The sequence below is a fragment of the Mycobacterium sp. 050128 genome, from assembly GCF_036409155.1.
In the GTDB taxonomy this organism is placed as follows: Bacteria; Actinomycetota; Actinomycetes; order Mycobacteriales; family Mycobacteriaceae; genus Mycobacterium.
The window spans coordinates 3,483,836-3,541,506 of sequence record NZ_JAZGLW010000001.1 but is presented as its reverse complement, the minus strand read 5'-3'; the positions used below and the strand labels follow the sequence as shown (position 1 = coordinate 3,541,506).

Annotated in this window: 40 protein-coding genes and 1 pseudogene (2 of these 41 running past the window's edge); 18 read left to right on the top strand and 23 right to left on the bottom strand. The window is 65.7% G+C overall.

The window, feature by feature from the left end; all coding sequences use genetic code 11:
- Positions 1–520, top strand: partial view of an acyl-CoA dehydrogenase family protein gene (locus SKC41_RS16920; protein WP_330978621.1) — the 3' end only. The gene continues 599 nt to the left of window position 1, outside the view; 520 of the gene's 1,119 nt are visible here — the last part of the coding sequence; its start codon lies beyond the left edge, outside the window; the stop codon is at positions 518–520.
- A 134-nt stretch (positions 521–654) separates the two neighbouring features.
- On the opposite strand, the gene SKC41_RS16915 is transcribed toward SKC41_RS16920, so the two are convergent.
- Complete coding sequence (locus tag SKC41_RS16915) at positions 655–11,628, bottom strand: type I polyketide synthase (protein WP_442931634.1); 10,974 nt, start codon at positions 11,626–11,628, stop codon at positions 655–657.
- A gap of 305 nt (positions 11,629–11,933) precedes the next feature.
- Here SKC41_RS16915 and SKC41_RS16910 point away from each other — a divergent pair, with 305 nt between their 5' ends.
- The 7 genes from SKC41_RS16910 (at position 11,934) to SKC41_RS16880 (ending at position 24,097) form a co-directional block, all read left to right on the top strand.
- On the top strand, positions 11,934–13,355 hold the full coding sequence (locus tag SKC41_RS16910; RefSeq protein WP_330978620.1) for a condensation domain-containing protein: 1,422 nt from the start codon (positions 11,934–11,936) through the stop codon (positions 13,353–13,355).
- 141 nt (positions 13,356–13,496) lie between these two features.
- Entirely contained in the window at positions 13,497–16,496 is a 3,000-nt protein-coding gene (locus SKC41_RS16905; protein ID WP_330978619.1) for an MMPL/RND family transporter, read from the top strand.
- A 44-nt stretch (positions 16,497–16,540) separates the two neighbouring features.
- On the top strand, positions 16,541–17,656 hold the full coding sequence (gene pe, locus SKC41_RS16900) for an acyltransferase PE (RefSeq protein WP_330978618.1): 1,116 nt from the start codon (positions 16,541–16,543) through the stop codon (positions 17,654–17,656).
- 10 nt (positions 17,657–17,666) lie between these two features.
- Positions 17,667–19,406 carry an AMP-binding protein gene (locus SKC41_RS16895; protein ID WP_330978617.1) on the top strand — a complete coding sequence of 580 codons (1,740 nt, stop codon included), beginning with the start codon at positions 17,667–17,669 and terminating at the stop codon, positions 19,404–19,406.
- 70 nt (positions 19,407–19,476) lie between these two features.
- Entirely contained in the window at positions 19,477–20,535 is a 1,059-nt protein-coding gene (locus tag SKC41_RS16890) for an NAD(P)H-dependent amine dehydrogenase family protein (RefSeq protein WP_330978616.1), read from the top strand.
- Between the two features lie 200 nt (positions 20,536–20,735).
- Entirely contained in the window at positions 20,736–21,164 is a 429-nt protein-coding gene (locus SKC41_RS16885) for an MmpS family transport accessory protein (RefSeq protein WP_330978933.1), read from the top strand.
- Positions 21,161–24,097: an MMPL/RND family transporter gene (locus tag SKC41_RS16880; RefSeq protein ID WP_330978615.1), complete on the top strand. Its 2,937-nt coding sequence runs from the start codon at positions 21,161–21,163 to the stop codon at positions 24,095–24,097. Before SKC41_RS16885 ends, SKC41_RS16880 begins: the two co-directional genes overlap by 4 nt.
- Here the strand turns inward: SKC41_RS16880 and SKC41_RS16875 are convergent.
- The 5 genes from SKC41_RS16875 to nadD are packed head-to-tail and all read right to left on the bottom strand — an operon-like array spanning position 24,080 to position 27,441.
- Positions 24,080–24,916 (bottom strand): DegV family protein, encoded by an 837-nt coding sequence (locus SKC41_RS16875; protein WP_330978614.1) that lies wholly within the window; start codon positions 24,914–24,916, stop codon positions 24,080–24,082. The genes SKC41_RS16880 and SKC41_RS16875 overlap by 18 nt on opposite strands.
- A gap of 3 nt (positions 24,917–24,919) precedes the next feature.
- Positions 24,920–25,714, bottom strand: coding sequence for a diglucosylglycerate octanoyltransferase (octT, locus tag SKC41_RS16870; RefSeq protein WP_330978613.1), 795 nt, complete (start codon positions 25,712–25,714; stop codon positions 24,920–24,922).
- Positions 25,704–26,378, bottom strand: a complete 675-nt coding sequence (gene gpgP / locus SKC41_RS16865) for a glucosyl-3-phosphoglycerate phosphatase (protein WP_330978612.1) — start codon at positions 26,376–26,378, stop codon at positions 25,704–25,706. Before gpgP ends, octT begins: the two co-directional genes overlap by 11 nt.
- Positions 26,375–26,764, bottom strand: a complete 390-nt coding sequence (gene rsfS, locus SKC41_RS16860) for a ribosome silencing factor (protein WP_330978611.1) — start codon at positions 26,762–26,764, stop codon at positions 26,375–26,377. The genes gpgP and rsfS overlap by 4 nt, the downstream gene beginning before the upstream one ends.
- On the bottom strand, positions 26,761–27,441 hold the full coding sequence (gene nadD, locus SKC41_RS16855; RefSeq protein WP_330978610.1) for a nicotinate-nucleotide adenylyltransferase: 681 nt from the start codon (positions 27,439–27,441) through the stop codon (positions 26,761–26,763). The genes rsfS and nadD overlap by 4 nt, the downstream gene beginning before the upstream one ends.
- 129 nt (positions 27,442–27,570) lie before the next feature.
- Here nadD and SKC41_RS16850 point away from each other — a divergent pair, with 129 nt between their 5' ends.
- Positions 27,571–28,620: a class I SAM-dependent methyltransferase gene (locus SKC41_RS16850; protein WP_330978609.1), complete on the top strand. Its 1,050-nt coding sequence runs from the start codon at positions 27,571–27,573 to the stop codon at positions 28,618–28,620.
- Here SKC41_RS16850 and SKC41_RS16845 read toward each other — a convergent pair whose 3' ends face one another.
- From SKC41_RS16845 to SKC41_RS16825, 5 genes are read right to left on the bottom strand one after another with little or no spacing between them, the layout of a single operon-like run.
- A complete protein-coding gene (locus SKC41_RS16845; protein WP_330978608.1) occupies positions 28,621–30,069 on the bottom strand; it encodes a vWA domain-containing protein in 1,449 nt (482 codons plus the stop codon).
- 17 nt (positions 30,070–30,086) lie between these two features.
- Positions 30,087–30,962, bottom strand: coding sequence for an AAA family ATPase (locus tag SKC41_RS16840; RefSeq protein ID WP_330978607.1), 876 nt, complete (start codon positions 30,960–30,962; stop codon positions 30,087–30,089).
- A 36-nt stretch (positions 30,963–30,998) separates the two neighbouring features.
- Positions 30,999–32,258, bottom strand: a complete 1,260-nt coding sequence (locus SKC41_RS16835; RefSeq protein ID WP_330978606.1) for a glutamate-5-semialdehyde dehydrogenase — start codon at positions 32,256–32,258, stop codon at positions 30,999–31,001.
- A gap of 57 nt (positions 32,259–32,315) precedes the next feature.
- Positions 32,316–33,719, bottom strand: coding sequence for a mechanosensitive ion channel family protein (locus SKC41_RS16830; RefSeq protein ID WP_330978605.1), 1,404 nt, complete (start codon positions 33,717–33,719; stop codon positions 32,316–32,318).
- Positions 33,719–35,932, bottom strand: coding sequence for an adenylate/guanylate cyclase domain-containing protein (locus SKC41_RS16825; RefSeq protein ID WP_330978604.1), 2,214 nt, complete (start codon positions 35,930–35,932; stop codon positions 33,719–33,721). Before SKC41_RS16825 ends, SKC41_RS16830 begins: the two co-directional genes overlap by 1 nt.
- 125 nt (positions 35,933–36,057) lie before the next feature.
- Between SKC41_RS16825 and SKC41_RS16820 the strand changes: the two genes are divergently transcribed.
- Both SKC41_RS16820 and SKC41_RS16815 read left to right on the top strand, forming a co-directional pair.
- Positions 36,058–36,933, top strand: a complete 876-nt coding sequence (locus SKC41_RS16820) for a PfkB family carbohydrate kinase (protein WP_330978603.1) — start codon at positions 36,058–36,060, stop codon at positions 36,931–36,933.
- Positions 36,934–37,139: 206 nt separating this feature from the next.
- Positions 37,140–37,547, top strand: a complete 408-nt coding sequence (locus tag SKC41_RS16815; RefSeq protein WP_330978602.1) for a hypothetical protein — start codon at positions 37,140–37,142, stop codon at positions 37,545–37,547.
- Between the two features lie 105 nt (positions 37,548–37,652).
- On the opposite strand, the gene SKC41_RS16810 is transcribed toward SKC41_RS16815, so the two are convergent.
- Complete coding sequence (locus SKC41_RS16810) at positions 37,653–39,695, bottom strand: NAD(+) synthase (protein WP_330978601.1); 2,043 nt, start codon at positions 39,693–39,695, stop codon at positions 37,653–37,655.
- Between the two features lie 58 nt (positions 39,696–39,753).
- On the opposite strand from SKC41_RS16810, the gene SKC41_RS16805 reads away from it, so the two are divergent.
- A complete protein-coding gene (locus tag SKC41_RS16805; protein WP_330978600.1) occupies positions 39,754–40,293 on the top strand; it encodes a cysteine hydrolase family protein in 540 nt (179 codons plus the stop codon).
- 272 nt (positions 40,294–40,565) lie between these two features.
- Positions 40,566–40,961 carry a hypothetical protein gene (locus SKC41_RS16800; RefSeq protein WP_330978599.1) on the top strand — a complete coding sequence of 132 codons (396 nt, stop codon included), beginning with the start codon at positions 40,566–40,568 and terminating at the stop codon, positions 40,959–40,961.
- A gap of 15 nt (positions 40,962–40,976) precedes the next feature.
- On the opposite strand, the gene SKC41_RS16795 is transcribed toward SKC41_RS16800, so the two are convergent.
- A complete protein-coding gene (locus tag SKC41_RS16795; protein WP_330978598.1) occupies positions 40,977–41,339 on the bottom strand; it encodes a hypothetical protein in 363 nt (120 codons plus the stop codon).
- Positions 41,340–41,553: 214 nt separating this feature from the next.
- Between SKC41_RS16795 and SKC41_RS16790 the strand changes: the two genes are divergently transcribed.
- Together SKC41_RS16790 and SKC41_RS16785 are read left to right on the top strand one after the other, a co-directional pair.
- Positions 41,554–43,494 (top strand): serine/threonine-protein kinase, encoded by a 1,941-nt coding sequence (locus SKC41_RS16790; protein ID WP_330978597.1) that lies wholly within the window; start codon positions 41,554–41,556, stop codon positions 43,492–43,494.
- 151 nt (positions 43,495–43,645) lie between these two features.
- The gene (locus SKC41_RS16785; RefSeq protein ID WP_330978596.1) at positions 43,646–44,080 is read left to right on the top strand and encodes a CHAP domain-containing protein; all 435 of its coding nucleotides are present in this window, start codon (positions 43,646–43,648) and stop codon (positions 44,078–44,080) included.
- A 116-nt stretch (positions 44,081–44,196) separates the two neighbouring features.
- Here SKC41_RS16785 and SKC41_RS16780 read toward each other — a convergent pair whose 3' ends face one another.
- Positions 44,197–45,690, bottom strand: coding sequence for an FAD-dependent oxidoreductase (locus SKC41_RS16780; RefSeq protein ID WP_330978595.1), 1,494 nt, complete (start codon positions 45,688–45,690; stop codon positions 44,197–44,199).
- Between the two features lie 120 nt (positions 45,691–45,810).
- Between SKC41_RS16780 and SKC41_RS16775 the strand changes: the two genes are divergently transcribed.
- A complete protein-coding gene (locus SKC41_RS16775; RefSeq protein ID WP_330978594.1) occupies positions 45,811–46,656 on the top strand; it encodes an SIR2 family NAD-dependent protein deacylase in 846 nt (281 codons plus the stop codon).
- Here the strand turns inward: SKC41_RS16775 and SKC41_RS16770 are convergent.
- Complete coding sequence (locus SKC41_RS16770; RefSeq protein WP_330978593.1) at positions 46,653–47,921, bottom strand: cytochrome P450; 1,269 nt, start codon at positions 47,919–47,921, stop codon at positions 46,653–46,655. The two genes, SKC41_RS16775 and SKC41_RS16770, sit on opposite strands and share 4 nt — an antisense overlap.
- A 94-nt stretch (positions 47,922–48,015) precedes the next feature.
- Here SKC41_RS16770 and SKC41_RS16765 point away from each other — a divergent pair, with 94 nt between their 5' ends.
- Positions 48,016–48,666 carry a TetR/AcrR family transcriptional regulator gene (locus SKC41_RS16765; RefSeq protein WP_330978592.1) on the top strand — a complete coding sequence of 217 codons (651 nt, stop codon included), beginning with the start codon at positions 48,016–48,018 and terminating at the stop codon, positions 48,664–48,666.
- A 4-nt stretch (positions 48,667–48,670) separates the two neighbouring features.
- Here SKC41_RS16765 and proB read toward each other — a convergent pair whose 3' ends face one another.
- Genes proB through rplU form a run of 4 tightly spaced genes read right to left on the bottom strand, consistent with a single transcriptional unit; the run spans position 48,671 to position 51,892 of the window.
- Positions 48,671–49,774: a glutamate 5-kinase gene (gene proB / locus SKC41_RS16760; RefSeq protein WP_330978591.1), complete on the bottom strand. Its 1,104-nt coding sequence runs from the start codon at positions 49,772–49,774 to the stop codon at positions 48,671–48,673.
- Positions 49,771–51,213, bottom strand: coding sequence for a GTPase ObgE (gene obgE, locus SKC41_RS16755; RefSeq protein WP_330978590.1), 1,443 nt, complete (start codon positions 51,211–51,213; stop codon positions 49,771–49,773). Before obgE ends, proB begins: the two co-directional genes overlap by 4 nt.
- 42 nt (positions 51,214–51,255) lie before the next feature.
- Complete coding sequence (rpmA, locus tag SKC41_RS16750) at positions 51,256–51,522, bottom strand: 50S ribosomal protein L27 (RefSeq protein ID WP_330978589.1); 267 nt, start codon at positions 51,520–51,522, stop codon at positions 51,256–51,258.
- Positions 51,523–51,580: 58 nt separating this feature from the next.
- Positions 51,581–51,892, bottom strand: coding sequence for a 50S ribosomal protein L21 (gene rplU / locus SKC41_RS16745; protein ID WP_330978588.1), 312 nt, complete (start codon positions 51,890–51,892; stop codon positions 51,581–51,583).
- 312 nt (positions 51,893–52,204) lie between these two features.
- Here rplU and SKC41_RS16740 point away from each other — a divergent pair, with 312 nt between their 5' ends.
- Complete coding sequence (locus SKC41_RS16740) at positions 52,205–53,542, top strand: cation:dicarboxylate symporter family transporter (RefSeq protein WP_330978587.1); 1,338 nt, start codon at positions 52,205–52,207, stop codon at positions 53,540–53,542.
- A 4-nt stretch (positions 53,543–53,546) separates the two neighbouring features.
- On the opposite strand, the gene SKC41_RS16735 is transcribed toward SKC41_RS16740, so the two are convergent.
- The 4 genes and pseudogenes from SKC41_RS16735 to folC all read right to left on the bottom strand — a co-directional run.
- Complete coding sequence (locus SKC41_RS16735) at positions 53,547–56,372, bottom strand: Rne/Rng family ribonuclease (protein ID WP_330978586.1); 2,826 nt, start codon at positions 56,370–56,372, stop codon at positions 53,547–53,549.
- A gap of 319 nt (positions 56,373–56,691) precedes the next feature.
- On the bottom strand, positions 56,692–57,102 hold the full coding sequence (gene ndk / locus SKC41_RS16730; protein ID WP_330978585.1) for a nucleoside-diphosphate kinase: 411 nt from the start codon (positions 57,100–57,102) through the stop codon (positions 56,692–56,694).
- A 29-nt stretch (positions 57,103–57,131) separates the two neighbouring features.
- The gene (locus SKC41_RS16725; RefSeq protein ID WP_330978584.1) at positions 57,132–57,509 is read right to left on the bottom strand and encodes a DUF4233 domain-containing protein; all 378 of its coding nucleotides are present in this window, start codon (positions 57,507–57,509) and stop codon (positions 57,132–57,134) included.
- Positions 57,506–57,671: pseudogene (gene folC / locus SKC41_RS16720) on the bottom strand (bifunctional tetrahydrofolate synthase/dihydrofolate synthase); it runs 1,279 nt beyond the window's last position. Before folC ends, SKC41_RS16725 begins: the two are co-directional and overlap by 4 nt.

Sequence of the window (57,671 nt, the reverse complement as noted above, 5' to 3'; positions counted from 1 at the left end):
GCAACTCGATTTGGACGGCGCGGCCGCCGAGCCGTTGGGCGATGCGGTCGACGCGTCGGGTGCCATCAGCGGTGCCCTCGTTCGCATCCAGTCGGCGCTGTGCGCCGAGGCGGTCGGGGCGATGGAGGAAGCGCTGCGGCTGACCACCGATTACCTCAAGACCCGCAAGCAGTTCGGCGTCACGCTCAACAAGTTCCAGACGCTTACGCAGCGAGCCGCCGACATGTACGTCTCGCTCGAGATGGCACGCAGTATGAGCCTGTACGCGGCGATGTCGATCGCCGACGGCAACCTCGACCCGCTGGTCGCGTCGCGGGCCAAGGTGCAGATCGGCCGGTCGGGCCGGCACATCGCGCAGGAGTCGATCCAGATGCACGGTGGAATCGGGGTGACCGCCGAATATCCGGTGAGCCACTACGCCGCTCGGCTCACCGCCATCGAGCACACCCTGGGCACCTCGGGCGATCACGTGCACAACCTGATCGACCACCTCGGCGAGTACGACCTAGCCCGGCTCTAGTGATGGCGCAGCTGTCCGACTGAGTGGGCGTAACTCCTCGGCCGGCGAACTGGTGGTGCGGGTTCGGCCGGTCACGGTCGTCGACGGACTCGATGTCGGCGACTGACCCGCGCCGCGCAGCCCCGGGCGCTGACTCAACTCGCCTCCGGCACCACGACCGATTCCGCGTCGGGCAGCTGAGCCACCAGGTACTCGGCGAGCCCGCCGATGGTCGGATAGTCGAAAACCGCGGTGGCGTTAATCGTGAACTTGCCGCCGAACTGACTGTGCAATCGGTTGCGCAGTTCTATCGCCATCAGCGAATCCGTGCCCAGGTCCAGGAACCGACTGCTCGCCGCCGGCGGCTGCGCAAGCCGCAGGAAGTGTTGCACCTCGCGTTGCAGGAACTCGGTCACGAAGGCCGCGCGCTGCGGCACGGGTATCTCCATCAGCTGCTTGAGCAGCTCACTGTCACCGATGACTTCCCCGACGGCACTGGGCAATACGAGGTCGAGAATCGGTGGACGCGAACTGCCCAGCACCTTCGCGGCACGCTGCCAGTTGGCTTTGAGGACGGTGGCCTGGCCGGTACCGTTCGCGACGACCTCGGCCAGCGCGCCCAGCGCCGCCGAGGGCTCCAGCGGAATCAGGCCTTGCGCAGTGATATTCGCGATTGCGGCCTCCGATGAGGCCATGCCGCCCTGGGCCCAGGGCCCGAAGTTGACACCCGTGGCGGGCAGGCCTTGCGCCCTTCGTTGCGCGACCAGACCGTCGAGCAACGCGTTGGCCGTCGCGTAGTTGGACTGACCGGGCGACCCGAACAAACTGGACACCGAGGAGGACACGATGAAGAAGTCCAGCTCGTCGTCCTTCGTCAGCCTGTCCAAGTGGCAGGCACCGAACGCCTTGGGCGCCAATGTCGTCCGGAATCGCTCTAGGCTCTGCGCAGACAGCAGCGCGTCGTCGAGCACCCCGGCCAGATGCACTACACCCGCGAGCGGCGGCAGTTCCGCGCGGATTTGCTCCAGCAGCTTCTCAACCTCGGACTCGTCGCTGACGTCGGCCGCGAAGACGTGGACGCGGCATTTGAAGCGCTCGGTGATCTCCTCGATTGCGCGTTGTACGTCCGCATCGGGTTCGCGTCGGCTGGTCAACACGATGTCACCGGCACCGAGTTGGGCCAGATACGACGCCGTGTGCAGGCCGATCGCTCCGAGTCCGCCGGTGATCAAGTAGCTCCGATCCGAACGTGGCTGAAGCGGAATCGGCATCTGCACCACGATCTTTCCGATGTGCCGGGCCTGCTGCATGCGCCGGAACGCGGCCCTCGCCTCGGTGAGCGGGTAGATCTCGGCGGGCAGTGGCGCCCATTCACCCTTGCCCAGTCCCTCCGAAACCTCGGTCAACAAGCCACGAATACGCTCGGGCTCCTGGAAGGTCACCGTGTCCAGCGCCACGATCTCGTAGGCGATGTCGGGGCGGACCTCCGCCATCTGCTCGGGTGTCCAGATGTCGCGCTTGGCGATCTCGGCGAACCGGCCATTCTGGGCGGTTGCCCGCACGGTCGCCTCGAGGAATCCTTCGTTCGTCAAGCTGTTGAGCACCACGTCGACACCGGCACCGTCGGTGTCCGCGAGGATCTGGTCGGCGAAATCCGTAGTGCGCGAGTCGTACACGTACTCCACACCCAGCTTGCGCAGCGTCGCGCGCTTGTAGGTGCTGGCGGTGGCGAAGACCGTGGCACCGCACTGCTGTGCCAGCTGGATCGCGGCCAGGCCGACGCCACCACTGGCGGCGTGGATGAGCACCCGATCGCCGGGCTGCACCTGCGCCCAGTCGAACGCGAGCCGGACCGTCAATGCCGCAGCGGGAATGGTCGCCGCGGCCACCGCCCCCACTCCGTCTGGAATCGGCGCCAGCAACTGGGCCGGCACATTGAACCGGCTGGCGAACGCGCCCTGCATGAAGCCGTAGACACGCTGGCCCAGCTCGAGTCCGATGACGCCGCTGCCCAATTGGGTGACGGTTCCGGCGAAGTCGCCACCGATCGGTCCCGGATCTCCGGGGTAGAGGCCGAGGACGTTGAGCACATCCCGGAAGTTGAGGCCGGCGGCCTCCACCCGAACTTGCACATAGCCCTCGTCCGGCGCCGGGACCTCCGCCTCGGTCAGCCGCAGGTTGTCGATTGCGCCGCGTTCGGTGGGCGCCAGGACGTAGTCGGACGAGCGAGGCACCGTGAGATGACCGCTGCGCGACCATGGCAACAACCGAGAGACCAGCAGCTTCCCTTGTCGCAAAGCGAGCTCATGCTCCTCGAGGGACGAGCCCGGTGTGGCCAACAGACCGGCCAACGCTTGCACGGCTTCCTCGGATCCGTCACAGTCGACGAGCTTGCAGCGCAGAGCCGGTTCCTCGTTGATCGTGGTGCGCCCGAAGCCCCACAGCGCCGCCTGCACCGGATCAACCGGCTCGCCGGATTCGGTGGCCACGCCCCGTTCGGTCGTGATCCACAGTCCGCCGGGCAGTTTCACCTCGCCGCGTTGCACGGTGTGCACGGCGCTGAGCAGGTGGGCGATCTCGGTCTCGACCCGCGCGGCGCCGTCGGTGCTCGACTCCGTCCCATTCGGGCCGGCGCTGCGCCAGACAACGCCCGCGAACGGCAGACCACGCTCTTGGGCCTGTGCCAACAGCTCACCCAACAGCTCCGGATCGGTATTGCGGTCGAAGCGGATGCAGCCCGCAACATTGGTCGCCAGTTCGTCGAATCCGGCGATCAGCCAGGTGCCGCTGACGCCGCTGGCATCGTCGCTCGATGCCGGCAGCGGTACCTCGTGCCAGCCGAGGGTGTACAGCAGCCGGGTGGCATCGCCGCCGAGGCCGCGCAGCAAGGCCTCCCGCGGTGCCCGTTTGACCGTGAACTCGCGAATTCCGCCCAGGTGCCGGCCATCTCGATCGAGGTACTCGAGATCGAATACCTGGGTTTCGCTGTCCAGCGCGCTGGCGTGCCACTTCGCCCGGCAGTAGAACCGCCGCGGCATCTTCTCCCGCAGCGTCACCTGCCCATACCGCAGCGGCAGGAACAGATCGTTGACACCCTGTTCGGCCGCGAGAAGTGCCGGGAACGCCGGGAAAGCGACGCCGGTGCACAGGTCCATCAGCACCGGGTGCATCGGCTCGGCGCCGAGTTGCTCGGCGAGCTCTTCGCCGACGACGATGTCGCCGATCGCCTCGCCCTCACCGAGCCACAGCGACTTCAGCGAACCGGACCAGGTCGGGCCCCAGGCCAATTCCAGGTCGGCGAAGGTCTCGAACAACTCTTGTGGCCGCATCCGGTTCAGCCGCTCGAGCGCTTCGTCGACCGGATCGTCTTCGGATTCCGGCTCACCGTCGGCGCCGGCGATCACAGTGCCTTCGGCGTTCAACGACCATTCGGCGCCGCGTTCACCGTACGATCGGCTGTGGACCTGGAATTTCCACCCGTCGCCGTCCTCCTGCGGGTGCAATGTCAGCTGGACCTCACGAGAGCTCTTCTCGGGCAAGATGATCGGCTCGTAGAAGAAGACGTCCTTCGCCCGGGCCGGGGTACCGACCGCGGCCAAGGCCATCGCGGCATACGTCGCCCCGGGGACGACGACGGTGCCGTAGATGACGTGGTCGCAAAGCCACGGCTGAGATTTGACCGACAATCTGCTGGTGTAGACGGAGTCTCCGGAGGCGAGATCTTTTGCACTGCCCAGGATTCCGGACACCGCCGGTCCGTCGATGGCGATTCCGGACGACTTGGGCCAGAACCGGCGGCGCTGGAACGGATAGGTGGGCAGCTCGAGTCGGCGACCGGTCTGACGATGCAGCGCAGCGAAATCGGGTAGGTGCCCGCCGATGTACGCCGCGGCCAGCGCGTCAGCGATCTGGCGCCGATCACCCACGCCCTTACGCAGCGAGACGATCGCGCGCGGGGCCGCCAGGTGCTCCGGCCAGACCTGCACCGCAGCCGCGGTCAACACCGGTTGCGGGCCGATCTCCATCACCACCGAGCAGCCGAGCGCCGCCACGGTGCGCACACTTTCGGCGAACTGCACCGGCTGGCGGGAATGCCGCCGCCAGTACTGGGCATCGAGCGGGGTCTGGGCCGTGAGCACGGCGCCCGTGCGGTTGCACACCAACGGCAACGTCGGCGCTGCGAACTCCAATTGTGCTGCGTACAACTCGAATTCGTCGAGCACGGGATCCAGCAGTTCGGAGTGGAAGGCGTGGCTGGTGTCGAGCCAAGTGCAGCGGACCCCCTCGTCACCGAACTTGGCGACGATCTGTTCGAGGTCGTCGCCCGGACCCGAGAGCACCGTGTTGGGTCCGTTGTAGGCGCCGACCGACACGCGCGGGAACTCACTGGCGATTTGCTCGACCTGTTTGGCGTCGGTGAACACCGCCACCATTCGCCCGCCTTCGGGCAGGCTGCCGAACATCCGGCCGCGCTCGGCCATCAGCCGAGCACCGTCCTCGAGGCTGAATACGCCGGCCACACAGGCCGCCGCATACTGGCCCACGCTATGCCCCAGCACCACGTCGGGCTCGATGCCCCACGACTGCCACAGCCGCGCCAGGCCCATCTCGATGGCGAACAGTGCCGGCTGGGCAAACGATGTGTGTCGCACCGCTTCTCCGAGTTCCCGGTCGGTGGCGAACAACACCTCCAGCAACGGCCGCGGCAGCATGTCCTTGACCGCGTCCGCACAGCGTGTCACGGTGTCGGCGAAAACCGGTTCGGTGTCGAATAATTCACGTGCCATGCCGGGATACTGGCTGCCTTGCCCGGTGAACAACCACGCCGTCGTCGGGTGGTGGGTGTGCTCACCCCGGACCACGCCGGGCCGCAGGCGGTTCTCGGCCAGTTCGGCAAGGCCCGCACGCGCGGCCTCGACCGAATCGACGACCAGCGCGGCGCGGTGCTCGAAATGCGAACGGCCCGTGCCTGCGGTACGGCACACGTCGGCGAGGTCCACATCCGGGTGTGCGCTCAGCCAGGCCTCGTAGCGTTGCGCCAATGCCACCAGCGCTTCCGGTGATCGGGCGGACAGCGCGAGCACATTGACCTCGCTGGTGTCGACGGCCGCGACATCGTCCGCCGAGTCCGACGGATCTGAGGCGGGCGATCCCGTGCGGGCGGGCGCCTCCTCGATCAGTACGTGTGCGTTGGTGCCGGTGAACCCGAAGGAGCTCACCCCGGCGCGCCGCGGTCTGCCGTTGGCCTGCCAAGGGGTCGACTCGCCCACCACCCGCACCGGCAGCGAGTCCCACGGGATATGCGGCGACGGTGTGTCGAAATGCAGGCTCTGCGGCAGTAATTCGTGCTGAAGCGACAACACGACCTTGATCAGACCCGCCGCGCCCGATGCCGACTCGGTGTGTCCGATGTTGGTCTTCACCGATCCCATCAGCAATGGCCGGTCCGCGGTACGCGACCCTCCGTACGCGGCCGCGGCCGCCTGCACCTCGATCGGATCACCCAACGGGGTACCGGTTCCGTGCGCCTCGAGGTAGTCGACGTCCCCGCCCGCCAGACCGGCGCGGCTCAGCGCCGCTCCGATGAGTCGTTGCTGCGCACCACCATTGGGCACCGTCAGACCACTCGAGGCACCATCCTGATTGACCGCGCTGCCCGCAATGACGGCGAGGACCCGATCGCCGTCGCGCTCCGCATCGCTCAGCCTCTTGAGCACCAGAATTCCGCAGCCTTCGCTACGCACGTAACCGTCGGCCGAGGCGTCGAAGGTCTTGCATCGGCCAACCGGCGACAGCATCCGGGCGCGCGAGGCCGCAATGACGGTCACCGGAGACAGCAGCACGTTCACCCCGCCGGCCAACGCGAGGTCGCAGTCACCGGAATGCAATGCCTGGCACGCCTGATGGACGGCCACCAGGGCCGAACTGCACGCGGTATCGATTGCCACCGCCGGCCCTTCGAGCCCGAGCGCGAAGGCGACCCGACCGGAAATGGCATTGAGCGCATTCCCGGTGATGAAGTAGGGCTCGATCTTGTCGATCGGCTCCGCGGACAGCAGGTGCGCATACTCGTTGGCGGCCACCCCTGCGAAGATGCCGGTTCGGCTGCCGCGCAGCGCACCCGGCGAGTACCCGGCGCGTTCCAGCCCCTCCCATGCGGTTTCGAGCATCAGCCGCTGCTGCGGCTCGATCCACACCGCCTCGCGCGGCGAGATGCCGAAGAATTCCGGATCGAATCCGTCGATCCCGTCCAGGAATCCGCCGAAGCGTGTGTAGGTCTTGCCCGGCGCCTCGGGGTCCGGGTCATAGAACTCGTCGATGTCGAAGCGGTCCTCCGGGACTTCCCGGATCGCATCGACACCGCCGGACAGCAGCTCCCAGAAGGCTTCCGGGTCGGGCGCGCCGGGGAATCGGCACGACACCGCGACGATCGCGATCGGTTCGTCGGTGCGCGTCGTCGCCGCTGCCGCCGGCTGAGGCGCCGCCGCCGGCGCGCTGAGCTCGAGCACATCGCCGAGCAGGTAGTCGGCCACGTCGGACAGCCGCGGGTAATCCATCACCAAGGTGATGGGGATCTCCCGGCCCACTCCGTGCTCGATGCGGCGCCGCAATTCCACGGCCATCAGTGAGTCCATGCCGAGGTCGAAGAAACCCGCGTCCTCGCGGATCTCCGCGACATCGACCCGCGTCACCTCGGCGACCGCGTCACGCAGGTAATCGGTAAGCAGCCGCTTACGTTGCTGCAGTGGGGCGTTGGTGAGTTGCTCGACGAGTTGGGTCTTGCCCGACGGCGTCACGGGCGGCACCGCGTCGGGTACCTCGCGCTCCAATTCCGTCAGGAACGCCCGTCGCCCGGCCTGCTCATAGAGCGGCAGGAAGCGGGCCCAGTCGATCCGGGCCACCACGCCCTGCGCCGACGACGACGCCGCGGCATCGGCCAGCCCCGCAAGCGCATCGGCGGGTGACAGCGCCCGGATTCCGCGCTGATCCAGTCGCGCTCGGGACTCCGCGTCGGCCATACCCGCCGACCAGGGACCGAAGTTGACGCTTGTCGCCCAGACGCCTCGTTCGCGCAGGCGCCAGGCCATCCCGTCGAGGAACGCGTTGGCCGCGCCGTAGGCGCTCTGACCGTATCCGCCCCATACCGACGCGATCGACGACGTGCTGAGGAAGAAGTCGAGCCGCAGGTCAGCCGCTGCCTCGCTCAGATACCAAGCACCCCAGACCTTCCCGGCGAAGACACGATCGACTTCGGCGTCATCGAGGTTGCTCAGCGGGGTGGTGCCGATCTCGCCGGCGGCGTGGACGATACCGGCCAACGGCGGCTGCACGCCGGCCAACAGCCGGGCGACGTCGTGCGCGTCGGCGACATCGGCGGCGACGGCTCGGATCTCGCAGCCATGCTGCGCGGCCAGTGCGTCGATGCGCTTTTGGACGTCTTCGCCGGGCGAACGGCGGCTGGTCAAGACGAGATGCTTGGCGCCGTGGGCGGCCAGGTAGCCGGCGATCTCCAATCCGATCGAACCCAGCCCGCCTGTCACCAAATACGTTGCCTCGGTGCGTATTTCCAGCGAAGTTCCGCTCGGCTGCCCCTCCCGTCGAACCAGCCGCGGCACGTAGACGGTTTGATCACGCAGCGCCACTTGGTCTTCGCGCGACGCCGAGTCGTGCGCAGCGGAGATGTGGCCGATGAAGCGAGCCCACTCGTCGGCGGTGCCCTCCGCCAGATCCGCCAGTCCGCCCCATAGCTGCGGATGTTCCAGCGACGCCGCTCGCCCGAACCCCCACAGCGAGCTCTGCTCCGGCGCCACGGTGTCGCCGTCGGTGACCCGCTGCGCGCCACGGGTTACCAGCCAGATGGGGGCGCGCAGGTCGGCAGTGACCGCGGCGCGGAAAAGCCGCCGCGTTCCGCCCAGGATCCGGTGTTGCATCCGCAACAGTGACTGCATCGACGGCACGGTCTGCAAACCCAGATCCGCGTCCACCGCCGCAACGTTCACAATGCGCAGCGGCGAATGCTGCTCCGCCGCAGTGCGCAACGTATCGGCAAGCTGTTCCTCGTCGGCGTCGGATGTCGGCAATCCGAGGAACCGGTGCTGCTGTCCGCGTGCGATGAGTTCGTCGACCAACGGCGCAAGCGCCGGGCAATCCTCGCCGATCAGAAGCCAGCTGGCTCCCTCGGCGCCTTGCGCGCGGGAAGGCGCAACGGGTGCTTTCTCCCAGCGGATCTCGTAACGGTCGTCGGCGATGGACTGGGTGGTCCGTTCTTGGTTGTGTTGTGCCGCAAGCTTGGTCAGCACACGCAGGGCTTGATTATCGTCGCTGTCGGCGTCGAGCAGCGCCGCGAGCTGCTCGATCCGGCCCTCCTCGAGGAGTCGGACGGCTTCGGTACGCCGTACGTCGGGCTGCTGTTGTGGATCGGGACGGTCCCGGTCGTCCCGGAACCAGTATTGGCGACGCTCGAATGGATAGGTGGGCAGGTCCAGTTTGCGCGCGTGCGCCCGCCGGAAGGCGGCGAATTCGGGCAGGTGGCCCAAAACATACGCTTCGGCAACGGCTTCGGTGATCTGTCGGTGGTCGGCGGTGTTGCGCCGCAGCGATGCGATGGCCCGCGGCGCGGTGGCCGGGTCGGGCCAGGAGCTCAGCGCTGCAGCGGTGAGCACCGGTCGTGGGCCGACCTCGAGCAACACCTTGCAGTTGAGGCCGGCGAGGGTGTGCACGCTCTTGGCGAATTGCACCGGTTGGCGTGCGTGCCGGCGCCAGTAGGCACCGTCGAGCTTCACGCTGCGGCCGAGCGCGGCGCCGGTGCGGTTGTCAATCACAATCCGTTGTGGTGCACCGTAATTGAACCGATCCGCAATCGACTCGAATTCGTCCAGAATCGGGTCCAGCAGGGCCGAGTGAAACGCGTGGCTGGTGTCCAGCCAGTCGCACCGGACACCGTCGGCCGCCAGTCCCGCGACCGCGGGCTCCAGATCCCCTGCGGGCCCGGACAATACGGTGTTCGCACCGTTGTAGGCGGCGACCGACAGGCTCGGGAACTCGTTGGCCAGGTTCTCGACACGCTCGGCGGCGGTGAACACCGCGACCATCCGGCCGCCGGCGGGCAAGCTTGCGAAGAGGCGGCCGCGTTCGGCCATCAGCACCGCGCCATCCTCGAGACCGACCACGCCCGCGACGCAGGCCGCCGAATACTGGCCGACGCTGTGACCCAGCACGACGTCCGGCTCGAAGCCCCACGACTGCCAAAGGCGGGCCAGGCCCATCTCCACCGCGAACAAGGCGGGCTGTGCGTAAGAGGTCTGCCGCAGCATCGCTTCGCTATCGGGGCCGTCGATATCGAAAACAAGTTCCAACAACGGCTTTTCGAGAATCGAAGCGACAGCGGCCGCGCAGCGTTTCAGCGTCTCGGCGAACACCGGCTCGGTGTCGAACAACTCCCGGGCCATGCCGGGGTATTGGCTGCCTTGACCAGTGAACAGCCATGCCGTCTTCGGGGTGTCATGGGATTCGCCGCGGAACAAACCGGGCGCCGGGCGGTCGTCGGCGAGTGCGCCGAGTAGCTCGATCGCGGATTCTCGCGAATTGACCACCAACGCGGCGCGGTGCTCCAGGTGTGCTCGCCCGGTGCCCGCGGTCAAGCACACGTCGGCCAGGGTGGCCTCCGGGTGCGTGCTCAACCAGCTGCGGTATTCGCCGGCGAGCCGCACCAGCGCGGCGGGCGTTCGGGCCGAGAGCGGAAGAAGGCTGAACCGTCGGTCCCCGGGCTGCTCGACCGGAACCGGTGCGGCGAGGGGTTGTGCCGCGGGCACGGGGGCTTCGGAGAGAATGACGTGAGCGTTTGTCCCCGCGAATCCAAATGAGCTGACCCCGGCGATGCGCGGCCGACCGTTGCGCTGCCAGGCGGTGGCCTCGTTGACCACCTGCACCGCAAGCCGGTCCCAGGGAATGTGCGGCGACGGGTTCTCAAAGTGGAGGTGCTGTGGCAGTAGCTCGTTCTCAAGCGAGAGAATGACTTTGATCACACCCGCGATGCCCGCGGCCGCTTCCAGGTGTCCGATGTTCGTCTTCACCGAGCCCATCAGCAGCGGTTGGCCGGGTTCGCGGCCGGCACCGAGCACCGCACCGGCGGCCTGGGCCTCGATGGGGTCGCCCAACGATGTCCCGGTCCCATGTGCTTCCAAGTACCCGACGTCACGGGGTTCGAGGCCGGCGCGCTTCAGCGCCTCGGCGATGACCCGCTGCTGGGCAACGCCGTTCGGCACCGTCAGTCCACCCGATGCGCCGTCCTGGTTGATCGCGCTGCCGCGGATCACGGCCCGAATCCGGTCGCCGTCGCGAATCGCGTCGCCCAGGCGCTTGATCACGATGACGCCGCATCCCTCGCCACGCACATAGCCGTCGGCGGCCGCGTCAAATGTCTTGCACCGGCCGTCCGGCGCGAGCATGTGAGCGCTGGAGAACGTGATCATCGTTGCCGGAGTGAGCAGGACGTTCGCTCCCCCGGCCAGTGCGAGGTCGCATTCTTTGAGGCGCAGCGCTTGGCACGCCTGATGTATTGCCACCAGCGACGAGCTGCACGCCGTGTCGACGGCGACCGCGGGACCCTGCAGCCCCAGCCGATAGCTGATCCGGCCCGCCGCAGCGGCATTCGACGTACCGATGGCCATGTAGGCCTCGATCTCGGGGTAAGTCAGCTCGTCGGACGCCATTCCGAGGTAGTCGTGGGTGGCCAGACCGACGAAGACGCCAGTGTTGCTGTTTGCCAGGGCTGTTGGCGCGGTGCCCGAATGCTCCACCGCACGCCATGCCGTCTCCAGCAAGATCCGGTGCTGCGGGTCCATCAATCTGACCTCGCGCGTCGACATACCGAAAAACGGCGCGTCGAAGCCCGTCACGTCATCGACGAATCCCGCGCGACGGGTCACGACCTTGCCTGGTGCGCCGGGTTCCGGGTCGTAGAATTCGTCGACGTCCCAGCGGTCCCGCGGCACCTCGGATATCGCATCCCGGCCTTGCCGCAACACATCCCAGAACTCATCCGCATCCGCGGCACCCGGAAAACGAGCGGCGTAGCCGACGATCGCAAAACCCGAAGCCGGCTCGTCCAGCTCTTCGACGGATGCCATTTCCTTGACCTCCCCTGCGTTGGCGGATGAAGACTAAATCCCCACGAGCGGCCCGGATGCGCTTCAGAGTCATTTCCGAAGGCCAGCACTGCAATTGCAGCACCCGCACCGCGCAACGACAGCCACTGTGTCCGCCGCTCAGCGTCTCCCGCCCGGCCGTCCGATCATCACAACCGCACGCCGGATCCGTGTGTGAGTGTAAGCCGTGGCGCACGCGTATCTGCGGAGGCGATCGCCGGGCGGGTTATCTTGGTGACGCCGCAAGTGGCCGGACCGGGACCGTTTACATCGAGGGGGACGTAGTTTTGCGCATCGGGAAAATTACGATCGGCGCACTCGATGATTGGACGCTGGCACCAGGCTCCGTCACCTCGTGGCACCCGACGGATGCGGCAAAAGACAAGGTCCGACAAGCGCCTGTCAGCTCTGTGCCGGTCAGTTACATGCAGGGCCAGCATCTTCGGAACTACTGCGAACGGACGGCCGCGGGGCTGAACTTCTCCCGGCAGATCATCGCGACCTGTGAATTACCTGGGACTTGTGATGTCGCGGCGATGGACCATGCGGTGAACGCCTATCTGCGGCGACACGACACGTTCCGCAGTTGGTTCGAGCACACCGAGACCGGTGAGTTCGTCCGGCATACGCTGCGCGATCCGGCCGATATTGAGTTCGCGCCAATCGACCACGGCCAGATGACCGTTGACGAAATACACGCTCATGTCGTGGCCATACCGAACCCGCTGCAATGGGGCTGTTTCACCTTCGGGATCATCCAGAACGAGCGTCATTTCACATTTTTTGCCGCCATGGATCACGTGCACGGGGACGCGACGCTGATCGGCACAACGATGATGGAAGCCAACGGAATGTATTCGGCGTTGAGCAGCGGCGCAGAGGCGCTGGCTCTTCCCGATGCGGGTAGCTTCGACGATTTCTGCATCCGCGAACGCGAGTACACGTCGAAATTGACCGTCGATTCGCCCGAGGTGCGCGCGTGGATTGACTTCGCCGACAACAACAATGGCGGGTTCCCTGATTTCCCGCTCCCACTGGGCAACCCGTTGGAGTCGAGTCGCAGTCAGATGACCTCCGAACTTCTGATGGACGTGGCCCAGACGGAGCGATTCGAATCCGCCTGCACCGCCGCCGGTGCACGCTTCGTCGGTGGCCTGTTCGCCTGCTTCGCCTTGTTAGAGCATGAATTCGCCGGCGCTCTGACGTATTACGGGCTCACGCCCAGAGATTCGCGCACCGCTGCGGACAATTTCATGACACAGGGCTGGTTTACCGGCTTGATTCCGATCACCGTGCCCATCGCGGCCGCCTCTTTCGGTGATGCCGCATGGGCGGCGCAGGCCTCTTTCGATTCCGGGCTGGACATGGCGAAGGTGCCGTACTACCGCGTACTGGAATTAGCGCCGTGGTTGCGCTGGCCGCGGCCAAACTTTCCGGTGTCGAACTTCTTTCACGGCGGCGCCGCTCCGCTCAATGCGATTCTTGCGGCGGCCGACCTGGGCCTCGCGGACAATATCGGGATCTATCCCGATGGTCGGTATTCCTATCAGCTGACCATTTATGTATTCCGGTACGGCGAGGGCACCGTCATGGCGATCATGCATCCCGACAATCCCGTCGCCCTGAAATCAGTGAGACGCTACATGGCGGCGATGAAGTCCGTGTGCGGCCGGGTCGCTGGCAGTGGGCACTGGGGGCGCGTCGCGTAGCGTGAGTCCATCCGAGGCAATAGCTTTTCTCAAGTGCGCGAACTCCAGTCGGGCACAGTACGAACGAGCGCGGCGTAACAGGGCGTCGGCGAGCGCCGCCGGCGGGCGCACCCGACTGCGCCGACCAGGGGCGAGGGCGATATGCGACGGCTGACCGATTTCGTGGTGCGGTGGCCCTGGATAGTGATCGGGCTCTGGGTCGCGGTTGCGGTCGCTTTATCACTGACTTTGCCCTCGCTGAGCGAGATGGCCCAGAAGCATCCGCTCGCGCTCTTGCCCAACGACGCGCCGTCGAGCGTCACCGCACGCGAGATGACCAAGGCGTTTCACGAATCGGGTTCGGAGGACCTGCTGTTGGTGGTCCTGACGGACGACAAGGGGCTCGGCCCCGCCGACGAAGCCGCCTACCGCAAACTGGTGGACACGCTGCGCCAAGACACGCGAGATGTCTTGATGGTGCAGGATTTCATCAGCACCCCGCCGCTGCGCTCGGTCGTGACCAGCAAGGATCACAAGGCATGGGTGCTTCCGGTCGGCGTCGCCGGTGAGCTGGGCACGCCACAGTCCTATGCCGCGTTCAACCGGATCAGCGACATCGTCGAACACTCCGTCGCGGGAACGCCCCTGACGGTCAACGTCACCGGCCCCGCGGCAACCGTCGCCGACCTCACGGTCGCCGGCGAGCAGGACCGGCTTCCGATCGAGCTGGCGATCGCCGTGCTGGTGCTGATCGTCCTATTCGTGATTTATCGCAGTGCGGTCACCATGCTGCTGCCGTTGCTGACGATCGGGATATCGCTGGTCATCGCGCAAGCGGTGGTCGCGGCTTACTCGCTATTCACCGGAGCCGGCGTCTCGAATCAGTCCATCGTATTTCTGAGCGCCATAATGGCTGGCGCCGGAACGGATTACGCGGTCTTCCTGATCAGTCGCTATCACGACTATTTGCGCGCGGGAGCGGATTCCGATCAGGCGATCAAACGCGCAATGTTTTCGATCGGCAAAGTCATCGGCGCATCCGCCGCCACCGTCGGCATCACTTTTCTCCTGATCAGCTTCGCCCGAATGGGAGTGTTCAAAACGGTCGGCGCGTCCTCGGCGATCGGGGTCGGCGTGGCCTTCCTCGCCGCGGTGACATTGCTGCCGGCAATTGTGGCCATCGCGGGGCCGCGTGGCTGGGTCAAGCCACGTCGCGAACTGAGCGCCCGATTCTGGCGGCGGTCGGGCATCCGCATCGTGCGCCGGCCCAGGGCCAATCTGGTCGCCAGCGTGCTGGTGCTCGCCGTCCTGGCGAGCTGCGCGGGGCTGGTGCGCTACAACTACGACGACCGCAAGGCCCTGCCGGCGTCCGCGCCGAGTTCCGTCGGGTATGCCTCGCTGGATCGTCATTTCCCGGTGAATCAATCCATTCCGGAGTACATCCTCATCCAATCGCCGCATGACCTTCGCACGCCGAAAGCCCTGGCGGACTTGGAGCAGATGGCGGACCGAGTCAGCCAACTGCCGAATATCGCTGCGGTCAGCGGCATTACGCGTCCTACCGGAAACGTGCCCGAACAATTCCGGGCCACCTATCAGGCGGGCGCCATCGGCACCCTGCTGGCCGGCGGGTCCACCATGATCAACGACCACACCGGTGATCTCAACCGGCTGGTCGCCGGGAGCGGCACGCTGGCCAACAGCCTGGGCGAGGTCCGCGGTCAGGTCAGCCAGCTCGCGGCCAGCTTGGAGGAACTGCAAAGTGCCTTCTCGTCGGCGAAGAGCCAGTACAGCGGCGACGCGCTGGTCAAACAGGTCGACATCGCAGCCCAGCTCGTCGATCACGTCAACTCGCTCAGCAACGCCATGGGCTGGAATTTCTCGGCGGCCAAAAACGTGTTCGCCTGGATAGGCCCGGTGCTGGCAGCGCTGCAGGGCAACCCGGTCTGCGATGCCGATCAATCGTGCAGCACGACCCGCGGGACATTCGAGCAGCTGGTGGGATCCCGCGATCAAGCGGACCTCGACGCGATCAACGATTTGGCCCACCAACTCCAGGATTACCAGGACAAAAGGGCACTGAAGGCGTCGACGGACCGCGTGCGCGCCGCGTTGGGAAAGCTCACCAAGGTGATGCACTCGATGGGGATGGACAAACCCGGTGGCCTGCAAGCGAATTTGAACAGCGTGCAAGACGGAGCGAACCGGCTCGCCGGCGGCAGCCGGCAAATAGCCGACGCGGTGGCTCAGCTCGTCGACCAAGTCAAACAGCTCGGTTCCGGGCTCGGTGAATCCGCGGCATTTCTGTTGTCACTGAAACGCGATGCGGCACAACCGGCCATGGCGGGATTCAACATCCCTCCCCAGCTGCTGCAGTTAGAGGAGTTCCAGAAGGCGGCCAAGATTTTCATCTCGCCCGACGGCCACTCGGTGCGCTATTTGGTTCAAACCAAGCTGAATCCGTTTAGCACCGAAGCGATGGATCAGGTCAACGCGATTACAGCGGCCGCTCGGGGAGCACAACCGAATACCGCGCTGTCCGACGCCACGATTTCGATGGCGGGGTACACCGTTGGCCTGAAGGACACCCGCGACTACTACCAGCACGACATCCGGTTCATCATCGCGGTAACCCTCCTCGTCGTACTGGTGACCTTGATCGCACTGCTTCGAGCGATCGTTGCGCCGCTGTATCTGGTTGCTTCCGTGGTCATTTCCTATTTGTCGGCGGTAGGTATCGGCGTACTGGTATTTCAATACCTACTGGGCCAGCAATTGCATTGGAGCGTGCCACCGCTGGCGTTCGTGGTGCTGGTCGCGGTCGGGGCCGACTACAACATGCTGCTCGTTTCGCGAATGCGTGAGGAGTCTGGACACAGCATGCGCTACAGCATCATTCGCACGCTCAGCTCGACAGGCGGCGTGATCACCGCCGCTGGTCTGATCTTCGCTGCGTCGATGTGCGGTCTGTTGTTCTCCAGCATCGGCACCGTGGTCCAGGGCGGTTTCGTGATCGGCGTGGGGATTTTGCTGGACACCTTCTTGGTGCGCACCGTCACGGTTCCCGCCATCGCTGCGCTGGTCGGGCGGGCGAACTGGTGGCCATCGCGAGTGGACTTGCGCCGACGCGCCGAGCCGCAACCGGTTAGGGGGTACGCATGATCTATGTGAGACTACGAGACGAATCCGAGCGGTCAGGATCAGGAATGAAGAAGCTACTCGCAGGAGTTTCGGCGCTGGTAACTGTCGGCGCCACAGGATATTTCGGTGTCGGAGCCGCGTCGGCGGACGACACGCCCATCGGCGGACCGCCGACGCCCGGCGCGCCGGGCGACCAGACCGCATTCGCTCTCGGCGGCGCTCACGTGCTGGGCATCCCCTACGACGAGTACATCCGCCAAGAGGGCGCGCAGTGGTTCCCCGGCCAGCAGCGCGAAATCGTGCGCTACCCGGCGGGCCAGGTCCAGGGCCACGTGCTGGAGCGGCTGTTCCCCGGCATCGGCCGCTTCGATGAACTCTTCCCGGGGCTGGGTCTGGACGGCCCCAGCGTCGGCGAGTCGGTCGACGTCGGAGTGAACAACCTCGATGCGGCGATCCGCGCCGGTCGCCCCGGAACCGCGATCGGTTTGTCCGAGGGCGGGTTCGTGGTCGACGGCGAGCAGGCGCGGCTGGCCAATGACCCGACCGCTCCCCCACCGGACAGGCTGAATTTCGCCACCTTCGGCGATCCGATCGGGCGCCACGCCTTCGGGCAGAGCTTCCTGAGCGCCATGTTCCCGGTCGGCAGCACCGTCCCCGCTCTCGACTACACCATGCCGCCACCATACGAAAGTCAATACGACACAAACAGGTTCGTGTCCGCGTACGACTCGATCGCGGACTTCCCCGACCGGCCCGACAACCTGTTCGCGCTCGCCAATACGCTCCTGGGCCTGGCCACCGGTCACACCGCAGTGGCCTTCACGAATCCGAGCATGGTGCCGCCGCAGAACATCAGGACGACGATCAACTCCAGGGGTGCCAGGGACACGACGATCATGGTCCCCGAAAAGCACCTTCCGCTTGTCATGCCGCTGAAATACGTCGGGATCGACGAAGACACGCTCAACAGGCTCGACGCGATCCTGATCCCCCGGGTGAACGCGGGCTACTCGCGAAACGACGACCCGGCGACCGCTCCGGTTCAGGTGGACCCGGTGCACGGGTTTGACCCGGCCGAAGTCACGGCACCGGCCAACCAGGCGACGTTCGGCGGCGGCGCCGATCCGCTGTCACAGATTGTCGCCGGTGCCACGTCCGTGTTGTCCCACGGCACCGGCTGATAACGCGCGAATGTCTGGATCATCGGTCCTCGCCATGCTGCACGGGCGCGCCAGCCTACGGCCGGATGACGTGGCGTACACGTTCACTGACTACGAGGGCAACTGGGACGGTGTTCGCGAGAGCCTCTCCTGGTCGCAGATATCTCGCCGAACACTCAATGTCGCACGCGATCTCGGTCCGCACGGGTCGGTCGGAGACAGGGCCGTCATCCTGGCCCCCCAGGGCCTTGGTTACATTGCGGCGTTCCTGGGATCGATGCAGGCGGGGCTTATCGCCGTTCCACTTCCGCTGCCGCATCGCGGCTCGAGTCACGAGCGGGTAAGCGCCGTGCTGGCCGACACGTCGCCTTCGGTGGTTCTCACCACATCCGCCTTCGCCGAAGACGTCGCCGAATTCGTTGACCAAGCACACATGGACGATGTGCCGAAGATCGTCGAAATCGATTCGCTGAATCTGGACGCTGACGTCGAAAAAAGTGCTCGGACAGCCGATTTACCGAGCATCGCGTATCTGCAGTACAGCTCGGGTTCGACCCGAACGCCGACCGGCGTGCGGATCTCGCACCGAAACCTCGAAGTGAATTTCGAGCAGCTGATGTACAGCTTCTTCGCGGCCGCGCGAACCACAATCCCGTCGGACGTCACCCTCGTGTCGTGGTTGCCCTTCTACCACGACATGGGTTTGATGTTGGGAGTCTGCGCTCCGATCCTGAGCGGCTATCGCGCCGAGTTGACCAGTCCGGTCGGATTCTTGGAGCGACCGGCCAGGTGGGTCCGAGCGCTGGCCGAAAATTCCCACGCATGGTCGTCGGCGCCCAACTTCGCCTTCGACTTGGCCGCTCGCAAGACCACCGACAAAGACCTGGCCGGGCTCGACCTCGGCGGTGTGCTGGGCATCATTAGCGGCGCCGAGCGTGTCGAGCCGGGCACCTTGCGACGCTTCGTAGATCGGTTCGCGCACTTCAACTTTCAAGACCATATGATGCGTCCTTCCTACGGCATGGCCGAGGCCACGGTCTTCGTCGCGAGCGGCACCTGGAGTGAATCGTCGCCGGCGGCCCACTTCGATGCCGAAGCGCTCGGTGCGGGCCGGGTTGAACCGTGCGCGGCCAGGAAGGGCACGGCGCTGGTCAAATACCGGGTACCGCAATCCCCTACGGTGCGCATCGTCGACGGTGAGACGAATCGGGAATGCCCACCGGACTTGATCGGCGAGATCTGGGTGCATGGCGAGAATGTCGCCGACGGCTATTGGCGCAAGCCACCTTCCGAGCAGCGCTGTTTCGGCGCAACACTTGTCGACCCGTCGCCGGGCACTCCGGGTGGGCCGTGGTTGCGAACCGGCGACCTGGGTTTCATCTACTCCGGTGAGCTGTTCATCGTCGGGCGCATCAAGGATCTACTGATCATCCGTGGGCGCAATCACTATCCCGAGGACATCGAGACCACGGTCCAAGAGATCACGCGTGGCCGGGTCGCGGCGATTTCGGTTCCGATGGACGGTACCGAACAACTGGTCACCGTCGTCGAGCTCAAGAAGCGAGCCGACATCGACGAGGACGCTGAGCGATGGCTCAGCGGTGTCAAGAGCGAGGTCACCTCGGCGATATCCAATGCGCACGGTCTCAATGTCGGGGACCTCGTGCTGGTAGCCGCCGGGTCGATCCCCACCACGACGAGCGGCAAGATCCGCCGTGCCGCCTGTGTCGAGCAGTACCGCCAGGACCAATTCGTCCGGCTGGACGCCTAAGACCCCGACCAGTAGGCGGGTTGCACCCTTCGCATAATGGTTCCACCCCCGCAGCGGCAAAGGAGCCACGATGAGCACAGCCAGCCCAGACCGTCCGTTACGTGTCATTCAGTGGACGACAGGCAACATTGGGCGGCGCTCGCTGCACGCCATCATCGGCAGGCCCGACATGGAGTTGGTCGGGGTGTATGCGCACGGGGCGGACAAAGTCGGTGTGGATGCCGCCGAACTCTCCGGCTGGCCGGAGCCGACCGGGGTGCACGCCACCAACGACATCGACGCGCTGATCGCGCTCGGCGCCGATGCGTGTTGCTATAACCCGTTGTGGCCCAACATCGACGAATTGGTTCGGCTGCTGGAATCGGGCGTCAACGTGTGCTCCAGCGCGGCGTGGATCACCGGCGGCAAGCAGACCCCGCAGGACCGCAAACGCATCGAAGACGCTTGCCAGAAGGGCAATTCGACGATCTTCGGCAGCGGTGCGCATCCCGGCATGACGAACATGGTCGGCATGGTGCTATCCGCCTCCTGCGAGCGCGTGGACGAAATCCGGATCACCGAATCGGTGGACTGCTCGACCTACGAATCCGCGGAAACCCAGACGGCGATGGGGTTCTCACAAGACCCCGACACGCCGGGGTTGGCGGACAACGTCCGTCGGGAAAGCGAAGTCTTCGCCGAATCGGCGGCGATGATGGCCGACGCGATCGGGGCCAAGCTGGACAAGATGACTTTCGACGTCACGTTCACCGCGGCCACCGGTGACTCCGATCTGGGCTTCATGAAGATCCCGGCGGGCACGGTCGGCGGTGTGTACGGCTTCCACCGCGGCTGGGAAGGCGACCGCAACGTCGTCAGCGTCGGATTCAACTGGACCATGGGTGACCACGTCGTCCCGCCCAAGCCACTAGAGCACGGCCACGTCATTCAGGTCTTCGGATTGCCCAACATGCGCACCGTCCTGCATTGCCTGCCGCCGAAGGATTGGACGGAGCCCGGGTTCATGGGCCTCGGCATGATCTATACCGCGATGCCGGTCACCAACGCCGTCCCCGCGGTGGTGGCCGCCAAGCCCGGGATCATGACCCTTGCCGACTTGCCGCCTGTCACCGGCCGCCTGGCGCGCTAACCCATATGACTTTGGCCATAGACAGGCCACCCCGGAGGAACGGTTCCGTCCTCTAAGGTTTAGAGTACTTAGCCGAGCAAAGGTTCCGCCGACAATTAAGGTTGTCGACACGGTGGTGAGCTTTCCGAGGCAGGACGGCAGGCCCCCGCGGCGGTGAGCGGAAGGCGGTCAAGGTGAGCGGTTCGCCGAACTCGAATGCCATATCCCAGGTGCTCAAACGGGCGTGGATTCCGATACTGCTGATTGTGGTACTGGCAGTCTCGGCGTTGGTGGTGTCGCGGCTGCACAAGATCTTTGGCTCGCAGGACCTCAACGCGAATGCCGGCAAGGGGATCGAGATCGTGCAGTTCAATCCGAAGGTGGTCGTCTACGAGATCTCCGGCCCGCCGGGTGCCACCGCGAACATCAACTACTGGGACGCGGACGCCAACACTCACCAGGTCAACAACGCGCCGCTGCCGTGGACGACCACGATCTCGACCACGCTGCCGTCCGTCAGCGCCAACATCATGGCGCAAAGTGACGGAAGCCGAATCGTCTGCAAGATCACCGTGGACGGCGTCGTCCGCGACACGCAAAACTCCGATGGCCACAATGCCCAAACCTTCTGCCTGGTGAAGTCCGCATGAGCGATCTCAATAGCAAAAGCCAGCTGGGTGTCGACGACGCCGCCGACACCGGGCCGATCAGCACATCGAGCTCAGGTAAGCCCGAGCGCGGGCACCGCCCCTATCTCCCGCACACCATCCGCATCTTCGCGGTGCCGATCATCCTGATCTGGGTCGCCGTGACGGTCTTGGTGAACGTCATCGTTCCCACCCTGGAAGTCGTCGGCGAGGCACACTCGGCGCCGATGACGCCCTTGGACGCGCCGTCGATGAAGGCGATGATGCGGATGGGCCACAACTTCCACGAATTCGATTCCAACAGCACCGTGATGATCGTGCTGGAGGGCCAACAACCGCTGGGCCCCGAGGCACACCAGTACTACGACAAGCTGATTCGGCAACTGCGCCAGGATCCCAAGCACGTCCAGCACATTCAGGACTTCTGGGGGGACCGACTGACGGCGGCAGGTGCCCAGAGTGCCGACGCCAAGGGCGCGTACGTACAGATCAACCTCGCCGGTAACCAAGGCACCACGCTGGCCAACGAGTCCGTCGACGCCGTCCGCAAGGTGATCGACGAGAACAAGGCACCGCCCGGGGTGAAGGCCTACGTCACCGGTCCCGCGGCGCTGTCCGACGATATGCACCTGATCGGTAACGCCAGCCTGGCGACCATCACGCTGTTCACCCTGGGCGCCATCGCGATCATGCTGCTGCTGGTCTACCGGTCCATCGTCACCACGCTGGTCCAACTGTTCATGACCTTTGTCGCGCTGGCCTGTTCACGTGGAGTGGTCGCGGTTCTGGCCTACCACAACGCATTCGGGCTGACGACGTTTGCCGCCAACATCCTCACCATGCTGGCGATTGCGGCGGGAACGGACTACGGGATCTTTCTCGTCGGCCGCTACCAAGAGGCCTTGCGCGCCGGCGAGGATCGAGAATCCGCGTACTACACCACATTTAAGGGAGTCGCGCCGGTCGTCTTGGGCTCGGGACTGACGATCGCCGGGGCGACCTACTGCCTGAGCTTCTCGCGGCTGCCCTGGTTCAACACGATGGGCGCACCCGTGGCGATCGGCATGCTGGTCGTGGTCTTGGCCGGACTTACCCTGGGTCCCGCCGTGATCTTCGTCGGCAGTCGCTTTCACCTGTTCGAAACCAAGCGGGCCGCCAAGCAAGGGCGCCTGTGGCGCCGGGTGGGCACCGCTGTAGTGCGTTGGCCCGCACCCATTTTGGCCGTCAGCGCCGCGGTCGTGCTGGTCGGCATGATCGCCCTGCCGAGCTACGTGACGAGCTACAACGACCGTTACTATCTACCGCTCTCGGCGCCGTCCAACCAAGGACAAGAGGCCGCGAACCGGCACTTCTCCGAGGCCCGGATGAACCCCGACCTGTTGATGGTCGAATCCGACCATGACATGCGCAACACGGCCGACATGCTGGTGTTGGACCGGGTGGCCAAAAACGAGATGCGCACGCTCGGCATCGCCATGGTCCAGGACATCACCAGGCCTCTGGGCATTCCGATTCAGCACAGCTCGATTCCGTTCCAGAACAGCATTCAAAGCCAGACGACGATGCAGAACATGGGCTTCCTCAAGGAGCGCATGAACGACATCCTCAGGATGGCCGACGATCTGCAGACCCAGATCGACACCACGCAGCGCCAGTACGAGGTGTCTCTTGACCTGTCTCATGCCGCCGATGACAGCGCCAACACCACGGCGGTGACCTCGGAGATCACCGACAACCTGCGCAACCACATCGCGGATTTCGACGACACCTTCCGGCCGGTGCGGACGTACTTCTATTGGGAGAAGCACTGTTTCGACATTCCACTGTGCTTCGGGCTGCGGTCGCTGTTCGACACGTTGGACGGCTTCGACCAGCTCGCCGAGCAGTTCCACTACCTGACGGCCGACATCAAGCACACCGCCCAGGCCACCCACGACCTGAATGCGCTGTTTCCCACGCTGATCACGACCCTGAAGACGACCAGGGGCATCACGCTGACGCTCTACCAGACGTTCAAGGCGATGATCAACCAGATGGAGGCGATGAGCAACACCGCCATCGTGATGGGGCAAAGCTTCGACCAGTCGAAGAACGACGACTTCTTCTATCTGCCGCCGGAAGCGTTCGACAATCCCGACTTCCAGACGGGTCTGCGGATGTTCTTGTCGCCGGACGGTAAGTCGGCGCGGTTTTTCATCACCCATCAGGGCGATCCGATGACGCCGGAAGGGATTTCGCGGGTCGAGGCCGAGCGCACCGCCGCGCAGGAGGGGCTGAAGCAATCCTCGCTGTCCGATGCCAGGGTGTATCTGGGCGGTACCGCCGCGACCTTCAAGGACATGGCCGACGGCGAGAAGTACGACCTGATGATCGCCGTGGTATCCGCGCTGACGCTGATCTTCATGATCATGTTGCTGCTCACCCGGAGCGTGGTGGCCGCGCTGGTCATCGTCGGCACGGCGGCCAGTTCTATTGCCGCGTCATTCGGTCTGTCCGTATTGATTTGGCAGGATCTGTTCGGCATCAAGATCCACTGGATCGTCGCCGCGCTCTCGGTGATCATCCTGCTGGCGGTCGGATCTGACTACAACCTGCTACTGGTCTCCCGATTCCGAGAAGAGATTCACAACGGACTCAAGACCGGCATCATCCGGTCGATGGCCGGCACCGGTGGAGTGGTGACGGCCGCCGGTCTGGTGTTCGCGTTCACGATGGCCTCGATGCTGGGCAGTGACCTGCGGGTGCTGGGCCAGTTCGGGTCCACCGTCTGCATCGGTCTGCTGCTCGACACGCTCATCGTGCGCACGCTCTTGATGCCGTCCATCGCGACGCTGCTCGGACGCTGGTTCTGGTGGCCACAAGTCGTGCATCCGCGCGGCAACTACGGTCTGCCGCCGGCCCCGGCCGCGCCGGCCGCGTCAGCTGCCAGGAGCTAGGTCCAGGCACACCGCGACGGCGCCGGGGCCGACATGCACGCCAAGCACCGGCCCCAGCGAGGTGACGATCGCGGGCTCGCAGGCCGGTAGCCGCTGGGCCAACGCGGCGGCCACTTCGTTCGCGCCGTCGGGGTTGACGACGTGGTGCACCGCAACGGCCGCGGAATCGTCGCCGACGATTTCGCAGACCCGGTCGAGCATCGCCGTCGTCGCCTTGCTGACCGTCCGTACCCGTTGGGCCAGAACGAGTTTGCCGTCATCGATGCGCAGCAGCGGCTTCAGCGACAGCGCGGTGCCCAGCCACGCCTTGGCGCCACCGATCCGGCCGCTGCGCCGCAGATTGTCCAAACCGTGCACCACGATGAACGCGTGAATGCGGTGTACCGCCGAGTTCGCTGCGGCCACAACGGTTTCGAGGTCAGCACCGCGGGCCGCGGACCGCGCCGCGGCCAGCGCGACGAAGCCGGTGCCCATCGCCGCCGACCGCGAGTCGATGACGCGCACGGCCGGGCCGATTTCAGCTGCGGCCCGTTGGCCCACGCCACAGGTGCCCGATAGCGCCGACGAGATATGCACTGCCACCACACCATCGCCGCCGGAGTCCGCCAGCGCCGTGCGGTAGGCGGCGCCGAGTTCGGCGGGGGTGGCCGCCGCGGTCGTGGCGTGGTGCGCGTAGACATCGTCGGGGATCTCGTCCACACCGTCGCGCAGGTCGCCCCCGTCGAGCAGGACATGCAGCGGGACAACGCGTATCGCCCACTTTTCCAGCAGATCGGCCGGGAGGCGCGACGAGGCATCGGTCACCACCACGACGGCCATGCGTTAACCGCGCGACTTCTCGTTGGGTACGCCGTCCTGATTGCGCGGCGCCTCCTCATCGCGCTGCGCGTCCTGCATCGTTGCCACGCCGGCCTCGGCGAGCGCCTTGATCATCAGTTCCGCGACGGCCTGGTGGGCTTCGAAATTCCAGTGAATACCGTCGGGATTGCCGCGTCCACTCATCACCTGTTCGGCCACGGCGGCTTTGAGATCGACCAGCGGAATGTCGTGCTGTTGCGCCCATTCCGTGATCGCCGCCACGGTGCCGGCGCGGCTATGGTGGGCTTTTCCGTAGGTCTCGGCAATGTGCACCGACGGCAGCGATGCGACGAACGGGATACCCGGCCGGTTGAAATCGATCGCGGCCCTGGTCTGTTCGAGATAGTCAGCGGTCAAATGCGGTGGCAACGCGGGCCGAGCCACCGGCGACAGCCTGGGCTGCACCCAGCCGTAGCCGTCGCGGACCCAGCGCCGCAGCCACGGCGGGCGGACGTAGCGGATCAGCTCGCGCAACGCCGTAGGCAGCACCGACGGCAGCGAATCCATCCCGCAGGTCGCGAAGATCACCGCGCCCGCCCTGGGCAGCGCCGCCCACGACCGCGGGTCCTGCGTGGCGGCCCACCACACGTCACGGCAGGTCCAGCCGATGCGGCCGATCAACTCCAGTTCCCAACCCAGTTGCGAGGCAACGATATTGGGCCAGATGCGGGGATCGTCGGCAGGCAGTCCCCCGGTGGGGCCGTAGTAGGACAGCGAGTCGGCGAAGACCAGCAGCGTCGGCCGTATGTCAGAGGACATCGTTGGAGACCTGCGCCGAAGCGTTCCACACGTCGAGGCGCCAGCGGATGCTGTCAAAGTCGCCGCCGGAGTCGTGGGAGTGGCCGGAGAGCTGCACCCAGCTAGCATTGCCCATCCCGCCCAGGATCGGCCAGTTGGCGACCGGAAGCTTCAGCAGCGCAGCCGATAACGCGGCGATCAGACCGCCGTGGGCCACCAGCACCACCGGCCGCCCCGGTTCGTCCGCGTCTCCCCATTCCGGTTCGCCGGCCACCAGCTCGGCGACCAGCGGCACGCTGCGCCCGGCGACGTCGACCCTGCTTTCCCCGCCGTGCGGTGCCCAGGTGGCGTCGTCACGCCAGGCGAGCCGGGCGCCCGGGGCCTGCGCGTCAACCTCGGTGTGGGTCAAGCCCTGCCAGTCGCCCAGATGCGTCTCGCGCAGCCGCTCGTCCACCCGAACCGGCAAGCCGGTCCGCTCCCCCAGCATGACCGCGGTGTCGTAGGCGCGATGCAGATCCGACGACACGATCAGCAGCGGCTGCAACTTGCCCAGCACCTCCGCCGCTGCGCTCGCCTGCGCCCGGCCCAGCTCGGTGAGCGCGGAGTCCAACTGCCCCTGCATCCGGCTGCCGGCATTGAAGTCCGTCTGCCCATGCCGCAACATCAACAGGCGACGGATACTCATTGCGCGCTCGCCGAATCTTGCGAACCGCCCGACAAATCCACCGGAATAACCGGGCAGTCACCCCACAAGCGGTCCAGGGCATAGAAATTGCGATCGTCCTGGTGCTGAATGTGCACGACGATGTCGCGGTAATCCAGCAGCGTCCAGCGTCCCTCCCGAGCACCCTCGCGGCGGGCGGGCTTGTAGCCGGCCTTCTGCATTTTCTCCTCGACCTCGTCGACGATCGCGTTGACCTGCCGCTCGTTGGACGCCGAAGCGATGACGAAGCAGTCGGTGATGACCAGTTGCCCCGAGACGTCGATCACCACAACGTCGTTGGCGAGCTTGGCGGCCGCGGCGTTCGCCGCGATCGTCGCCATGTCAACGGCTTCCTGCGTGGCGCTCATGGGTTGTTCCCCGCCGAAAGGCTGGACGGCGTTGGGCCGAGCGTCGCTTTGGCCTCTCCCTCGACGGGGGCGCGGTAGAGCCGGCGTTTGGAGACGTATTGCACGACGCCGTCGGGCATCAGGTACCACAGCGGACGGCGCTGGGCGGCTCGCTGGCGGCAGTCGGTCGACGAGATCGCCAGTGCCGGAACCTCGACCAGGGTCAGCGCATCCTTGGCCAGTTCGCCGAGTACTTCGGTGATGTGCTCGTGGCGCAGCTCGTAGCCGGGCCGGCTGACACCGATGAACCGCGCCAATTGGAACACCACTTCCCAGCCCTGCCAGGACAGGATGGATGACAAGGCGTCGGCTCCGGTAATGAAGAACAGCTCGGAGTCCGGGTTGAGGGCGTGCAGGTCCTGCAGGGTGTCCTTGGTGTAGGTGGGGCCGGCGCGGTCGATGTCGACCCGGCTGACCGAGAACCGGGGATTGGAGGCGGTGGCGATCACCGTCATCAGATACCGGTCCTCGGCGGCGGAGACATTGCGGGTCTTCTGCCACGGCTGACCGCTGGGCACGAACACCACTTCGTCGAGGTCGAACAGGTCGGCCACCTCACTGGCGGCAACCAGGTGCCCGTAATGGATGGGGTCGAATGTCCCACCCATCACTCCCAGCCTGCGACGGCGCTTTTGCACGATTTGCCAGCTTACCGGGCCGCTCGAGCCGGGCAGTCGCCGCGCTGTCGTCACATACGCCACATCAGTCTCCGCATCGGAGGACCGCCGCGCCCGCCGGGTCCCAGCCCGGTCGTGTAGAAGAACCCTGTGGACAGTTCGCCGGCCGAACAGCTGCCAGCGCCGCTCAGGGAGTCGATCGTCGCGCAACTGCTCGACGCCGCGACAATCGGCGACATCGCCGCGACGGTCGACCTGCCGGCGGTTCCGGGCCTGATCGACGAATACCTGACGGTGTGCGTGCGGCTCTGTGCGGCGCTCGGAAGAGAGCTGGCCGACGAGGAACGTGCGCGCATCAGGCGACGGCTCACGCGACGGTTGACCGAGGCCCATGCTGCGTCGACCCGCTCGATCGTCCGGGTCGTGTTCGCCGCTTTCCGGGGCCGCCCGGTGCAGTCTCAGATCACCGCCCACCCACAGACGCTGCAGCGCTACTACGCCCGATGGCTGACCCGGCCCGGGCCGTCGCTGTTCGGCAAGCAGCCGGACGCCCGGGTGTGGACATTGGCCCGCGACGCCGCCGATCCCACCACGCACCCCATCCTCGATATCGGGGCGGGAATTGGCCGCAATGCCCTGGCTCTGGCGCGACGCGGACACCCGGTCGATGTCGTGGAGTTGACCGAGGAGTTCGCCGATGTCATTCGCTCCGAGGCCGCAGCTCAATACGTCGACGTACGCGTCATCGTCGGCGACGTCTTCTCGAAGATTGATGAGCTTCGAGACGACTATCGGCTGATTCTGCTTTCCGAAGTGGTGTCCGATTTCGTGTCGACGCGCCAGCTGCGTGGTCTTTTCGAGATCGCCGGCCAGTGCCTGGCCTCGGGTGCGCACCTGGTGTTCAGTACATTTCTGGCGACCGATGAGCACGAGCTTGACCAAGCCACCCGCGAGTTCGGACAGCATTTTCACACCGGCGTCTTCACGCGCGGCGAGATCGACTCTGCCGCAACAGGATTGCCGTTGGCGCTGGTCGCCGACGACGCGGTATACGACTACGAGAAGGCGCACTTGCCGGACGGCGCGTGGCCGCCGACGCGGTGGTACCCGGATTGGATCCGCGGCATCAACGCTTTTCCGATCGTTCGGGAGATGAGCCCGATCGAGATGCGCTGGCTCGTCTACCGGAAGACGACGTGATCAGACCGGCAACAGTTGGTCGATCACCGTGGCGAGCTGCTTGGCGGACCGGCATTCGTGCATGGTGATCACTTCTTCGTAGCGTGGCACCGCCGAATCTCCGCTGCCCCAGAGGTGTCTGGGCTCGGGGTTGAGCCAGTGCGCGTGCCGGGCGGCGTTGACCATGTCGGACAGCACGTCGATGGCCGGGTCACGGTAGTTGGTGCGCCCGTCGCCGAGCACCAGCAGCGAGCTGCGCGGCGACAGCACATTCGGATTGGCCTGGAGGAACGAGACGAACGCATTGCCGTAGTCGGAGTGCCCATCGCGGCTGTAGACGCCGGCTTCGCGGGTGATCCGCTGGATCGCCACGGCCAGGTCGCATTCCGGCCCGAACATGTGGGTCACCTCGTCGGTGGTGTCGATGAAGGCGAACACCCGAACCCGCGAGAACTGTTGGCGCAGCGCATGAACCAGCAGCAGGGTGAAGTGACTGAACCCGGCCACCGAGCCGGACACATCGCACAGCACGACCAACTCCGGACGGGCCGGACGGGGTTTGGCCAGCACCACGTCGATCGGCACGCCGCCGGTGGACATCGATTTGCGCAGCGTCTTGCGCAGGTCGATTGTCCCGGCGCGGCTGCGGCGCCGCCGGGCCGCCAGTCGGGTCGCGAGGGTACGGGCCAGTGGTGCCACGACTCGCTGCATCTGGCGCACCTGGTCGCCCGAGGCCCGTAGGAACTCGACGTTCTCGGCAAGCTGAGGGATGCCGTACATCTGGACGTGATCACGGCCGAGCTGCTCGGCGGTGCGCCGCTTGGTCTCGGCGTCAACCAGCTTGCGCAGCTGGGTGATCCGCTGCGCGGCAAGCGCTTTGGCGATCTGTTCTTGGGTGGGACTCGGTTCGTCGCCGTATGGGGCGAGCAGCCCGGCGAGCAGCTTGCCCTCCAGTTCGTCCAGCGCCATCGCCTTGAGCGCCTGATACGACGAGAACGACGGGCCGCGGCTGGAACTGTATTTGCCGTAGGCCTCCACGATTCGCGCGATCATCGCGACGAGTCGTTCGTCCATGTCGGCCAGATCTTCGTTCTGGGTCAGCAGATCGAGCAGCATCTGCCGCATCGCGTCGACGTCGTCGGCGGGCAGGGCGTCGTTGTCTTGACCGTCCCCACCCTCGTCTTCGACGACCACCGCCCGCGCCCCCATCGCGGCGGGGAACCACAGGTCGAACATCGCGTCGTAGGTGTCGCGGTGATCGGGCTGGCGCAGCACCGCACACGCGATGCCTTCCCGGAGCACGTCGCGATTGCTCAGGCCGAGCGTGGCCATCACCCGGCCGGCGTCTACCGTCTCCGACGGACCCACCGAAATCCCGCTTCCGCGAAGCGCTTCCACGAAGCCCACCAAGTGGCCCGGCAACCCGTGCGGGGCGAGTGGCCGTTTGGGGCGGATGCGGCGCGGCGGCATCAGTTGAGCCTCATCATTTAGTTGAGCCTCAGTTCCCCGGCCGCGCGTTGCTGGTCGGATTGGTGTTTGAGGACCACGCCGAGCGTCTGGGCAACGACCGCGTCGTCAATGGTGTCCAGGCCCAGCGCCAGCAGCGTGCGGCCCCAGTCGATGGTCTCGGCGATGGACGGCACCTTCTTCAGCTGCATGGCGCGCAGCACGCCGATGATGCGCACCAACTCCTCGGCGAGATGCGCGGGCAACTCCGGAACCCGGGACAACAGGATGCGCCGTTCCAGGTCGGGCGGGGGGAAGTCGATGTGCAGGAACAGGCAGCGACGCTTGAGCGCCTCGGACAGCTCGCGGGTGGCGTTGGAGGTCAGCACCACCAACGGCGTCCGCTCGGCGGTGATCGTGCCCAGTTCCGGCACGGTCACCGCGAAATCCGAGAGCACCTCGAGCAGCAGGCCCTCGATTTCGATGTCAGCCTTGTCGGTTTCGTCGATCAGCAGCACCGTCGGTTCGGTGCGCCGGATCGCGGTCAGCAGGGGGCGCTGCAGCAAGAACTCCTCGCTGAACACGTCATCTTTGGTCTGGTCCCAATCGCCCGAGCCGGCCTGGATGCGCAGGATCTGCTTAGCGTGGTTCCACTCGTACAGGGCGCGAGCCTCGTCGACGCCCTCGTAGCACTGCAGCCGAACCAGGCCCGAGCCGGTGGCTTGCGCGATGGCGCGCGCCAGCTCTGTCTTGCCCACGCCGGCGGGACCCTCGACCAGCAGCGGCTTGCCCAGCCGGTCGGCGAGAAACACCGCGGTCGCGGTGGCCGTGTCGGGCAGATAACCAGTCTCGGCCAACCGTCGCGAGACGTCGCTGATGTCCGCGAACAGCGGGGTGGACCGGGCGGGCACGCTCACAATCTCAGTTCTCCTAAAACACTTTTGGCAGACGGGTCAGACCGGACGAATCTGGCCGTCACCCCATGCAATCCATTTTGTCGAGGTCAGTTCGGGCAAGCCCATCGGACCGCGGGCGTGCAGCTTCTGCGTCGAGATGCCGATCTCGGCACCGAAGCCGAATTGCTCGCCGTCGGTGAACGACGTCGATGCGTTGACCATCACGGCGGCCGCGTCGACGCCGTCGGAAAATCGCTGGGCCGCAGCCATATTGGTGGTCACGATGGCCTCGGTGTGCCCGGTGCCGTATTCGTTGATGTGGGCGATCGCGGCGTCGACGCCGTCGACCACCGCTACCGCGATGTCCATCGACAGGTACTCGCGACGCAGGTCGTCCTCGTCCGGGTCTTCAAAAAGACCACCGTGCACCGTCACGCCGGCGTCTTGCAGGGCGCCCACCAGCCGGGGCACCGCGGTTCCGGCGATCGCGGCGTCCACCAATAGGGTCTCGGCGGCGTTGCAGACGCTGGGTCGGCGGGTTTTGGAGTTCAGCAGAACCCGTTCTGCCACATTCAGATCGGCGCCCCCGTCCACGTAGACGTGACAGTTGCCGACACCGGTCTCGATGGTGGGCACCTGGGCGTCGCGGACCACCGCGTCGATCAGGCTCGCTCCCCCGCGCGGGATCACCACGTCGACCAGGCCGCGCGCCTGGATCAGGTGCGTGACCGTGGACCGGTCGTCGGCCGAGAGCAACTGGACCGCATCGGCCGGCAAGTCCTCGCTGACCAGTGACGCCCGCAACGCCTCGACCAGCGCCTGGTTGCATCGCGCCGCCGACGAACTGCCGCGCAGCAGCACGGCATTGCCGGACTTGAGCGCCAGCCCGAAGGCGTCGACGGTGACGTTGGGCCGGCCCTCGTAGATCATGCCGATCACGCCGAGCGGAACCCGCTGCTGACGCAGTTGCAGCCCATTGGGCAACGTGTAGCCGCGCAGCACCTCGCCGACCGGGTCGGGCAGCCCCGCGACCTGGCGCAGACCGGCGGCGATTCCGTCCACGCGCTTGGCGTCCAGCGCCAACCTGTCGAGCATCGCGTTCGGCGTACCGGCGGCCCGGGCGACCTTCAGATCCTCGGCGTTTGCCGCCAGGATCTGTCGGGTGTTGGCGATGATCGCCTCGGCGGCGGACTGCAGCGCCTGGTCCTTGGCAACCGTCGGCAACAACGCCAGCGCGCGGGACGCGGCGCGGGCGCGACGCGCGGCGTTGTGGACCTCCTGACGCAAGTCAGGACGCGATGGTGCTTGCAGACTCATTGACCCAGGGTATCGGGCTTGAGCTGGCCAAGTAAGGCGGCCTGGGTGGCGATCGGGTCAACCGACGCGCTCACCACGTTCGGCTTGGCGCACCTTACTCTGCCGCTCTTCGAGGATGTTGCCAAAGTCCTGTAGCAGCAACGGTTCACGCATCACGAGATGCTCGAGGTGTTCGCGATCGATGATCAGTGCGGTGACCTCTTCCAGGGCGTACGCGCTGGCGAGGTTGGGTTGCCGGGTGAGCGCGGTCAGACCCAGGAAGGAGCCCGCCTCCAGCGTGCTGATCGGCACAACCGACCCGTCCTCGGCCGTGGCCATCATCTGCACCCGCCCGGCGATCACGAATGTCATCCCCGCTGGCACCTGACCCGCGTACTCGACAATCTCGTCCGCGCCGTACAGGACGATTCGCGCCGAGGAATGCAGCGCTTGCTGATCGGCAACGCTGAGCCGCAACGCCGGCGCCACCACGGATCGCAGTGCGTCTTCGACCCGTTCCCTGGTCGAGTAGTCGTCGTCGGCGTCGTCGAGGTGCAGTTCTTCGCGCCTGGCCGCGTACCAGATCCAGCGCAGAAAGGTCGATCGCGCGGCGCCATCCTCAGCGGGTGAATTCAGCCCAATACTGGTCGCGTACTCGCCGTTGCCGACGGGAACCGACCGGGGCACGCTGCCGGTCTTGAGCTGCGGCAGCTCGCTCGCGACACGCGTCAGCATCGCGCAGACCCGATCGGGCGGGTCCGCGGCCGCAAAAGTCGTCTTGATCGACAGCTTGTGGGTGCCCGACGGGCGGCTGAGGTTCGTGAACGAGGTACTGGCCAGCATCGAGTTCGGCACGACCCGTAACCCGCTGCCGGTTTGGATGTGCACGGCCCGCCAGTTGACCTCTACGACGCGTCCGCGCTCGTTGGACGCATCGAGCCAGTCGTCGATGCGGAAGGGCTGCTCGAACAACATGAACAGGCCGGACACGATCTGGCCGACGGAGTTCTGCAGCATCAAACCGATGACGACCGACGTCACACCCAATGCGGTGAACAGACCACCGACCCGGACACCCCAAATGACGGACAAGATGACGGCCAGGCCGGCACCGATCAGCGCGAACCGGGCCACGTCGAGGAAAATCGTGGGCAATCGCTTTCGCCAGCTGCCTTGGGGTGCGCCCTCGAACACCGTCGCGTTGAGCCCGGACAGCAACATGACCAGGACCAGGAAGCCGAAGAGCGTCGACAGGATGCGTACCAGGCCATCTCCGGCCGCGATCTGCGCGGCATTGACCAGCAGCACCAACAGCGCGCCCAGCGGCAGTAAAAAGTTGCGGAGCAGGCTGACTTGGCGGGCTAGGGGATTGCCTCGGCGAAGCAGTGCGTGGTGCAGCTCGGTCAGCAGGATCAGCGTGACCGGGAATCCGATCGCGACGCCGATGGCCCAGTAGAACCACGATGAATGGAATGCGTTCATTACCGCTCCGACAGCCGATAAATCGCCTGATCTTTTCCACCGACCAAGATCGTGCCGGCCGGCGTGAATTGCCGGACATCCCGCATCGCCTCGTACACACTGGAGGTGACGTAGATGCCGGGTTGCGGTGCACCACTGTGCATTTGGAATGCCAGGCTTACCGCCCCGCCCCACATGTCGTAGACGAGACTTGATCGTCCCACCAGTCCGCTGATCACGTTGCCGGTGTTGATGCCGACCCGCAGCTTCAGCTCGTGTGAGGACTGGTTGTTGAACCGATCGATGATCTGGCGCATCTCCAGGGCGAAGTCAAGGCTTCGGTAAATGCTGTCCAGTCGCGGCGTCACCACCCCGCAGCTGGCGAGGTAACCGTTGTGGAACGTGCGAATCCGTTCGACGCCGAGGGCTTCGGCGGCCGCATCGAACTGGCGGAAGAGGTCGTCGACGATGCCCACCAGCTCGTCGCCGGACAGATCGATCGAAATCTCGTCCAGGCCAACGATATCGGCGAAGATGATGGCCACGTCCTGGTGCTTTTCGGCGATGGTCTCCTGACCCTCGCGATAGCGTTGCGCCACCGACTCGGGCATCAGTGCCAGCAGCAGCCGGTTGTTCTCTTTGCGCTGCTCGTTGAGCAGCTCGTCCTTGATCGCCAGGTTCCGGCTCATCTCATTGAAAGCCTGAGTGAGGTCACCGATTTCGTCGCGAGACGTGACCGGGATATTGACTTCGTAGTCGCCGGAGCTGATCTTCTGGGTACCGGCCTGTAGCCGCCGCACCGGTCGCAGCATGATCTGGGCAAGCAACATCGAGGCGACACATACGACGAAGATCATCGACGCGACACCAACCACCAGTGTTTGGCTGAATCTGCCCAGCCGTGCGAAAGCATCCGAGTCGTCGCGCGTCACCAAGATCGACCAGTGCAGATCGGAATTGGGCACGTTGAACGGGGTATAGGCCTCCATCTCGCTATTGCCCGTGTAGTCGGTGCCGGTGACGGTTCCGGTCTGCCCGCGTTGGGCGGCCCGAAAGCCCGCCGTTTCCGCCGACTGGACGAGGATGGTCGTCCCCAACTGAATCGCCCTGTTGGCCACGTCGGGCGGGGTCCCGGCCGCGATGGCCTCCTTTCGATATTCCTCCGGATCCTCGAGGAATAGCCGGGAATCGGAGCGCATCAGGCCGTCGGGACCCACCAAATACGATTCGGTCGACGGGCCCATACCGGCGGCCTCCCATTGTTTGTCCGCGGTCATGATCCGGTTGATCTTCGGAGTTGGCAGCGGCCAAGCCATTACGCCGTCGATCTTGCCGTTCATGCCGATCGGCGACACCACCCAACCGGTGGGAGCATCCAGCGCCGGTTGATACGTCTGGAAGTCGGTGACCCAGACGAAGTCGATATCGTTGGAACGCAAAGCTTTTTGATAGGCATCGCGCAGATTGGATTCGCGATAGGGGCCGGTGAAGATGTTGGTGCCCAGGTCGGGACCCTTGGCCACCGAGTAGACGACATTGCCGCCGTTGTCGAGCAACAGCACGTCTCGATAGTCGAAACGAGTGACGATGCCGCGCATGTAGAAGTCGAATCGCGCGTTAGCCGCCGACCAGGCACTGCCATCGCCCGCGTCCACCACCGGCAGCCCGTCAGCACTGGTCCTGGGCGGCGCGGTGTAATTCGCCTGAAGGTACTTCTGCGCGTTGGTGCTCGGCATCACGGCGTTGATGTCGATCGTATCGCCGGTGATGCGTTTGATCGGTTTGATCATCTCGTTGTCGTAGTAATTGACGAGCGACTGCTGCTGCGCGGGGCTGATCGTCGCGTTGCCCAATTGGTTGAAGCCGGCGGAGAACGCTTCCATGGCCTGAACAATGCTGAACCCGCCGCTGTAGACGATGAGGGAGTTCGTCATCTGCTTGAACAGCGATTCCAGTTGCCGCTTTTGAGATTCGCGCAGCTCGGTCAGCCGTTCGGCCTCGACTTGCCGTAGCGCGCTGCGGCCGGTGAGCGCCCCGATCAGGCCAACGACCGCCACCGAAAAGATGCTGCAGATCAACAGCGTCATCAACAGCTTGGACTGGATACCAACCCGCCAGAAACGCCGGCGGCGAAACCTGCGACTCGTGCGAGAGGCACCCTCCTGGGTCACTGCCTCTTCGGCCGGGACGGATTCGGTGGCCGATTCGGTGTCGGTCAGCTCACTCGATGTCACTGGCTTCCCCCTTCCCTACGAGGCGCTGTTCACGCAGCACACTAGCGCGCGGACATCACAAAATTGGCGTTTGAGGCCTGCGATCGCCGTCAAATGGCACGCAACACGCGACTACCGTTCATCAGATGACTCGGGTCTGTGTGGTCGGCAGCGTGAACATGGACATCACCTGCGACGTCACCGCGCTTCCCCGCCCGGGCGAGACGGTGCTCGCGTCGTCACTGAGTTACGCACCCGGTGGCAAAGGCGGCAACCAGGCCGTGGCCGCGGCACGCGCGGGCGCGCAGGTGCAATTCGTCGGGGCGCTCGGCGACGACGCCGCGGCCGCAGGGTTGCGGGCGCATCTGGTGGCCAACGGCGTTGGGCTGGACGCGACGGTGGCCGTCCCCGGTCCCAGCGGCACGGCGATCATCGTGGTCGACACCAGCGCCGAGAACACCATCGTGGTGGCGCCGGGCGCCAACGGACTACTCACCCTGAGTGCAGCGGCCACCCGGGTGATCACCGACAGCGATGTGTTGTTGACCCAGTTAGAGATTCCGATCGCCACCGCGGTGGCCGCGGCACGCGAAGCCAAGGCGGCGGGAGCGGTCGTCATCGTCAACGCGTCGCCGTGCCACCAGGTGCGAAGCGCGCTCGCCGAACTGGCGGATCTCGCGGACGTGGTAATCGCCAACGAAAACGAAACCGAGGAATTACCCGGGCGGCCAAATCATTTAGTCACAACCCTCGGCGCCCGCGGCGCCCGCTACGTCAGCCCCGACGACGAGCTCTGGGTACCCGCGCCGACGGTCCACGCGGTGGACACCACCGGTGCCGGTGACGTGTTTGCGGGAGTGCTGGCAGCGAGCTGGCCGCCCGGTCCGGGTGCGCGGGCCGAGCGATTGGCGGCGCTGGAGCGGGCCTGTACCGCGGCCGCGCTGTCGACAACCGTGCCGGGGGCCGGTGACTGCGCGCCGGACGCCAACACCATTGACGTGGCAATGCCCGGGCCCATGTGATGAACGGCGTCGCCGTCATCGGCCGCCTCGTCCCGGGCGTCGGCCGCTTCGTCCCGGGCGTCGGACTGATTCGATAGGGCGCGCCAGCGGCCCGCCAAACACCGGCTGACCTGCGGTTGGCAGTAATTGGCAGCGCCTGGCGTCGATCTGGCAGTGCTTTGCGAGCAACGTCAACAGCATCGGTAACCGCATCAGAAAGGAACCTCATGTCTGCCACCACTCTTGACCGCACCGGAACTCGCGACGGATTTCTTCGCCTCGCGATGCGCGCCGACGCCGCCATCAGCGGCCTGGTCGGCCTGGCCGGCGTCCCGCTGGCCGGCTACCTGGCCCAGGCCTCCGGCACCACCAAGGCGTTCGAGTACGGCATGGCCGGCTTCCTGATCAGTTACGGCGTGTTGGTGCTCTGGCTGGCGTCACTGCCGTCGGTGCGGCGCGTCGGCATGGCCGTCGTGTTCGGCAACCTGCTCTACACGGTGGCCGCCGTCGTGCTGGTGCTCGCCGATGTCTTCCCGTTGACCGCCACCGGCGTGATTCTCACCCTGGGATCCGGCATCTACACGCTGCTCTTCGCGGAGCTGCAATACCAGGGCTGGCGCCGCGCCAGGACCTAGGCCCTCGCTCGCGAGCATAGCGTCACTGCGAATTTGCGCACGATTTTTCGCAGTGACGTTACTGCTCGCGGCATTCGACCAGGGTCGCGGCATTCGCCGTGCGAGCTAGTCTTCGGGCACCTCGCGGTCGATTTCGTCGAGCCAGATGCGCGCGGACATGTCCGACGGGGCGCGCCAGTCTCCGCGCGGTGACAGCGCGCCGCCGTGGGACACCTTGGGGCCGTTGGGCAATGCCGAGCGTTTGAACTGACTGAATGAGTAGAACCGCTGCACGAATATCTGCAGCCAGTGCCGGATCTCCTTGAGCTGATAGGACGGTCGCTTGTCCTCCGGGAATCCGGGCGGCCAGTTGCCACGCTCCGGGTCCGTCCAGGCGTGCCAGGCCAGGAACGCGATCTTTGACGGCCGGAACCCGTAGCGCAGCACGTGGAACAGCGAAAAGTCTTGCAGGGCATAGGGTCCGATCTTGGCCTCGCTGCTCTGCAGTTCTTCTTCCTCGCCAGTGGGGATGAGTTCGGGAGTTATCTCGGTGTCAAGCACCGACTGCAGCACCGCGTCGACTTCGGACTCGAACTCCCCCGACGAGATGACCCAGCGGATCAGATGCTGGATCAGTGTTTTGGGCACGCCGGCGTTGACGTTGTAGTGCGACATCTGGTCGCCGACGCCATAGGTCGACCAGCCCAGGCCCAGCTCGGAGAGATCTCCGGTGCCCAGCACGATCCCGCCGCGCTGATTGGCCAGCCGGAACAGGTAGTCGGTGCGCAATCCGGCCTGGACGTTTTCGAATGTGACGTCGTAGACGTTCTCGCCCCGGGAGAACGGATGATCCATTTCCTTGAGCATCAGCGCCGCGGTATCGCGGATGTCGATCTCGGCGAAAGTCACGCCGAGCGCGCGGCACAGCTCGATCGCGTTGCGTTTGGTGCGCTCACCCGTCGCAAACCCCGGCAGGGTGAACGCCAGAATATCGCCGCGCGGCCGGTTTTCGCGGTCCATCGCCCGCGCCGCGACGATCAGCGCGTGCGTCGAATCCAGCCCACCGGAAATCCCGATGACGACCTTGGGATAGTTCAGGGCACGCAGCCGCTGTTCGAGGCCCGAGACCTGGATGTTGTAGGCCTCGTAGCAATCCTGTTGCAGCCGTTGCGGATCGGCGGGAACGAATGGGAAACGCTCGATCGTTCGCCTCAGCCCGATGTCGCCCGCTGGCGGGTCCAGCTGAAACTCGATGAGCCGGAACGAGTCCGACAACGGCCGGTGATGGCGCCGGTTGTCGTCGAAAGTGCCCATGCGCAGCCGCTCCGAGCGCAGCAGCCCGGTGTCGACGTCTGCCACCGACCGACGCTCCCCCTTGGGGAAGCGCTCGGATTCGGCCAGCAGCACACCGTTTTCGAAGATCATCGTCTGTCCGTCCCAGGCCAGGTCGGTCGTCGATTCGCCCTCGCCCGCGGCAGCGTAAATGTAGGCGGCCAGGCATCGCGACGACGCCGAGCGGGCCAGCAGCCGACGGTCCTCGGCCCGCCCGATCGTGATCGGGCTGCCGGACAGGTTGGCCAGCACCGTCGCTCCGGCCAGCGCCGCTTCCGCGCTGGGCGGAATCGGCACGAACATGTCCTCGCAGATTTCGACGTGCAAGACGAAATCGGGATAGTCGGAAGCCGCGAACAGCAGATCGGGCCCGAACGCCGCCTCGATGTCGCCGATCCGGATGATGCCGTGCTCGTCGTCGCCAGGCGCGATCTGGCGGTGCTCGTAGAACTCGCGGTAGGTGGGCAGGTAGGACTTGGGCGCCACGCCGAGCACCACGCCGCGGTGGATGACGACGGCGGTGTTGTAGATCCGCTGCCGGTAGCGCAGCGGGGCGCCGACCACCAAGATCGGCAGCAGGTCGCTAGATGCGGCGACGATGTCGGCCAGCGCGGTTTCGACATCGTCGAGCAATAGGTCCTGTAGGACGATGTCCTCGATGGAGTACCCGGACAGCGTCAGTTCCGGGAAGACGGCCAGCGCGACACCCTCGTCGTGACACTGGGCTGCCAGACGCAACACCGAGGCCGCGTTGGCCGCCGGGTCGCCGATCGTGGTGTGGTGCGTGCACGCGGCAACCCGGACGAATCCGTGGCGGTAGCTGTTGTAAAAGTCCATCGCCCTTCCATTGTCGCCTGATCAGTGTCAACAAGCATGCGCCGGGTATCACCTCGGCATGAGTGATACCGCAGTCTTGGTGGTCGACATGATGAACAGCTATCAGCATCCCGACGCTGACGCACTGATACCCAATGTCGACAAGATCATCGATCCGCTGACCGATTTGGTGCGTCGCGCGCGTGAATCCGACGACGTAGACCTGATCTATGTCAACGACAACTACGGCGACTTCACCGCCGAGTTCACCGACCTCGTCGAATCCGCGTGCCACGGCGCCCGGCCCGACCTGGTGGAGCCGATCGTGCCGGCCAAGGGTAGCCGGCTACTGACCAAGGTCCGCCACAGCGCGTTCTATTCGACGTCACTGGCGTACCTACTCAATCGCCTCGGCACCGAGCGGTTGGTTCTGACCGGACAGGTCACCGAGCAGTGCATCCTCTACAGCGCGCTGGATGCCTATGTGCGCCATTTTCAGGTCGTCATTCCCACGGATGCCGTCGCCCACATCGACGAAGAACTCGGCGCGGCGGCATGCAAGATGATGGAAAGCAACATGTCTGCGGAGCTGACGTCGGCGGCGGACTGCCTCGGGTAAGAGTCGAATAGGGTCGGGCTGTCCACCCAAATAGATTGGGGAGCAACGCAAGCAGCCCAACTCCCCACCGTGAACTTGGCGCACCGGCCCCACGCCGGCAGCGCCCTCAATTAAGGAAGGACCGATGATTGCCGGTGGACCCGGCGCACCCTTTGGACCCACTTTGGCACCACCCCCGCACTGGCACGGACCCCACGTGCTCGGCGACGCCGCCGAAGAACCCTGGGAAGACGATCACCATTGATCCCCGGACACATCGTTAGGCTGAGACTATGACCGCGACGGAGCTCATCGACATCGAGCTAACTGAGGATGAGCGTCGGCTGTTGTTTCACGGCATCAACGAATATGGCGGTTCGATTCAGTACAAATCCGTAATGACCCGAGCTTTGGGTCTGGCAGACCGCGCAACGTTTTACGCCCTTATCGAACAGCTCCTGAACGCCATTGGGCAGCATCAGCCTTTGTCCAAGCTCAACTGGGCCCGCGCTGTCTTCCTCACTGAAGTTTCCTGGGTAAGCACCCTGGTTGGCTCCGGGCTGGACTTTGCGACTAACTTCCGCGACGACGCAGCAGCGCCGTTACTGCGCTCCGTCCAGCGGAAGATCAATCGCCACGGCATCGACGGAAGCCTGCTGGTTCCCGAGCACGTTGACGAGCAGGGGTAGCTGCACAATCCGCCGCTAGGTGTACTCGTTGAGCGAAATCACCAGTGTCCCTGCGGGTGTGAACATATCGACGTAATAGTGACCCCTGCCAGGGTGCTGACTCATGTCTGTCAACAGCTCGATAATTTCTTGCGCCTTGGCGTCGCTGAGGTGCCACACCGCTCTGCCGTCATCATCATAGAACTCAATGTCGGACGCAGTGCCCTCGATGAGGAACTGGTGAATCGTTCCGTCGACGTCTAGCCGCGACGACCCCTCTTCCTGTGCGTGAATCTGCGCTACAAGGAAGGCACTCAACCCCTCGACATCCAAGGCCAACAACACCGCGTCCTCGCCAAAGTAGAACCCCTCGGCCAGGCCTGCACGGACCACGGACATGCCTTGATGATTCCTGAGTAGCGAACGGGATCGCAATTGGTGATCCGGCCGCTCCGCCTTCGATGAGGCGCTAGGACGCCGACCTCGCACCCGATTTTCTATGACCCAGGAATGAGAATGGCCTTAAACACCGAGGTTCGGGAATTGCATTTCCTGGGTACGAGGCCGTCGCCCGACTTATCGTGTTCTCGACCGTGGCTGCCGGGAGGCTGAAATGGATGGGACCCCGTTCGGGCGATATCGCTTGGTGGAGTTGTTGGGTCGCGGCGGCATGGGCGAGGTGTGGCGCGCTCACGACACCGGCACCGACCGCATTGTCGCGATCAAACTCTTGCCCGCGTTCTTGTCTGACGATGAGGAGTTCCAACAGCGTTTCCGCCGGGAAGCCCACGCCGCGGCCCGACTGAACAACCCACACGTCATCCCGATTCATAACTACGGCGAAATCGACGGCCAGCTCTATGTCGATATGCGGCTCATCGAGGGTCGCGATCTGCAGAGCGTCCTGGCCGACGGGCCGTTGGATCCGGTACGCGCGGTACGCATCATCGAGCAGGTCGCCAATGCCCTGCAGGCGGCCCACCGGGTTGGGCTGCTGCACCGCGACATCAAGCCCTCCAATATCCTGCTGGACCACGATGATTTCGCCTACCTGATCGACTTCGGTATCGCCCGCGCGATCGAAGAAACACGAATGACCAAGTCCGGCGACACAATTGGCACCTTCCAATACATTGCACCCGAGCGTCTGGACGCCACCGCGCACGAAGACGCCCGCGCCGACATCTACTCGTTGGCGTGTGTGCTCTATGAATCTCTCACCGGGCAGCCGCCTTTTCCCGGTAGCTCGGCGGCGCACCTGATTACCGCACATCTGCACACCCCGCCGCCTCGACCCTCAACCACCCAACCCGACGTGCCGGTAGAGGTCGACGAGGTGATCGCCACCGGCATGGCCAAAGATCCTGAACAGCGTTATGCGACCACGGTGGAGTTGGCCAACGCCGCTCGCGACGCGGTCACCGACCGCATTGGGCACCCGTTGGCCGCGGCCGCGCAGCCGGCCACCATGCGGGCGCCAGATCCCCACCTGCCGGCGACCGCTTACGCGTCTTCGACGGCGCCCACCCAGTTCGGTCCCCAGACCGACGCCACCTCGCCTTCGACGCCACCCGCTGCGGATGGACGAAGCCAGAAACGCCGGCGGATCGCGCTGGCGGGCGGCGTGGCGGCGGTCGCGGCGGTCGTCGTCGTACTCGTCATGGCGTTCACCAACGTCGGGTCCTCCGACAAGCCACCCGATAACCCGAAGCCGGTCGCAGCTCCAAACACCGGGCCATTCACGGGCGTGTATCGCGCCGACTTCGGTCCCTCGGCCACCCATGGGAAGCCGGATGACGGAGGGACGCCGTCAACCGGGCAGTGGTCGGTCCGTTCGGCATGCCGCCCCACGGGCTGTGTGGCAATGGCGACGGCCACGGGGGGAGCCACTCTGCAGTCGTCATTTATCTTCGATGACGTTGGCGGCCAATGGCGTGCGGTCGGCGCATACCCGGTAGCCTCGCCGCCACCGGGCGTGTCGGGCTTCGACGGCTGCCAGTTCCCCGCCGAATACTGGACGGTCATCACGCTTCAACAGCGCCCCGACGGAACAATCGGCGGCCAGTATCGTGCCACGGGGCCCCCTGAGTGCGAGACCGAGCGCACCGTCACCTTCACCCGGATCGGCGACGTTGATGTCAACACGCTGCCGGACCCGGCCAGCCAACCTGCACCTGTCGGGTCCCCGGCCACCGCATTCCACGGCCGCTACCACGCGACGCAGACGCCGCTCGACACTCACAAAACGGGCACCTGGGAACCCATTGTTACGACGGACTGCCTGCGCACGGGCGAACGCTGCATCAGCAAGGTCGGGTACGACATCTACCACTTTTCGAACGGTCAATGGGTTTTCAACCTTGACACCAAGCGGACCTGCGAAAAATCGGAAACAAGGGACACGACGACCTTCCATTGGGAATTTCCCTTACCGCAGCCACCGCAAGACCCGATCGCGCTGTTGACCGGACACGGCCACAAGCAGGTAAGCGGCACCGATAGCTGTGCGGGCTCATATGACGAAAACGTGAAATTCGAACGCACCGGCGACTGACCGGTCGAAGCCGACGTCGTGAAACGAATTCTGATCTCGCCGCGATAACAGGAAGGTAACGGGTTGATGGGCCGGCGAGAGGACGCGTATGAAGCGCAGCGCAATTATGGCCGCAGTCGCCGTGAGTAGCGCACTTTCGCTGGGAGCGTCAATGGCTCCGCCACCGGCCAACGGAGATCCGGCAGCAAGCGTAGGCCGCACGATCGACCACAACCCATTTAGCGGCGACTACGAGGGGTACTGCACGTGGGGCGCCCAAGAACAGATACACGCCCATACCGGCTACTACATCAGAGCGCTCACCGGAAACGCCGAGGACTGGGCTAACCAAGCCCAAGCGGCAGGCTGGACGGTCGTGGACGAAGCGCAGCCCCACTCCATCGTGGTCTTCAGCAGCGCGCTCGTCGGCGGAGTCGGACACGTCGCCTGGGTCGACGCCGTCAACGGCAACCACATCACGATCACCGAAACGAACATGGGTGCCGGGGCCACCGCGGCCAACGGATTCCGGACCACGGGCTTCCACCAGTTCGACACGCGCAGCGTCGCACAGGGCCCGGGAATGAGCTACATCCTCATCCCCTGAAATGCCCCGCAGCGAGTCGCTTTCCGCTGCCGTGAATCAACGAGACCGCGAAATATTCGATGTGCCAACATATTCCCCGCGCTGCCCCGATGGGGCGGCCGGGCACCGCCGAACTCTCACCGGTACATTTTGGCGCGCGATATGCGTTGCTCACTGATTGGCCCGCAACGGATGTCGAATCGCTCCCGCACCGTATTGAGAACACGGCGCTGCCGCTCGCGTTCGCGGCGGTGTGTCAACACGAACCGTGCCAGGCCCGGCAAGCGGCGCGGCAGCGGGTACCACTTGTCGAAATCAAGACAGTTCTCGCTGAACACAGCTCGTGGGACGTTGTCATAGATCAGGCTGAGGTTGTGCTGGACGAGCGCGAAAAGCACATATGGGAATGCCATCGGCGCCTTGTCCCTGAGTCCCTGCCAGTCGAGTTCATAAAGTGGGATCTCCCGGAGCTTGTCCAAGAACAGCAGATGACCCAGGAAGTACCCCATGAATGCGGGCAGATGCAGGACAGCCGAGCGCACATTGATCGAAACGACTGCGCCACTGGGCGAAACGTAGGGCTCGTACGGGTGTCCATCGGTGACTTTGAGGTATCCCGTGCAGTTGACCACCCAGCTGCCCGGCTCGATCGTCTTCGTCGACCCGCTTCGGAGTAGCAACTCGGTCGTGCCGTTGCAATCGACGACATCTTCGAGATAGTCCATGACGACATCGTTGAGACCGGCGGAGATCGTGTCGTTCTCCGCCTCCGACAACACCCCCAACACAAAGTTGTCCGATTGCGGCGTCAAGAACGTCCCATAGGTTGCGCGGTACCAATCCTGGACCTCCGATTCGTTCGTGCCGTCGAACCGGCGACTCAGCTGGGCGGCAACAGTGCTCGGCACGGCGCCCGTCCACCACCTCCGGGAGCCACTCGGTAAGAGCCGGTCGCGGCTGGAGAAGAATGTTCCTCGGCCGGCGACCAGATTGACCTCGCGACCGGGGTAGGCCGTAATCAGTGCGTGAGCGGTGTCCATCGCGGTCTTCCCGCCACCGATGATCCACACCGGCGCACGGCTTTCCCTGATGTCGCCCGACCGGATGTCGCAATAGTCAGGCGACACCGAATGGACCCGTTTGCTGGAGATGTCCAGAGGTTGGTTGGGCGTGACTGCTAGACCAAACGCCTTGATCAATCGCTTGGCCTCCACCACGAGCATCCGGCCGTCAGCAGCCCGACAGGTGGCCCGCACGACTCCGTTCGCTTCCTCCTGAGACTCGAATTCCCAGCCGAAGTACTCGTCGACCGGCACGCGTTCGGCGATCACGTCGACGCAGTACCGAAGGTGATCGAGCACCTCCCTTTTGGTCGCCAGGTGAGCGCGGTCCTGGTTGAGGGTCCACTCGATGTTTCCCGCGGTAAACATCGGATGCGGTTGATGCAGGCGCACATACGAATACACATCGACCCACATGCCGCCCGGGCGCGGCCGACGATCGAGCAGGATCACCTTCTGGTCCCGCGACAGGTACCGGCTGGCCGCGAACAGAGCGTTCAGCCCGGCGATGCCGGCTCCGATGATGCAAAGGTCGCAGGTTTCCACCCGCGGCGACTGGGATTCGGACATGATCCCGCCTTTCCGTGCAGAGGCGTCAATTATCGGTACGCGCCCGCACTACCGGGATGAGTAGTCGACTACCCCACTGGCGTCGGCATCGCTGGTTGATGGGCCCGTACTCTCGAATACGTGCCTCGCCAACCCGAATCTCCGGAACTGGTCGCGCTGTTGGCTGGACGCCGGATCGCGGTGCTGACCGGCGCGGGGATTTCCACCGACTCGGGCATTCCCGACTACCGGGGACCAGATTCGCCACCAAGTAACCCGATGACGATTCGTCAGTTCACCTCGGATCCGGCGTTCCGGCAGCGGTACTGGGCCCGAAACCACGTGGGCTGGCGGCACATGGACGCGACGCAGCCGAATGCGGGGCATCGGGCGCTGGCCGCGCTAGAGCTTGCCGGGGTGGTGACCGGCGTGGTCACCCAAAACGTCGATCTGCTGCACACCAAGGCCGGCAGTGCCAACGTGATCAATCTGCACGGCACCTACGCGCAGGTGATCTGCCTGAGCTGCGGCCACACCACGAGTCGCGCCGCGTTGGCCGACGAACTCGAGGCACTCAACCCGGGATTCATCGAACGCGCCGAGGCCATCGGTGGCCTGGCGGTGGCACCCGACGCCGACGCCGTCGTCGCCGATACCACGTCATTTCACTATCTGGACTGTCCGCGCTGCACCGGCATGCTCAAGCCCGACATCGTCTACTTCGGCGAAAGCGTTCCTAAAGATACTGTGATACAAGCTTTTTCACTGATTGATGAGTCGGACGCGCTGCTGGTCGCTGGATCTTCGCTGACCGTATTCTCCGGCTACCGATTCGTGCGGCACGCTGCCGCACGCGGCATCCCGGTCGCCATCGTCAACCGCGGACCCACCCGCGGTGACGAACTGGCCACCGTCAAACTCGACGGCGGGTGCTCGGAACTGCTGGTGCTGCTTGCCGACGAGCTGGCGCCGCTGGCCCTGCACTAAAACGTGCAGGGCAGGCTGCGCACGGCGTGCACGAAGTTACCCGCCACGTACGTCGCCTCGCTCGCCTGAATGTCGGGCAGCTGACGCAGCAGCTCACCGAAGAAGGCGCGCAGTTGCGCGCGCGCCACGTGGGCACCGAGGCAGAAATGCAGTCCGCCGCCGCCGAATCCGACATGGGAATTGGGGCTGCGGCCCAACTGGAATTGATCCGGGTGCTGGAAGGCATCGGTGTCCCAGTTGCCCGACGAATAGAACATCACCACCTTCTCGCCCGCCGCGATCCTCTGGCCGCCGAGCTCGAAATCGGTTGCCGCCGTGCGGCGGAAGGTCATGACCGGTGTCGCCCAACGAACGAACTCCTCAACCGCCACGCCGATCCTGTTCTCGTAATCAGCTAGCAGCCAAGCTCTTTGGTCCGGGAAGTCAGTGAGCGCTTTCATGGTGTGGCTCATGGTCTGACGCGTGGTGTCATTGCCCGCCACCGAAAGCAACACAAAGAACGCGGCCACCTCCGCGTCGGTCAACCGGTCGCCGTCCACCTCGGCATGCACCAGGCTGCTGATGAGGTCTTCGCCCGGCTTCTCGCGGCGCTGCGCGGCCAGCGTGCCGACGACCTGGTGCAGGTACATCTGCTGTTCGAAGATGACCTCCAGTGCGGGGCGCCCATTGAGAAAGTCGGGGTCGGCCCACGACACCAGCGCGTCGGTGGCGTGGGCCATGCGCTCGCGCTCGGACTCCGGGATGCCCACCATGTCCGACAGCGTGCGGATGGGCAGCTCCTTGGCGCAGAGGTCGACGAAATCCGCGCCGCTGCCGGCGTCGCGGAGCTCCGCCACGATCGTCTTCGCGTTCGCCTGGATCGATTCCTCGATGCGGCGGACCTGCCGCGGCGTGAACGCGGCGTGGGCGAGCTTGCGCAGCTTGGTGTGCCGCGGCGGGTCCATCGCCAGGAACGACTGGGACGCCTCGAGCAGCTCCACCGGAATGCTCTCGAACATCACCCCCTGGCCGGACAGGAAGGCGTCGCTGTCGCGGCTGACCGTGACGATGTCCGCGCGCCGGGTGACCGCCCAATAGCCGGGGTCGTCGGGGTCCGGCATCAGGGCGTCTTGGACGGGGGGATGCCAGCTCACCGGCCGCTCGGCCCGCAACACCGCAAACGAGCGCTCCCGGTCGGCGGCCGTCGTCGACCAGAACTCGCGCGAGGACAGATCAATCGCGTCGTAGGCGCGTGGACGGCCGGACCGCCCGGTCAGTACTGCCATCGTTTGCCCTCCATCACGTCATCAAACTGCGTCGAACATTATGCCTAGACACTATGTCTAGTCAAGATGTTGAAATGTCGGTTATGCTCGGCAAATGCCCTCGGTTACCCGCAAGCCGCAGCCCAGGCGCGAGCAGTCGCGCCAGCAGCGGCGTGAGGAGATGGAGCGCCGCCTGCTCGACGCCACCGAGCGGCTGATGCTCGGCGGGGCCAGTTTCACCGAGCTCAGCGTGGACCGGCTGTCGACGGAGGCCGGGATCTCGCGGGCGAGCTTCTACATCTACTTCGAGGACAAGGGCCACCTGCTGCGCCGGCTCGCCGGCCAGGTGTTCGCCGATCTGGCTGAAAGCGCGAATCGGTGGTGGAGCGTAGCGGGACGCCACGATCCGGCCGATGTGCGCGCGGCCATGACGAGCCTGGTGGCCAGCTATCGCCGCCATCAGCCGGTGCTCGTCGCGCTGAACGAAATGTCGGGCTACGACCCGGTAGTCGGCGCGACGTACCGCAATCTGTTGACCGCGATCACCGGGCGATTGACCCGCGTGATCGACGAGGGCCAGGCCGACGGTTCGATCCGCCCGGAGCTATCCGCGGCCACCACGGCCAGCGCTTTGACGTGGATGGCCGAGCGGGCGTGCCAGCAGAATCTGCCGGGCGCGCCGAGCTCCTATGACGCCGAACTGGCCACGACGTTGTCCGAAATCATCTGGGCCACTTTGTATCTCAAGCCGCTGTCAGCGCCCTGATGCGTCAGACGGCGACCAGGTCGTCGGCATGCACCGCGGGCCGGCGCAGCTCGTCGGGCAGCTCGGAGGTCGACCGTCCCATCATGGTCGCCAGCTCGGCCGCGTCGTAGGCGACCACGCCGCGGGCCACCATGGTCGCGTCCGGTCCGTGCAATTCGACGACGTCGCCCCCGTAGAACCGGCCCGTCACCGCAGTGATGCCGGCGGCCAGCAGGGAGCGGCGTTGCTGCACCACCGCACGCACTGCGCCCGCGTCGAGGCTGAGCGAACCGGTGGACTCGGCGGCATAGCGCACCCAGAACCGGCGGGCCGACATCCGCGCGGGCCGGGCGGCGAACACCGTGCCCGACGAGGCGTCCGTGAGCGCCGTCGCGGCATCCGACGCCGCGGCCAGCAGCACCGGCACCCCGGCATCGGCGGCCAGCAGCGCCGAGGACATCTTCGACGCCATGCCGCCGGTGCCCAACGCGCTGCCCGGACCGGCCACCACACCGACAAGGTCCGACGATGCGGCCACCTCGGGAATGAAGTGGGCTCCCTTGGTCTTTCGCGGATCCTTGTCGTAGAGGCCGTCGATGTCGGAGAGCAGCACCAGCGCCTCGGCGCCCACCAGGTGAGCCACCAGCGCCGACAGGCGGTCGTTATCGCCGAACCGGATCTCGTTGGTGGCCACCGTGTCGTTTTCGTTGACGATCGCCACCGCCCGCAGCGCGCGCAACCGGTCCAGGGTGCGCTGGGCGTTGGTGTGCTGGGCCCGCATCGAAATGTCATGCGCGGTCAGCAGTACCTGCCCGACCGTACGACCGTAGCGAGCGAACGCGGCACTCCACGCGTTCACCAGCGCGACCTGGCCCACGCTGGCCGCGGCCTGCTTGGTCGCCAAGTCCTTTGGACGACGGGATAATCCGAGCGGCTCGATGCCGGCGGCGATAGCACCCGAGGACACGATGACGACGTCTGTGCCCGCCTTCATGCGCGCCTCGATCGCATCGGCCAGGCCGGCCAGCCGGCCCCCGTCGAACACCCCGGACGGTGTGGTCAGCGCGTTGGTCCCAATCTTGACGACCAGACTGCGAGCGGTGCGGATGGCTTCGCGATGGGCACTCAAAGCTCGTCACCGCGTTCGCGCCGCCGACGCCGGGCGGCCTTGCGTTCGTCGGCGCCGATGCGCTCGGTGCGTTCCAGCCGTACGTCGGTGCCGCGGCCCGTCAGCGGAACCTGTTGGCCCGCTGGTGTTTGCGGCTCCCAGTCGAATGTCATCTCGCCGATGGTCACCGCGCAGCCGGGCCGTGCGCCCAGCCGCAACAGCTCCTCCTCGACGCCTAGGCGCGCGAGGCGGTCGGCCAGATAGCCCACCGCTTCGTCGTTGTCGAAATTGGTCTGGCCGATCCAGCGCTCGGGCCGGGCCCCGGTGACCACGAAACCGCCTTCCCCGTCGGGCTCGACGGTGAAACCGCTGTCATCCACGGGCACCGGGCGGATCACCGGGCGTCGCGCTACCGGCGCCGGTCGCGAGGCGTTGTACTCCGATATCATCTTCTGCAGCCCAAAGATCAACGGCTGCAACCCTTCCCGAGTTACTGTCGACACCAGGAACACCGGCCAGCCGCGCTCGGCGATCTCGTCGCGGACGAACTCGGCAAGCTCACGCGCCTCGGGTACGTCAATCTTGTTGAGTACCACCGCCCGCGGCCGCTCGGCCAGGTCGACCAGCGCAGTATCGCCTTGCAGAGTCGGCGTGTAGGCGGCGAGTTCGGCTTCCAGCGCGTCGATGTCGGAGATCGGGTCGCGGCCGGGCTCGGCGGTGGCGCAGTCGACGACATGCACCAGCACCGCGCATCGCTCGATGTGGCGCAGGAAATCCAGCCCCAGGCCGCGGCCTTGCGACGCGCCCGGGATCAAGCCGGGCACGTCGGCCACGGTGAACGACTGCTCGCCGGCCGAGACGACGCCGAGATTGGGAACCAGTGTGGTGAACGGATAGTCGGCGACCTTGGGTTTGGCCGCCGAGATCACCGATACCAGCGACGACTTGCCCGCCGACGGAAAGCCGACCAGCCCGGCATCCGCGACGGTCTTGAGCTCGAGGGTGAGGTCGCGGGCCTGGCCTGGCTCGCCCAGCAGCGCGAAGCCGGGTGCCTTGCGCGCACGGGAGGCGAGCGCCGCGTTGCCCAGCCCACCACGGCCGCCCGCGGCCGCTTCGAAGCGGGTGCCCGCACCGACCAAATCGGCTAGCAGGCGGCCGTTTTCGTCCAGCACGACGGTGCCGTCGGGGACCTTGACTTCCAGATCCGCACCGGATGCGCCGTCGCGGTTGCTGCCCGCCCCCTGCTTGCCGTTGGGAGCGGTGACGTGCGGGCGGAAATGGTAATCCAGCAGCGTGTGGACGGCGGGATCCACAACAAAGACGATGCTGCCGCCGCGGCCGCCATTCCCGCCGTCGGGGCCGCCGAGCGGCTTGAACTTCTCGCGATGAACCGAGGCGCAGCCGTTACCGCCGGAGCCCGCTCGGGCGTGGATGACGACTCGATCGACAAACCGAGGCATCGGGGGTCCTCTCAGCTACCCGCATGCACGGGCGCAGCGACCTCAGTCGGTGGTCTGCCCGGCTGCGATGATGTTGACGGTCTTACGTCCGCGCTTGACGCCGAACTCGACGGCGCCGGCTTCCTTGGCGAACAACGTGTCATCCCCGCCACGGCCGACGTTGACGCCGGGGTGGATGTGGGTGCCACGCTGGCGGACGATGATTTCGCCGGCCTTGACGATCTGGCCGCCGAATCGCTTGACGCCCAGCCGCTGAGCGGCGGAGTCGCGACCGTTGCGCGAGCTGGAAGCGCCCTTCTTGTGTGCCATGTCTATGAGCCTCCGCTCAGTGCTGTCGGTTCTTGTCTGTTCTTCGCCGGACGGCTCGTCACGCGATTCCGGTGACCTTCAGGACCGTCAACCGCTGTCGGTGACCCTGGCGCTTGTGGTAGCCGGTCTTGTTCTTGAACTTGTGGATACGGATCTTCGGGCCCTTGGTGTGCTCGAGCACCTCGCCGGTCACGGCTACCTTGGCCAGCGCGGCAGCGTCGGAAGTGACGGTCGCACCGTCAACCACCAGCGCCACCGGCAGCGACACCTGGGCGCCGGGCTCGGATTCGAGCTTCTCGACCTTGACCACGTCACCGACGGCAACCTTGTACTGCTTGCCACCGGTCTTGACGATTGCGTAGGTCGCCATCGTTGCTCCTGCCTCTTCCTTACGTCTTCCGCGCGCGTGCAAACTGCGATGCGCGTGGTGGGTCTGGGGAGCGGGAGAATCTTCCCGCCTGTCGTCCGCCGAAGTCAGCTGCCCGGCGTGACGACAACTGTCCAAGGGTACGTGACCAGCGGCTACAGGGTCAAACCAGCACCCGGGCGAGCCGCGGCAGGCTCCAGGCCTGATCCACGGTCACCCGAGATGGAACCTGGCAACGACAAGAATCGCTCTGTTCAGGTGTTTGTTACCTTTTAGCTAACTCCCGACGGCGGGCCGTCCACGTAGAATCTGTCGATGCCGACGGCCAGCAACCGCCTTGACCGCACCCGTTGGCTGTATTTCGCGGTCGCCGCCGCCGTCGTGGTCGGTGTGATCGTCGGGTTGGCCGCACCCGAGGCCGGCAAGAGCGTCGGGCTACTCGGCACGATGTTCCTCAGCCTGATGAAGATGTTGGTCTCGCCGATCGTCTTCTGCACGATCGTGCTGGGCATTGGCAGCATGGGCAAAGCCCAGGCGATCGGGAAGATCGGGGCGCTGGCATTCGGCGTCTTTCTGGTCGTCTCCTCGGCGGCGCTGGGCATCGGGCTGGTGGTGGGCAACCTGTTGCAGCTGGGCAGCCGGTTACACCGGCCCGATGGCGCGCTGGCAGTGAGCGCCCCACCTGTCGAACACGTGGACCACCCCGGCGGCTTCGCCGATCTCATTCACCACGTCGTCCCGACGTCGCTGCTGACCGCTTTGACCGAAGGCAACGTGCTGCAGGCGCTATTCGTCGCGTTGTTGGTCGGCTTTGCGATCCAGTCGATGGGCACGGCGGGCGAACCCATCCTGGTCGGTATCGGCCACCTGCAGAAGCTGGTATTCAAGGTGCTCGGGATGGTGCTGTGGCTGGCGCCGGTCGGGGCATTCGGCGCGATCGCCAACGTCGTGGGCTCTACGGGCTGGCGCGCGATCATGAGCCTGTCGCTGATGGTCGGCGCGTTCTATCTGACCTGCGCGGTGTTCGTCTTCGGTGTGCTCGGCGTGCTGCTGCGGGTCGGGTCGGGAGTGTCGATCTTCCGGCTGGTGCGCTACCTGGCCCGCGAATACCTGCTGATCTTCGCGACCTCCTCCTCGGAGCCGGCGCTGCCGCGACTGATCGCCAAGATGGAACACCTGGGTATCGACCGCGGCACCGTCGGCGTGGTGGTGCCGATCGGCTATTCGTTCAACCTCGACGGCACCGCGATCTACCTGACCATGGCCACCCTGTTCATTGCCGACGCACTCGGCCATCCGCTGGGCTTGCACGACCAGCTCTGGCTATTGCTGTACATGATGGTCGCGTCCAAGGGCGCCGCGGGCATCAGCGGTGCCGGCCTGGCAACGCTGGCCGAAGGGCTGCATCGCCTCGACCTGCTCGGTGGCACCGGGTTGCTGGTCGGGATCGACCGGTTCATGTCGGAAGGCCGCGCGGTCACCAACTTCTCCGGCAATGCCGTCGCGACGGTCCTGGTCGGCATCTGGACCAAGACCATCGACCGGGCCAAGCTCGACGCGGTGTTGCACGATCGCGACCCGTTCGACGAGCTAACCATGATCGACGAGCCCCACGAAGAGCCGCCTCCCGCGCGCCAGGCCGCCGCCGCGTGACGGGTTAGTCAGCGTGGATGGGCGGACCTGCCGGCCGGCCCGCCGCGCGCCGGCGGCGTGGACGTCCGAAGCCCGAGTCGGCGTCGGCCCCGTTAGCCGAACCGTTTTCATCGTCCGAGTCCTCGTCGTCGTCCGAATCCTCGTCGTCGTCCAAATCCTCGTCCTCATCGACAAGGTCGAGATCCTCGTCGTCGTCGAGGTCTTCGTCGTCATCGTCGAGATCCTCGTCGTCGAGGTCCTCGTCGGCCGAGTCCTCCTCATCGACGTCGTCGGTGTCCTGATCGGTGTCGTCGTCCTCGAAGGCATCGGAGTCGGCGTCCTCGAGGTCGGCGGGACCCTCCACCTGGGTCTGCTCGTCGATCTCGGTGGCGACGTCCTCGCCGGCCTCGTCGGCGTCACCGTTGTCGCGGGTGGCCATCGCCTTGAACATCGGATGCTCACCCGGCGCATGCGCTGGCACCTTGGCGACGGCGGGCTGATCGGCGGGCTCTTCGGATCGGTTCTTCTTCGACCGCTTGCCGCGACGGCCGCCGCCCGACTCAGACTTGCGCCCGTTCGCCGGGGCCGAGTCGACCGGGTCGGCGTGCAGCAGGATCCCGCGACCGCCGCAGTTCGGGCACGACGTCGAAAACGCCTCGATCAGACCGGTTCCCAGGCGCTTGCGGGTCAATTGCACCAGGCCGAGCGATGTCACCTCGGACACCTGGTGGCGGGTGCGGTCCCGGGCCAGCGACTCGGTGAGCCGGCGCAGCACCAGGTCGCGGTTGGACTCGAGCACCATGTCGATGAAGTCGATGACCACGATGCCGCCGATGTCACGCAGCCGCAGCTGACGCACGATCTCCTCGGCCGCCTCGAGGTTGTTCTTGGTGACCGTCTGCTCGAGGTTGCCGCCGGATCCGGTGAACTTGCCGGTGTTGACGTCGACCACCGTCATTGCCTCGGTCCGGTCGATGACCAGCGTGCCGCCCGAAGGCAGCCACACCTTGCGCTCCATCGCCTTGGTCAGCTGCTCGTCAATGCGGTGCACCGCGAAGACGTCCGGCCCGGGCTGCCCTTCCGCTCCGGCCGGGGGCTCGTATTTCGTGAGCTTCGAAACCAGATCGGGCGCAACGGAATTCACATAGTCGTTGATGGTGTTCCACGCGTCGTCGCCGGAGACGATGAGACCGGCGAAGTCCTCGTTGAACAAGTCGCGGATGACCTTGACCAACACGTCGGGCTCTTCGTAGAGCGCGACCGCCGCGCCGGCGGCCTTGCCTTTGGTCTCGCCCGCCTTGGCCTCGATCTGCTCCCACCGCTCCTGCAGGCGGGTGACATCGTGGCGGATGTCCTCCTCTTTGACACCCTCGGACGCGGTCCGGATGATCACGCCGGCGTTGGACGGCACCACCTCACGCAGGATCTCCTTGAGACGCTGGCGTTCGGTGTCGGGCAGCTTGCGGCTGATCCCGGTCGACGACGCGCCCGGCACATAAACCAGGTAGCGGCCGGCCAGCGAGACCTGGGTGGTCAACCGTGCGCCCTTGTGGCCGACCGGGTCCTTGCTGACCTGGACGACGACATAATCGCCTGGCTTGAGCGCCTTCTCGATCTTGCGCTCGGCCCCGCCCAGCCCCGCGGCCTCCCAGTTGACCTCGCCGGCGTACAACACGCCGTTGCGGCCGCGACCGATGTCGACGAAGGCCGCCTCCATCGAGGGCAGCACGTTCTGCACGATGCCGAGGTAGATGTTGCCGACCAGCGACGCCGACGCCGCCGACGTCACGAAATGCTCGACGACGATGCCGTCTTCGAGCACGGCGATCTGTGTGTAGCGCGCACCCGGGTGCGGCGGGTCGGTGCGAACCCGGTCGCGCACCACCATGACCCGTTCGACGGCCTCGCGGCGCGCCAGGAATTCGGCCTCGGTGAGCACGGGCGGGCGGCGCCGTCCGGCGTCGCGTCCGTCGCGCCGGCGCTGCCGCTTGGCCTCTAGCCGCGTCGACCCATCGATGCCCTTGATCTCGGCATTGCTCGAGCCGTTGTTGCCCCTGCCGTCGTCGGAGGAGCCGCCCTTGCCGCGCGGCGCTCGCTCGTGCACCACGGTGTTCGGCGGATCGTCCGGTGCGGAGCTGTCGTCGTTGTCGTCACCCGAACCCGACTTGCGACGACGACGCCTGCGACGGCGCCGGGTGGCGGCGTCCGGCGAACCGTCATCGGCGCCGTTGTCGTCGTCGGAGTCATCCGAGTCCTGGTCGTCGGGGTCGTCAGAGTCGTCGTCCGAGTCAGCGGATTTCTGGCCGCGCTGCTCGCCGTCACCGTCGTCGTCCTGGTCGGGCCCGCCCTGGTCGCCACGGCCGCGGCCGCGGCCGCGCCGGCCCCGGCGGCGGCGCCGGTTAGCCGGCCGATCGGCCTGTTCCTCGTCGTCGTCACCGTCATCGGAATCGTCGTCGGCGTCGGTGTCGGTGCTGTCGTCAGCGCGGGCTTGAACGTCGGTCGCGACGGGCTGTGGCGCCACGAACAGCGGCATGTACGCGGGGCGGTCGATCGTGTTCTCGACCGTCACCCGAGCCTCGGATGTCCCGGGTGAGCCGACCTCGGCGCTGCTGAAGGCCACGAAGTTCTCCGGGGGCCGGGGCGACAGCAGATCACGCACCCGAATCGCGTCCTCGTAGTCCACACCGGAATGCGCGCTGCGGATGCGTCCGTCCAGCGCGCTGAGCGCGTCGACCACCCGCTTGCTGGTGGTTCCCAGCGCTCGTGCCAGGGAGTGGACTCTCAAACGATCCGGCAGGTCTTCCTGAGCCGGCGTAGGTGAAGGACCTGAAGTTTGGTCACCGTCTATCACGTATTCTCCTCAAGCCCCCGGGCGCGTCATGTCGACGCGGCCACGCGAGGGCTTCGCTATGTGCCCGGGTCACTTCTCCCGGACTTGTGATGGTCTTGCTCCGAGGGACTCGGCTTGAACCCACTCGGCGCCGTGCTGAATGTCGGCCTGACATGCCGCGCAACATCGCGAGCTGGCAATGGTCGCGCTTGTCTAAGTCTTCATTCGAGTGTCTGACGCCGGTCCGGCGACGTTCACCCGCAGTCAGTATCCCACATCACGCCGCGGGCCCAAACGAGCCTGACCTGGAACCCCGGCCACGGGGTGGGGGTCTAGGGCCCTAAGCGCCCGGAAACCATAGCGCGATTTCGCGCTTGGCCGAATCGACCGAATCGGATCCGTGCACCAGATTCAGCTGCGTTTCCAGCCCGAAATCGCCACGGATTGTGCCCGGAGTGGCCTTCTCCACCGGGTCGGTACCACCGGCGAGCTGCCGAAACGCCGCAATGGCGCGCGGTCCCTCGACGATCGCCGCCACCACCGGTCCCGACGTGATGAAGTCGAGTAGCGACTCGAAGAACGGCTTACCGTCGTGCTCGGCGTAGTGCTGCGTGGCCAGCTCTTTGCTTACGCTGCGCAGCTCGAGCGCCACGATCGCGAGGCCCTTGCGCTCGATGCGGCTGATGATCTCACCGATCAGCCGCCGTTCGACGCCGTCGGGCTTGATCAGAACCAGGGTCCGTTCCGTCACGGCGGTCAGCGTACCGAAAGAATCGCGACTCAGCCCGGCGGCGTTGGCCCCTGACGCCGGCGGACCTCGGCGCGGAAGTACGCGATCAGCAGCCACAGTCCGGCGAACAGCACACCGATGAATCCGACGCCCGGGTACACCGCGAACCCGGCCAGGACGACGAGCTGGACGCTGAGGTTAACCCAAATCGCCCAGGGCCTGCCCTGCACACCGCACAGCACGATGAGCAGCCCGGCCACGCTGACCAGGTAGCCCAGGGATACCGAGGTCAATCCGCCGCCGACGGCGCCGACCACCGGGATCGCCAGCAGCACCACGATCGCCTCCAGGATCAGCGTCGCGGCCATCACGCCCCGGAAACTCTTCCAGGGGTCGGCAGGCGGCGGGTTCTGCTCGCTATCGGTCATTGGGGGTCACGACCAAACAAGGTACGCGCGGCCCCGGCGGTGAACACCGAGCCGGTGATCACCATTCCGGTGCCGGAAAACTCTTCCGCTTCGCCCTCGGCGGCGGCATCGTCGACCAGCGCGGTCGCGACGTCGATCGCGTCGCGCAGATTTTCGGCGGTC

Excerpts from the sequence above, each read along its gene's own strand:
- SKC41_RS16915 (WP_442931634.1), bottom strand. The coding sequence starts at position 11,628 with ATGGCATCCGTCGAAGAGCTGGACGAGCCGGCTTCGGGTTTTGCGATC.
- SKC41_RS16905 (WP_330978619.1), top strand. The coding sequence starts at position 13,497 with ATGCGACGGCTGACCGATTTCGTGGTGCGGTGGCCCTGGATAGTGATC.
- pe (WP_330978618.1), top strand. The coding sequence starts at position 16,541 with ATGAAGAAGCTACTCGCAGGAGTTTCGGCGCTGGTAACTGTCGGCGCC.
- SKC41_RS16895 (WP_330978617.1), top strand. The coding sequence starts at position 17,667 with ATGTCTGGATCATCGGTCCTCGCCATGCTGCACGGGCGCGCCAGCCTA.
- SKC41_RS16890 (WP_330978616.1), top strand. The coding sequence starts at position 19,477 with ATGAGCACAGCCAGCCCAGACCGTCCGTTACGTGTCATTCAGTGGACG.
- SKC41_RS16880 (WP_330978615.1), top strand. The coding sequence starts at position 21,161 with ATGAGCGATCTCAATAGCAAAAGCCAGCTGGGTGTCGACGACGCCGCC.
- SKC41_RS16875 (WP_330978614.1), bottom strand. The coding sequence starts at position 24,916 with ATGGCCGTCGTGGTGGTGACCGATGCCTCGTCGCGCCTCCCGGCCGAT.
- octT (WP_330978613.1), bottom strand. The coding sequence starts at position 25,714 with ATGTCCTCTGACATACGGCCGACGCTGCTGGTCTTCGCCGACTCGCTG.
- gpgP (WP_330978612.1), bottom strand. The coding sequence starts at position 26,378 with ATGAGTATCCGTCGCCTGTTGATGTTGCGGCATGGGCAGACGGACTTC.
- rsfS (WP_330978611.1), bottom strand. The coding sequence starts at position 26,764 with ATGAGCGCCACGCAGGAAGCCGTTGACATGGCGACGATCGCGGCGAAC.
- SKC41_RS16845 (WP_330978608.1), bottom strand. The coding sequence starts at position 30,069 with ATGCCGCCGCGCCGCATCCGCCCCAAACGGCCACTCGCCCCGCACGGG.
- SKC41_RS16835 (WP_330978606.1), bottom strand. The coding sequence starts at position 32,258 with ATGAGTCTGCAAGCACCATCGCGTCCTGACTTGCGTCAGGAGGTCCAC.
- SKC41_RS16830 (WP_330978605.1), bottom strand. The coding sequence starts at position 33,719 with ATGAACGCATTCCATTCATCGTGGTTCTACTGGGCCATCGGCGTCGCG.
- SKC41_RS16820 (WP_330978603.1), top strand. The coding sequence starts at position 36,058 with ATGACTCGGGTCTGTGTGGTCGGCAGCGTGAACATGGACATCACCTGC.
- SKC41_RS16815 (WP_330978602.1), top strand. The coding sequence starts at position 37,140 with ATGTCTGCCACCACTCTTGACCGCACCGGAACTCGCGACGGATTTCTT.
- SKC41_RS16810 (WP_330978601.1), bottom strand. The coding sequence starts at position 39,695 with ATGGACTTTTACAACAGCTACCGCCACGGATTCGTCCGGGTTGCCGCG.
- SKC41_RS16805 (WP_330978600.1), top strand. The coding sequence starts at position 39,754 with ATGAGTGATACCGCAGTCTTGGTGGTCGACATGATGAACAGCTATCAG.
- SKC41_RS16800 (WP_330978599.1), top strand. The coding sequence starts at position 40,566 with ATGACCGCGACGGAGCTCATCGACATCGAGCTAACTGAGGATGAGCGT.
- SKC41_RS16795 (WP_330978598.1), bottom strand. The coding sequence starts at position 41,339 with ATGTCCGTGGTCCGTGCAGGCCTGGCCGAGGGGTTCTACTTTGGCGAG.
- SKC41_RS16790 (WP_330978597.1), top strand. The coding sequence starts at position 41,554 with ATGGATGGGACCCCGTTCGGGCGATATCGCTTGGTGGAGTTGTTGGGT.
- SKC41_RS16785 (WP_330978596.1), top strand. The coding sequence starts at position 43,646 with ATGGCTCCGCCACCGGCCAACGGAGATCCGGCAGCAAGCGTAGGCCGC.
- SKC41_RS16780 (WP_330978595.1), bottom strand. The coding sequence starts at position 45,690 with ATGTCCGAATCCCAGTCGCCGCGGGTGGAAACCTGCGACCTTTGCATC.
- SKC41_RS16770 (WP_330978593.1), bottom strand. The coding sequence starts at position 47,921 with ATGGCAGTACTGACCGGGCGGTCCGGCCGTCCACGCGCCTACGACGCG.
- SKC41_RS16765 (WP_330978592.1), top strand. The coding sequence starts at position 48,016 with ATGCCCTCGGTTACCCGCAAGCCGCAGCCCAGGCGCGAGCAGTCGCGC.
- obgE (WP_330978590.1), bottom strand. The coding sequence starts at position 51,213 with ATGCCTCGGTTTGTCGATCGAGTCGTCATCCACGCCCGAGCGGGCTCC.
- rpmA (WP_330978589.1), bottom strand. The coding sequence starts at position 51,522 with ATGGCACACAAGAAGGGCGCTTCCAGCTCGCGCAACGGTCGCGACTCC.
- rplU (WP_330978588.1), bottom strand. The coding sequence starts at position 51,892 with ATGGCGACCTACGCAATCGTCAAGACCGGTGGCAAGCAGTACAAGGTT.
- SKC41_RS16740 (WP_330978587.1), top strand. The coding sequence starts at position 52,205 with ATGCCGACGGCCAGCAACCGCCTTGACCGCACCCGTTGGCTGTATTTC.
- SKC41_RS16725 (WP_330978584.1), bottom strand. The coding sequence starts at position 57,509 with ATGACCGATAGCGAGCAGAACCCGCCGCCTGCCGACCCCTGGAAGAGT.